The sequence below is a fragment of the Stenotrophomonas sp. YJH_SMC_105-26 genome (assembly GCF_059368915.1).
This window is the reverse complement of the sequence record NZ_JCAFSD010000002.1, coordinates 54,446-108,450: the sequence shown is the minus strand read 5'-3', so window position 1 is coordinate 108,450 and position 54,005 is coordinate 54,446. Positions and strand designations below refer to the sequence as shown.

Annotated in this window: 59 protein-coding genes and 1 pseudogene (2 of these 60 running past the window's edge); 37 read left to right on the top strand and 23 right to left on the bottom strand. The window is 67.5% G+C overall.

Features of this window, described 5'->3' with window-relative positions; translation table 11 throughout:
* From AC5P7F_RS07440 to AC5P7F_RS07420, 5 genes are all read left to right on the top strand, one after another.
* Positions 1-229 carry the 3' portion of a hypothetical protein gene (locus tag AC5P7F_RS07440; protein ID WP_014646242.1) on the top strand. 194 nt of this gene lie to the left of the window's left edge, so only the last 229 of its 423 coding nucleotides appear in the window; its start codon lies off the left edge, out of view; its stop codon occupies positions 227-229.
* 41 nt (positions 230-270) lie between these two features.
* Positions 271-933: a DUF2238 domain-containing protein gene (locus AC5P7F_RS07435; RefSeq protein WP_164077931.1), complete on the top strand. Its 663-nt coding sequence runs from the start codon at positions 271-273 to the stop codon at positions 931-933.
* Positions 930-1,589, top strand: coding sequence for a phosphoribosylglycinamide formyltransferase (gene purN / locus AC5P7F_RS07430; RefSeq protein ID WP_049441056.1), 660 nt, complete (start codon positions 930-932; stop codon positions 1,587-1,589). The genes AC5P7F_RS07435 and purN overlap by 4 nt, the downstream gene beginning before the upstream one ends.
* 68 nt (positions 1,590-1,657) lie before the next feature.
* A complete protein-coding gene (locus AC5P7F_RS07425) occupies positions 1,658-2,482 on the top strand; it encodes a DUF3108 domain-containing protein (RefSeq protein ID WP_046429311.1) in 825 nt (274 codons plus the stop codon).
* A gap of 2 nt (positions 2,483-2,484) precedes the next feature.
* A complete protein-coding gene (locus AC5P7F_RS07420; RefSeq protein ID WP_014036249.1) occupies positions 2,485-3,168 on the top strand; it encodes a DUF3108 domain-containing protein in 684 nt (227 codons plus the stop codon).
* A gap of 139 nt (positions 3,169-3,307) precedes the next feature.
* On the opposite strand, the gene AC5P7F_RS07415 is transcribed toward AC5P7F_RS07420, so the two are convergent.
* Genes AC5P7F_RS07415 through AC5P7F_RS07405 form a run of 3 tightly spaced genes read right to left on the bottom strand, consistent with a single transcriptional unit; the run spans position 3,308 to position 5,145 of the window.
* Positions 3,308-3,625 carry a hypothetical protein gene (locus tag AC5P7F_RS07415; RefSeq protein ID WP_032957609.1) on the bottom strand — a complete coding sequence of 106 codons (318 nt, stop codon included), beginning with the start codon at positions 3,623-3,625 and terminating at the stop codon, positions 3,308-3,310.
* Positions 3,622-4,893 (bottom strand): UDP-N-acetylglucosamine 1-carboxyvinyltransferase, encoded by a 1,272-nt coding sequence (murA, locus tag AC5P7F_RS07410; protein WP_014646237.1) that lies wholly within the window; start codon positions 4,891-4,893, stop codon positions 3,622-3,624. Before murA ends, AC5P7F_RS07415 begins: the two co-directional genes overlap by 4 nt.
* A 21-nt stretch (positions 4,894-4,914) precedes the next feature.
* Positions 4,915-5,145 carry a BolA family protein gene (locus AC5P7F_RS07405; protein WP_005408396.1) on the bottom strand — a complete coding sequence of 77 codons (231 nt, stop codon included), beginning with the start codon at positions 5,143-5,145 and terminating at the stop codon, positions 4,915-4,917.
* A 54-nt stretch (positions 5,146-5,199) separates the two neighbouring features.
* Between AC5P7F_RS07405 and AC5P7F_RS07400 the strand changes: the two genes are divergently transcribed.
* From AC5P7F_RS07400 to AC5P7F_RS07320, 17 genes are all read left to right on the top strand, one after another.
* Positions 5,200-6,201, top strand: coding sequence for a KpsF/GutQ family sugar-phosphate isomerase (locus AC5P7F_RS07400; protein ID WP_014646236.1), 1,002 nt, complete (start codon positions 5,200-5,202; stop codon positions 6,199-6,201).
* A 67-nt stretch (positions 6,202-6,268) separates the two neighbouring features.
* Complete coding sequence (locus AC5P7F_RS07395; protein ID WP_014036245.1) at positions 6,269-6,817, top strand: KdsC family phosphatase; 549 nt, start codon at positions 6,269-6,271, stop codon at positions 6,815-6,817.
* Positions 6,814-7,389: an LPS export ABC transporter periplasmic protein LptC gene (lptC, locus tag AC5P7F_RS07390; RefSeq protein WP_014646235.1), complete on the top strand. Its 576-nt coding sequence runs from the start codon at positions 6,814-6,816 to the stop codon at positions 7,387-7,389. Before AC5P7F_RS07395 ends, lptC begins: the two co-directional genes overlap by 4 nt.
* A gap of 101 nt (positions 7,390-7,490) precedes the next feature.
* Complete coding sequence (gene lptA, locus AC5P7F_RS07385) at positions 7,491-8,057, top strand: lipopolysaccharide transport periplasmic protein LptA (protein ID WP_032959333.1); 567 nt, start codon at positions 7,491-7,493, stop codon at positions 8,055-8,057.
* Positions 8,057-8,776 carry an LPS export ABC transporter ATP-binding protein gene (gene lptB, locus AC5P7F_RS07380; protein ID WP_005415558.1) on the top strand — a complete coding sequence of 240 codons (720 nt, stop codon included), beginning with the start codon at positions 8,057-8,059 and terminating at the stop codon, positions 8,774-8,776. Before lptA ends, lptB begins: the two co-directional genes overlap by 1 nt.
* A 40-nt stretch (positions 8,777-8,816) precedes the next feature.
* Positions 8,817-10,238 carry an RNA polymerase factor sigma-54 gene (locus AC5P7F_RS07375; protein ID WP_014646233.1) on the top strand — a complete coding sequence of 474 codons (1,422 nt, stop codon included), beginning with the start codon at positions 8,817-8,819 and terminating at the stop codon, positions 10,236-10,238.
* Between the two features lie 58 nt (positions 10,239-10,296).
* Positions 10,297-10,614 (top strand): ribosome hibernation-promoting factor, HPF/YfiA family, encoded by a 318-nt coding sequence (gene hpf, locus AC5P7F_RS07370; protein WP_005415556.1) that lies wholly within the window; start codon positions 10,297-10,299, stop codon positions 10,612-10,614.
* Positions 10,615-10,635: 21 nt separating this feature from the next.
* Positions 10,636-11,088, top strand: coding sequence for a PTS sugar transporter subunit IIA (locus AC5P7F_RS07365; RefSeq protein WP_032130191.1), 453 nt, complete (start codon positions 10,636-10,638; stop codon positions 11,086-11,088).
* Positions 11,085-12,035, top strand: coding sequence for an HPr(Ser) kinase/phosphatase (hprK, locus tag AC5P7F_RS07360; RefSeq protein WP_005408388.1), 951 nt, complete (start codon positions 11,085-11,087; stop codon positions 12,033-12,035). The genes AC5P7F_RS07365 and hprK overlap by 4 nt, the downstream gene beginning before the upstream one ends.
* Before the next feature lie 27 nt (positions 12,036-12,062).
* Positions 12,063-12,947: an RNase adapter RapZ gene (gene rapZ, locus AC5P7F_RS07355; RefSeq protein ID WP_014646231.1), complete on the top strand. Its 885-nt coding sequence runs from the start codon at positions 12,063-12,065 to the stop codon at positions 12,945-12,947.
* Between the two features lie 498 nt (positions 12,948-13,445).
* On the top strand, positions 13,446-13,838 hold the full coding sequence (locus AC5P7F_RS07350; protein WP_032958481.1) for a PTS sugar transporter subunit IIA: 393 nt from the start codon (positions 13,446-13,448) through the stop codon (positions 13,836-13,838).
* Positions 13,831-14,100, top strand: a complete 270-nt coding sequence (locus tag AC5P7F_RS07345) for an HPr family phosphocarrier protein (protein WP_005408385.1) — start codon at positions 13,831-13,833, stop codon at positions 14,098-14,100. The genes AC5P7F_RS07350 and AC5P7F_RS07345 overlap by 8 nt, the downstream gene beginning before the upstream one ends.
* A gap of 2 nt (positions 14,101-14,102) precedes the next feature.
* A complete protein-coding gene (ptsP, locus tag AC5P7F_RS07340; protein ID WP_032958484.1) occupies positions 14,103-15,872 on the top strand; it encodes a phosphoenolpyruvate--protein phosphotransferase in 1,770 nt (589 codons plus the stop codon).
* Between the two features lie 228 nt (positions 15,873-16,100).
* The gene (mgtE, locus tag AC5P7F_RS07335; protein WP_008266103.1) at positions 16,101-17,462 is read left to right on the top strand and encodes a magnesium transporter; all 1,362 of its coding nucleotides are present in this window, start codon (positions 16,101-16,103) and stop codon (positions 17,460-17,462) included.
* A gap of 106 nt (positions 17,463-17,568) precedes the next feature.
* Positions 17,569-17,835, top strand: a complete 267-nt coding sequence (locus AC5P7F_RS07330; RefSeq protein WP_032958486.1) for a hypothetical protein — start codon at positions 17,569-17,571, stop codon at positions 17,833-17,835.
* 71 nt (positions 17,836-17,906) lie between these two features.
* Entirely contained in the window at positions 17,907-18,707 is an 801-nt protein-coding gene (locus tag AC5P7F_RS07325; protein ID WP_080469254.1) for a carboxylesterase family protein, read from the top strand.
* Between the two features lie 171 nt (positions 18,708-18,878).
* Positions 18,879-19,370, top strand: coding sequence for an REP-associated tyrosine transposase (locus AC5P7F_RS07320; RefSeq protein WP_164077236.1), 492 nt, complete (start codon positions 18,879-18,881; stop codon positions 19,368-19,370).
* A 92-nt stretch (positions 19,371-19,462) separates the two neighbouring features.
* On the opposite strand, the gene AC5P7F_RS07315 is transcribed toward AC5P7F_RS07320, so the two are convergent.
* From AC5P7F_RS07315 to AC5P7F_RS07305, 3 genes are read right to left on the bottom strand one after another with little or no spacing between them, the layout of a single operon-like run.
* The gene (locus AC5P7F_RS07315) at positions 19,463-20,413 is read right to left on the bottom strand and encodes an aspartate carbamoyltransferase catalytic subunit (protein WP_014646226.1); all 951 of its coding nucleotides are present in this window, start codon (positions 20,411-20,413) and stop codon (positions 19,463-19,465) included.
* Positions 20,414-20,428: 15 nt separating this feature from the next.
* Positions 20,429-20,923, bottom strand: a complete 495-nt coding sequence (gene ruvX, locus AC5P7F_RS07310; protein WP_046429259.1) for a Holliday junction resolvase RuvX — start codon at positions 20,921-20,923, stop codon at positions 20,429-20,431.
* A complete protein-coding gene (locus AC5P7F_RS07305; protein WP_014646224.1) occupies positions 20,916-21,482 on the bottom strand; it encodes a YqgE/AlgH family protein in 567 nt (188 codons plus the stop codon). The genes ruvX and AC5P7F_RS07305 overlap by 8 nt, the downstream gene beginning before the upstream one ends.
* A 91-nt stretch (positions 21,483-21,573) precedes the next feature.
* Between AC5P7F_RS07305 and AC5P7F_RS07300 the strand changes: the two genes are divergently transcribed.
* On the top strand, positions 21,574-23,361 hold the full coding sequence (locus tag AC5P7F_RS07300) for a DUF4153 domain-containing protein (RefSeq protein ID WP_164077237.1): 1,788 nt from the start codon (positions 21,574-21,576) through the stop codon (positions 23,359-23,361).
* Positions 23,358-23,903, top strand: a complete 546-nt coding sequence (locus AC5P7F_RS07295; RefSeq protein WP_014646222.1) for a DNA-3-methyladenine glycosylase I — start codon at positions 23,358-23,360, stop codon at positions 23,901-23,903. Before AC5P7F_RS07300 ends, AC5P7F_RS07295 begins: the two co-directional genes overlap by 4 nt.
* Positions 23,904-23,963: 60 nt before the next feature.
* Here the strand turns inward: AC5P7F_RS07295 and AC5P7F_RS07290 are convergent, their stop codons facing one another.
* The 3 genes from AC5P7F_RS07290 to AC5P7F_RS07280 all read right to left on the bottom strand — a co-directional run bounded on the left by AC5P7F_RS07290 (position 23,964) and on the right by AC5P7F_RS07280 (position 25,521).
* Positions 23,964-24,671 carry a YitT family protein gene (locus tag AC5P7F_RS07290; protein WP_014036228.1) on the bottom strand — a complete coding sequence of 236 codons (708 nt, stop codon included), beginning with the start codon at positions 24,669-24,671 and terminating at the stop codon, positions 23,964-23,966.
* Positions 24,672-24,763: 92 nt separating this feature from the next.
* Complete coding sequence (locus tag AC5P7F_RS07285) at positions 24,764-25,213, bottom strand: GNAT family N-acetyltransferase (protein ID WP_032958497.1); 450 nt, start codon at positions 25,211-25,213, stop codon at positions 24,764-24,766.
* A gap of 95 nt (positions 25,214-25,308) precedes the next feature.
* Positions 25,309-25,521: a DUF4287 domain-containing protein gene (locus AC5P7F_RS07280; protein ID WP_014646220.1), complete on the bottom strand. Its 213-nt coding sequence runs from the start codon at positions 25,519-25,521 to the stop codon at positions 25,309-25,311.
* 298 nt (positions 25,522-25,819) lie between these two features.
* Here AC5P7F_RS07280 and AC5P7F_RS07275 point away from each other — a divergent pair, with 298 nt between their 5' ends.
* Positions 25,820-26,716 (top strand): LysR family transcriptional regulator, encoded by an 897-nt coding sequence (locus tag AC5P7F_RS07275; RefSeq protein WP_014646219.1) that lies wholly within the window; start codon positions 25,820-25,822, stop codon positions 26,714-26,716.
* Positions 26,717-26,778: 62 nt separating this feature from the next.
* Here the strand turns inward: AC5P7F_RS07275 and AC5P7F_RS07270 are convergent, their stop codons facing one another.
* The 3 genes from AC5P7F_RS07270 to AC5P7F_RS07260 all read right to left on the bottom strand — a co-directional run bounded on the left by AC5P7F_RS07270 (position 26,779) and on the right by AC5P7F_RS07260 (position 30,163).
* Positions 26,779-27,762, bottom strand: a complete 984-nt coding sequence (locus AC5P7F_RS07270) for an aldo/keto reductase (protein ID WP_164077238.1) — start codon at positions 27,760-27,762, stop codon at positions 26,779-26,781.
* A 121-nt stretch (positions 27,763-27,883) separates the two neighbouring features.
* Positions 27,884-29,047 (bottom strand): PilT/PilU family type 4a pilus ATPase, encoded by a 1,164-nt coding sequence (locus tag AC5P7F_RS07265; protein WP_042358565.1) that lies wholly within the window; start codon positions 29,045-29,047, stop codon positions 27,884-27,886.
* Positions 29,048-29,125: 78 nt separating this feature from the next.
* On the bottom strand, positions 29,126-30,163 hold the full coding sequence (locus AC5P7F_RS07260; protein ID WP_004147099.1) for a type IV pilus twitching motility protein PilT: 1,038 nt from the start codon (positions 30,161-30,163) through the stop codon (positions 29,126-29,128).
* 87 nt (positions 30,164-30,250) lie between these two features.
* On the opposite strand from AC5P7F_RS07260, the gene AC5P7F_RS07255 reads away from it, so the two are divergent.
* Both AC5P7F_RS07255 and proC read left to right on the top strand, forming a co-directional pair.
* A complete protein-coding gene (locus AC5P7F_RS07255; RefSeq protein ID WP_032958502.1) occupies positions 30,251-30,928 on the top strand; it encodes a YggS family pyridoxal phosphate-dependent enzyme in 678 nt (225 codons plus the stop codon).
* Positions 30,929-30,946: 18 nt separating this feature from the next.
* On the top strand, positions 30,947-31,768 hold the full coding sequence (proC, locus tag AC5P7F_RS07250; RefSeq protein ID WP_164077239.1) for a pyrroline-5-carboxylate reductase: 822 nt from the start codon (positions 30,947-30,949) through the stop codon (positions 31,766-31,768).
* A gap of 59 nt (positions 31,769-31,827) precedes the next feature.
* On the opposite strand, the gene AC5P7F_RS07245 is transcribed toward proC, so the two are convergent.
* A complete protein-coding gene (locus AC5P7F_RS07245; RefSeq protein WP_164077240.1) occupies positions 31,828-32,703 on the bottom strand; it encodes a LysR substrate-binding domain-containing protein in 876 nt (291 codons plus the stop codon).
* Between the two features lie 71 nt (positions 32,704-32,774).
* Here AC5P7F_RS07245 and AC5P7F_RS07240 point away from each other — a divergent pair.
* Positions 32,775-33,404: pseudogene (locus tag AC5P7F_RS07240) on the top strand (short chain dehydrogenase); the annotation flags it as partial.
* 72 nt (positions 33,405-33,476) lie between these two features.
* Here the strand turns inward: AC5P7F_RS07240 and soxR are convergent.
* Positions 33,477-33,911, bottom strand: a complete 435-nt coding sequence (gene soxR / locus AC5P7F_RS07235) for a redox-sensitive transcriptional activator SoxR (RefSeq protein ID WP_069117543.1) — start codon at positions 33,909-33,911, stop codon at positions 33,477-33,479.
* Positions 33,912-33,940: 29 nt separating this feature from the next.
* Between soxR and AC5P7F_RS07230 the strand changes: the two genes are divergently transcribed.
* Complete coding sequence (locus AC5P7F_RS07230; protein WP_164077241.1) at positions 33,941-35,362, top strand: MFS transporter; 1,422 nt, start codon at positions 33,941-33,943, stop codon at positions 35,360-35,362.
* Between the two features lie 87 nt (positions 35,363-35,449).
* Here the strand turns inward: AC5P7F_RS07230 and AC5P7F_RS07225 are convergent, their stop codons facing one another.
* Entirely contained in the window at positions 35,450-37,471 is a 2,022-nt protein-coding gene (locus AC5P7F_RS07225) for a lipase family protein (protein ID WP_164077242.1), read from the bottom strand.
* Entirely contained in the window at positions 37,471-38,445 is a 975-nt protein-coding gene (locus AC5P7F_RS07220; protein WP_014646210.1) for an Lnb N-terminal periplasmic domain-containing protein, read from the bottom strand. The genes AC5P7F_RS07225 and AC5P7F_RS07220 overlap by 1 nt, the downstream gene beginning before the upstream one ends.
* A 171-nt stretch (positions 38,446-38,616) precedes the next feature.
* Here AC5P7F_RS07220 and AC5P7F_RS07215 point away from each other — a divergent pair, with 171 nt between their 5' ends.
* Positions 38,617-39,021, top strand: coding sequence for a GFA family protein (locus AC5P7F_RS07215; RefSeq protein WP_014646209.1), 405 nt, complete (start codon positions 38,617-38,619; stop codon positions 39,019-39,021).
* Positions 39,022-39,299: 278 nt separating this feature from the next.
* Here AC5P7F_RS07215 and AC5P7F_RS07210 read toward each other — a convergent pair whose 3' ends face one another.
* Positions 39,300-40,817 carry an MFS transporter gene (locus AC5P7F_RS07210; RefSeq protein WP_014646208.1) on the bottom strand — a complete coding sequence of 506 codons (1,518 nt, stop codon included), beginning with the start codon at positions 40,815-40,817 and terminating at the stop codon, positions 39,300-39,302.
* A 106-nt stretch (positions 40,818-40,923) separates the two neighbouring features.
* On the opposite strand from AC5P7F_RS07210, the gene AC5P7F_RS07205 reads away from it, so the two are divergent.
* Positions 40,924-41,847, top strand: a complete 924-nt coding sequence (locus AC5P7F_RS07205; RefSeq protein ID WP_164077243.1) for a LysR substrate-binding domain-containing protein — start codon at positions 40,924-40,926, stop codon at positions 41,845-41,847.
* Positions 41,848-41,896: 49 nt separating this feature from the next.
* On the opposite strand, the gene AC5P7F_RS07200 is transcribed toward AC5P7F_RS07205, so the two are convergent.
* Positions 41,897-42,760: a DMT family transporter gene (locus tag AC5P7F_RS07200; protein WP_032958514.1), complete on the bottom strand. Its 864-nt coding sequence runs from the start codon at positions 42,758-42,760 to the stop codon at positions 41,897-41,899.
* A 133-nt stretch (positions 42,761-42,893) separates the two neighbouring features.
* Between AC5P7F_RS07200 and AC5P7F_RS07195 the strand changes: the two genes are divergently transcribed.
* Positions 42,894-44,273 carry an aminotransferase-like domain-containing protein gene (locus tag AC5P7F_RS07195; protein ID WP_069117551.1) on the top strand — a complete coding sequence of 460 codons (1,380 nt, stop codon included), beginning with the start codon at positions 42,894-42,896 and terminating at the stop codon, positions 44,271-44,273.
* Positions 44,274-44,371: 98 nt separating this feature from the next.
* On the top strand, positions 44,372-45,046 hold the full coding sequence (locus AC5P7F_RS07190) for a methyltransferase (RefSeq protein WP_164077244.1): 675 nt from the start codon (positions 44,372-44,374) through the stop codon (positions 45,044-45,046).
* A 3-nt stretch (positions 45,047-45,049) separates the two neighbouring features.
* Here the strand turns inward: AC5P7F_RS07190 and smqnr are convergent, their stop codons facing one another.
* Positions 45,050-45,697: a SmQnr family pentapeptide repeat protein gene (gene smqnr / locus AC5P7F_RS07185; protein WP_164077245.1), complete on the bottom strand. Its 648-nt coding sequence runs from the start codon at positions 45,695-45,697 to the stop codon at positions 45,050-45,052.
* A gap of 162 nt (positions 45,698-45,859) precedes the next feature.
* Between smqnr and AC5P7F_RS07180 the strand changes: the two genes are divergently transcribed.
* Together AC5P7F_RS07180 and AC5P7F_RS07175 are read left to right on the top strand one after the other, a co-directional pair.
* Entirely contained in the window at positions 45,860-46,636 is a 777-nt protein-coding gene (locus AC5P7F_RS07180) for a DeoR/GlpR family DNA-binding transcription regulator (RefSeq protein ID WP_014646202.1), read from the top strand.
* An 11-nt stretch (positions 46,637-46,647) separates the two neighbouring features.
* Positions 46,648-47,781, top strand: coding sequence for an MFS transporter (locus AC5P7F_RS07175; protein WP_164077246.1), 1,134 nt, complete (start codon positions 46,648-46,650; stop codon positions 47,779-47,781).
* Positions 47,782-47,790: 9 nt separating this feature from the next.
* Here AC5P7F_RS07175 and AC5P7F_RS07170 read toward each other — a convergent pair whose 3' ends face one another.
* The 3 genes from AC5P7F_RS07170 to AC5P7F_RS07160 all read right to left on the bottom strand — a co-directional run bounded on the left by AC5P7F_RS07170 (position 47,791) and on the right by AC5P7F_RS07160 (position 51,971).
* On the bottom strand, positions 47,791-49,296 hold the full coding sequence (locus AC5P7F_RS07170; RefSeq protein WP_164077247.1) for a PepSY domain-containing protein: 1,506 nt from the start codon (positions 49,294-49,296) through the stop codon (positions 47,791-47,793).
* A gap of 11 nt (positions 49,297-49,307) precedes the next feature.
* Positions 49,308-51,446: a TonB-dependent siderophore receptor gene (locus tag AC5P7F_RS07165; RefSeq protein ID WP_164077248.1), complete on the bottom strand. Its 2,139-nt coding sequence runs from the start codon at positions 51,444-51,446 to the stop codon at positions 49,308-49,310.
* Positions 51,447-51,575: 129 nt separating this feature from the next.
* Complete coding sequence (locus AC5P7F_RS07160) at positions 51,576-51,971, bottom strand: DUF2946 family protein (protein WP_164077255.1); 396 nt, start codon at positions 51,969-51,971, stop codon at positions 51,576-51,578.
* A 241-nt stretch (positions 51,972-52,212) separates the two neighbouring features.
* Here AC5P7F_RS07160 and AC5P7F_RS07155 point away from each other — a divergent pair, with 241 nt between their 5' ends.
* Together AC5P7F_RS07155 and AC5P7F_RS07150 are read left to right on the top strand one after the other, a co-directional pair.
* Positions 52,213-52,791 carry a hypothetical protein gene (locus AC5P7F_RS07155; protein WP_032958533.1) on the top strand — a complete coding sequence of 193 codons (579 nt, stop codon included), beginning with the start codon at positions 52,213-52,215 and terminating at the stop codon, positions 52,789-52,791.
* A 32-nt stretch (positions 52,792-52,823) separates the two neighbouring features.
* Complete coding sequence (locus AC5P7F_RS07150) at positions 52,824-53,921, top strand: XVIPCD domain-containing protein (RefSeq protein ID WP_014646196.1); 1,098 nt, start codon at positions 52,824-52,826, stop codon at positions 53,919-53,921.
* A 34-nt stretch (positions 53,922-53,955) separates the two neighbouring features.
* Here AC5P7F_RS07150 and AC5P7F_RS07145 read toward each other — a convergent pair whose 3' ends face one another.
* A protein-coding gene (locus tag AC5P7F_RS07145; protein WP_014646195.1) for a tautomerase family protein crosses the window boundary here: on the bottom strand, positions 53,956-54,005 show its end. The gene runs 331 nt beyond the window's last position; 50 of the gene's 381 nt are visible here — the last part of the coding sequence; its start codon lies beyond the right edge, outside the window; it ends in the stop codon at positions 53,956-53,958.

Genomic DNA, 54,005 nt, shown 5'->3' with positions numbered 1-54,005 from the left:
CACCGTGTACGGCGTCGTTTCAGCGCTGGCTGCCGCGCTGGGCTTCGTGCAGCTGCACACCGCGCGCCTGCTGTCGCGCCGCACCGGGCTGGCCTGGTGCCAGCGCGCGGCCTGGCTGGCGGTGCTGGCCGGTCCGCTGGGCATGGCCCTGACCGCCTATGCCTGGGTGTTCCTGTCCAAGCCTGACATGGCCGCCCTGTTCGACCGCGGCGACCATCTCCGCGTCTGAACTTGCCGGCAGACGCCCCGCCCTTTCCTGATCGACTTCCCATGTCCGCGCCTGCCCTCCCCACGACCGCTTCGCCCAGCGCCTTCCGTTTCTCGCGCCCCAAGAAGCTGGCCTTCGCTGCCGTGCTGGCGGTATTCGCGGTCAGCTGGATCCAGCCGCTGTGGCCCACCGAGCAGGCGCTGCACAGCACGCTGACCGTGATCGGCCTGGGCGCCCTGCTGTGGGTCGACCGCCGGGGTGGCTGGCTGGGCAACGGTGCCTTCATCGCGATCTGCGGCTTCATCGCGCTGCACTGTGTGGCCGCCCGCTGGCTGTACTCGAACGTTCCCTACGACGGGTGGACGCAGGCGCTGATCGGCTGGTCGCCGAATACGGCGTTCGGCTGGCAGCGCAATCATTTCGACCGCCTCATCCACTTCCTGTTCGGCGTCTGTTTCACGCCGGCACTGCTGCAGCTGGCACGTCACGCCTGGCCGGCGCTGCGCCGCGGCCAGGCCTTCACCCTGGCGGTGATGACGGTGATGTGCGCCAGCCTGGTCTACGAGTGGTTCGAATGGGCCATCGCGCTCGCCCTGTCGCCGGACGCCGCCGAGGCTTACAACGGGCAGCAGGGCGACATGTGGGACGCCCATGCCGACATGCTGATGGCCACCGTGGGCAGCCTGCTGACCTGGCCGCTGATCCGCCGGAGTACCCCGCAATGACCGCGCCCACCCGCATTGCCGTGCTTGCCTCCGGCCGCGGCAGCAACCTGCAGGCCATCCTCGATGCCATCGCTGCGGGACGCCTGCGCGCCGAGGTCGTCGGCGTATTTTCCGACCGCCCGGCCGCCGCCGCGCTGCAGCGGGTCAGCGCCAACCTGCGCTGGGCGCATGCGCCGAAGGAATTCGACGACCGCGCCGCCTACGAGCAGGCACTGGGCGACGCACTGGCCGCGGTCGCACCGGACTGGATCGTCTGCGCCGGCTACATGCGCATACTCGGCGCCGCCTTCGTGCAGCGCTTCAATGGCCGCCTGGTCAACATCCACCCGTCGCTGCTGCCGCTGCACAAGGGGCTGGACACGCATGCGCGGGCACTGGATGCAGGCGATGCCGAGCACGGTGCCAGCGTGCACCTGGTCGTACCCGAGCTGGACGCCGGCGCCGTGCTGGCCCAGGTGCGGGTACCGGTGCTGCCCGGCGATGACGCCGACACCCTGGCCGCGCGTGTGCTGGCGGTGGAGCATCCCCTGCTGATCGCCACGCTGCAGCTGCTGTGCGCCGGCCGCCTGACTGAACGGGAGGGCCAGCCGCAACTGGACGGTCACCCCCTGTTTAGCCCGCTGGCCCTAGATTCCGCCGGGAACCTGAACCGGTAACGCCCACGCACACGCCCCGCTGACTGCGGGGCTGGCATCCTGCCCACCTCCTGCGGCTCCTCTCTTCCATGAAGACCACGACCCTGCTGTCCACTTCGCTGCTGCTGTCGCTTGTCGTGCTCCCCGGCGTGGGTTGGGGCCAGGCGCAGGCGCCTGCCTCGCCGGCTCCGGCGCCGGTGCCAGCGGTGCAACCGCCGGCCGAAGCGGCGGCCCCGGCCCTGCCGGCCTTGGCGTGGGAACCGCCGCCGCTGCAGCCGTTCAGCGCCACCTACCAGGCCTTCTACAAAGGCAAGGAGGCCGGCGACGCCAGCATGCAGGTCACCCATACCGGCGGCAACCAGTGGCGGGTCGACATGCAGGTGGTCGGCCGCCGCGGCTTTGCCAGCGTGCTGGGCCTGAACATCGAGCAGAGCACGGTGTTCGAGGAGCGCGCCGGCGCCTATGCACCGCTGAGCCAGAGCACGGTGCGCAAGGGCCTGTTCCTGGGCAAGAAGGCGGTTGGCACGTACAACTGGCAGGCCGGTACCGCGCAGTGGACCGGCGACGTCGAGAAGAAGCGTGCGCAGCCGATTCCGCTGCAGCCGGGCGACCAGAGCGCCCTGCTGATCAACCTGGCGATCATGCGGGATGCCCGTCCGGGTGCCACCATGCACTACCGCTACGTGGACATGGGCAAGGTCCGCCAGCACGACTACCAGGCCGCGCCGCAGACCGAGAACGTCGAGGTCGGCGACCTGTCCTACAACGCGCTGCGGGTCTACCGGACCAACGGCGGCAACAACGAAACCATCCTCTGGATCGCCAACGGTGTCCCCACCCCGGTGCGCATCCTGCAACGCGAAGACGGCGAAGACCGCGTCGATCTGCGCCTGATCGAATACCAAGGAGTCTGAGCATGAGCACCCTGACCCGCCCCCTCACCTGGATCGCTGCAGCCGCGCTGTCGGTGGCCAGCCTGCCGGCCATGGCCCTGCAGCCGTTCAAGGCCGATTACCTGGCCAGCTACATGGGCATGCAGGCCAATGGCAGCATGACGCTGAGCAGCGAGGGTGCCAACAAGTGGCGCTACACGCTGCAGGTGAAGAACCAGCTGGCCGACCTGAGCCAGAGCACCGTGTTCGAAGAAGTGCGCGGCCAGCTGCGCCCGCTCAGCAGCCAGGACCGTTCGGCGCTGCTGGTGAAGAAGCGCAACGTGCAGGCCAACTACAACTGGACCAGCAACCAGGCCACCTGGACCGGCGACATCAAGCCGGACCGCGCTGGACCTATCGCACTGAAATCCGGTGACATGGACGCGCTGCTGATCAACCTGGCGATCGCCCGTGACCTCGCCGCCGGCAAGCCGCTGACCTATCGCATGGTCGACGAAGGCCGCATCAAGAACATGACCTACCGCGTGATCGGCAAGGAGTCGATCACCGTGGGCGGCAAGAGCTACGAAGCGACCAAGGTCTCGCGTGCCGACGGCAACAAGGAGCTGATCGCCTGGATCGTGCCGGAGTTCCCGGTGCCGGCACGCATGCTGCAGCGGGAGAACGACCGCGATGCCCTGGACCTGACCATCAAGGCGATGAACTGAGTGCCGGGGTCGGATCCCGTCCCCTCGGGGACGGGCTCTGACCCCGGTTGTGTGGCTGGGGCCGGAGCCCTTTCCGATGGAAAGGGCTCCGACCCCAGGCCCCGCGAAAAGAAAACGCCCGCTTTCGCGGGCGTTTTTCTTACTTCTTTTCTTCGGCCGCCGCCGGCTTGAACTCGGTACGGCAGTCCACGCGGATCTGCTCGCCGGTGCTGCGCCAGACGAAGGTGCGGCAATGGCGGTTGCCGTCCTGGCTGTCATTCACCGCAACCGCATAGAACGACTCGATGATCTCGTCGCGCGAGACCGTGCCATCGCCATTCCAGTCCATGTCCTTCTGCTCGATGCCCTGGGTGATGGCGATGTTGGCGTACCAGGCGTAGCCCAGCCACGCCAGCACGATCAGCACCAGCGCCAGCAGCGCCTTGCGACGCGGGCTGAACTTGCCGCGCAGGATCATGGCACGCGCCGGATGGTGGCACCGAGCGAAGACAGCTTCTCTTCGATGTTCTCGTAGCCACGGTCAAGGTGGTAGATGCGGTCGATGGTGGTCTCGCCGCTGGCCATCAGGCCGGCCAGGATCAGCGAGGCCGAGGCACGCAGGTCGGTGGCCATCACCGGTGCGCCACTCAGGTGCTCGCTGCCCCGCACGATGGCGGTGTGGCCTTCGACCTGGATGTCCGCGCCCAGGCGCAGCAACTCGTTGACGTGCATGAAACGGTTTTCGAAGATCGTTTCGTTGATCACGCCGACGCCGTCGGCCACGCAGTTGAGCGCCATGAACTGCGCCTGCATGTCGGTCGGGAACGCCGGGTACGGTGCGGTGGTCAGGTTGACCGCCTTCGGCCGCTTGCCCTGCATGTCCAGGGTGATGGTGTCGTCGGTGGTCTCGATCTTCGCACCGGCTTCGACCAGCTTGGACAGCACCGCGTCCATGGTGTTCGGGCGCGCACGGTTGACCGTGACCTTGCCGCCGGTCATCGCCGCAGCCACCAGGAAGGTGCCGGTCTCGATGCGGTCGGGCAGCACTTCATGGCGGCCGCCGGACAGGCGCTCGACGCCTTCGATGACCAGGCGGGCAGTGCCCAGGCCTTCGATCTTCGCGCCCAGCGCGATCAGGCAATGCGCCAGATCGGTCACTTCCGGTTCCATCGCACAGTTGTCGAGGATGGTGGTGCCTTCGGCCAGCACCGCGCCCATCAGCACGTTCTCGGTGCCGGTAACGCTGACCATGTCGAAGGTGAAATGGCCGCCCTTCAGGCGCTTGGCCGTGGCCTTGATGAAGCCGTTCTCGACCACGATCTCGGCGCCCAGCGCCTGCAGGCCCTTGATGTGCTGGTCGACCGGACGCGAGCCGATCGCGCAGCCGCCGGGCAGCGACACTTCCGCCGCGCCGAAGCGGGCCAGCAGCGGGCCCAGCACCAGGATCGAGGCGCGCATGGTCTTGACCAGCTCGTACGGGGCAACATGCTGGTTGACCGGACGCGGGTCGACCACGATCGCACTGCCGCGCGACAGCGTGCCCTGGTCGATGGTGACCTTGGCACCCAGTTCACCCAGCAGCTTCACCGTGGTGACCACATCGTGCAGGTGCGGCACGTTGGTGATCTCCACCGGCGCATCGGCCAGCAGGGTCGCGCAGAGAATGGGGAGGACGGCGTTCTTGGCGCCGGAGATGCTCACTTCACCGTGCAGCGCAGCGCCGCCGGTCACAACGATCTTGGCCATGTATTCGGGATCTTCTGCGGTTCAGCCGGCTTCGGCCGGGGTCACGGTTTTCAGCGCCAGCGCGTGGATCGCGCCGCCCATCAGGTCGCCCAGGGTGGCATAGACCATCCGGTGGCGGGCCAGCGGCATCTTGCCGGCAAAGGCCTCGCAGACCACGGTCGCTTCGAAATGCACGCCATCGTCGCCCTGCACGTCGGCGCGGGCGCCGGGCAGGCCGGTTTCGATCAGGTTGCGGATGGTGTCGGCGTCCAACGGGCTTTCCTAATAAAATGTGCCTCCATTCTACTTCCGCTGCGTGGCGTCCGCATGGCCGAATCCCTGTTGCCCCCCCGTTCCGTCGACCCTGCCGGCCTGGTCGCCAGCGGCCGCCGCGTCTTCGAGATCGAGCGGCAGGCGCTGGATGCCGTGGCCGACCGCCTCGGCGAGGCCTTCCAGCAGGCTTGCCAGGCGATCCTGGCCAGCCGCGGCCGGGTGGTCGCCACCGGCATGGGCAAGTCCGGGCACATCGCCCGCAAGATCGCCGCTACGCTGGCCTCCACCGGCACTCCCGCGTTCTACGTGCATCCGGGCGAAGCCGGCCATGGTGACCTGGGCATGATCACCGAGGCCGACGTGGTGCTGGCCCTGTCCTATTCGGGCGAATCGGACGAAGTGCTGATGCTGCTGCCGGTGCTCAAGCGCCAGGGCAACGTGCTGATTTCCATGACCGGCCGCCCGCAGTCCAGCCTGGCCACCGCCGCCGATATCCACCTGGACGTCAGCGTGCCGGCCGAGGCCTGCCCGCTGGCGCTGGCGCCGACCTCCAGCACCACCGCCTCGCTGGCGATGGGCGATGCGCTGGCCGTGGCCCTGCTCGACGCACGCGGCTTCACCGCCGACGATTTCGCCCGCTCGCACCCGGCCGGCAGCCTCGGCCGCCGCCTGCTGCTGCATATCACCGACGTCATGCACACCGGGGAGGACCTGCCCAGCGTGGGGGCCGACGCCAGCCTCAGCGAGGCGCTGGTCGAAATGAGCCGCAAGCGGCTGGGCATGACCGCCGTGGTCGATGCCGACGGTGTGCTGATCGGCCTGTTCACCGACGGTGACCTGCGCCGGGCGCTGGACAGCGCGCTGGACGTGCGCACCGCGAAGATCGCCGATGTGATGACCCGCAACCCACGTACCATCGGCGCCGACCAGCTGGCGGTGGAGGCTGCCCGGCTGATGGAGACCCACAAGATCACGGGCCTGATCGTGGTTGACGACCAGGGCCGGGCGGTCGGTGCCCTGAACATTCATGACCTGTTGCGGGCCCGGGTGGTTTAACCGACAGTCCGTAGACCCCATTCAGTCTGTACCGTCCCAACCCGAATCCACCGAGCCTGCCACCCTGATGCCCTGGTCCCCCCTGCCCGCCTTCCCCGCCCACCTGCATGCCGCCGCGGCCCGCGTCCGCCTGGCCTGCTTCGACGTGGACGGCACCCTCACCGACGGTCGGCTGTACTACGACAAGGACGGCAACGAGAGCAAGGCGTACTTCGTGCAGGATGGCCTGGGCCTGAAACTGCTGCAGCAGCACGGCATCCACCCCGTGCTGATCACCGCGCGCAACAGCCAGTCCGCGCTCAGGCGCGGCGCCGACCTCGGCATCGATACCCAGATCGCCGTGGGCGACAAGCTGGCCAGCGTGCAGGCGCTGTGTGCGCAGCACGGCATCGGTCTGGAGCAGGTGGCCTTCATGGGCGACGACCTGCCGGACCTGGCACCGCTGGGCGCGGTCGGCCTGGCGGTGGCGCCGGCCAACGCCCACCCGTGGATCGCCGAGCGCGTGCATTGGCAGACCCGCGCCGACGGCGGACGTGGTGCAGCCCGTGAGCTGTGTGACATCCTGCTGGCCGCGCAGGGTCATGTGGACGCGGTCTTGGCGAGGTTCGGCGCATGAACCTGCCGAGCCTGAACTGGCGCACCCTGCTCGGCATCGGCCTGCTGCTGGCGGCCCTGCTCAGCAGCTGGGCGGCCCTGCGCAACCGCGACAAGGGTCCGGCCACTGCCGGCCAGGATGTCGGCGTGGACTACGTCCTGCACGACTTCCAGGTCGTCGCCCTGGATGAGCACGGCAAGGAATCGACCACCCTGCGCGCACCGTTGCTGGAGCGCCAGCGTGGCGACCAGACCATCAACATCGCCACGCCGCTGTTCGAGATGCCGGACAAGGATGGCAAGCACTGGACCCTGCGTGCCGAGACGGGCTGGCTCAGCGCCAAGGGCGACCAGATGAAGCTGCGCGGCAATGTCGCCGGCGACAGCCCGGCCGATCCGGGCGTGGTGCCGACCACCTTCCGCACCGACCACCTGGACGTGTTCCCGAAGGAGAACCGTGCCCGCACCGATGCGCTGGTCACCATGACCCGCCCCGGCATGGAACAGTCCGGCGTTGGCTTCGAGGTGGATTCGAAGAACAACACGTATCATTTCCTCAGCCAGTCCAAGGGCCGTTACACGCCCCGACGCTGATTCCGCCGCCCTCCTGCGACGTCCCCGGACAGGCGCAAGGCAGGCAGCCCACCCATCCGCCCCCGGTTTCCCGGGCGGCCCCACCGGTAGAACGGACCCCGATGAAGATTCCCTTTGCAGCCGTACTCGCGCTCGGTCTCCTTGTTCCCAGCGCTGCCTTTGCCAAGTCCACCGACCGCAACGAGAACATGAACATCGACTCCGGCGCGCAGTCGGGCGTGCTCACCGGCGATGGCAAGACCGTGCTCTCGCAGGGCGTGACCGTCACCCAGGGCTCGCTGGACATCCGCTCGTCCGAAGCCGAGATCTACCTGAAGGACGGCGAGGCCGTGCGTGCGGTGTTCACCGGCAAGCAGGCCACGATGAAGCAGCAGCTCGACGATGGCACCTGGATGGACGCGGTGGCTGATCGCATCGACTACGACATCAAGACCGAGATCATCACCCTGACCGGCAACTACAAGGTCACCAGCGCGCGCGGCACCAATGCCGGCCAGCGCATGGTCTACAACACCCGTAGCGGCGAAATGAATTCCGGTGGCGATGGCAGCCGCGTGCGCACCGTCATTCCGCCGAAGAACAAGAACGCGGCGGCACAGCCGGCGGCCACGCCCAAGGCGGCGGCGCCGGCCAGCACGTCGGCCAAGCCGGCCGGGAGCAAGAAGTAATGCTCGTCGCCAAGGGCCTGCGCAAGCGCTACAAGCAGCGCGAAGTCGTCAAGGACTTCGGGCTGACCCTCGACGCCGGTGAAGTGGTGGGCCTGCTCGGCCCCAACGGTGCCGGCAAGACCACCTGCTTCTACATGATCGTCGGCCTGGTCGCCGCCGATGCCGGCAGCATCGTGCTCGACGGCAAGGACATCACCAGCGATCCGATGTACACCCGTGCCAAGCAGGGCGTGGGCTACCTGCCGCAGGAGCCGTCGGTGTTCCGCAAGCTGACGGTGGCCGACAACCTCCGCCTGGTACTGGAGCTTCGCGAAGACCTGGATTCGGCCGGCCGCGAACGCGAATTGAACAGCCTGCTCGACGAGCTGCAGCTGGGCCATGTGGCCGACCAGCTCGGCGCCAGCCTGTCCGGTGGCGAACGTCGTCGCTGCGAGATCGCCCGCGCACTTGCCGCGCAGCCGCGCCTGATCCTGCTCGACGAACCGTTTGCCGGTGTCGACCCGATCTCGGTGGGTGAAATCCAGCGCATCGTCACCCATCTCAAGCAGCGTGGCATCGGCGTGCTGATCACCGACCACAACGTGCGCGAGACCTTGGGAATCTGCGACCGCGCGTATATCCTCGCCGAGGGCACCGTGCTGGCCCAGGGCTCGCCGGAGGCGATCCTGGACAACGCCGACGTACGTCGCGTCTACCTTGGGGATTCCTTCAAGCTGTGACCGCAGGCGCCGGGTCCCTTTCCTTCCGTTCGGCACAGGCATGAAGACTCGGCTGCAGACATCGTTGGGACAACAGCTGGTGCTCACGCCCCAGCTGCAGCAGGCGATCAAGCTGCTGCAGATGTCCACGACCGAGCTGGAGCTTGAAATCGCCCAGGCCGTGGAGAGCAATCCGCTGCTGGACTGGGCCGACAGCAACGACAGCAGTGCCGCCAATGAGGCCAGCGACAGCACCGATGCCGACGCGCCCGCCGAACGCACCGACAACGGCGACGACTGGGCGCCGGCCGAACTCGACTGGAGTGCCGCCGGCAGTGGTGGCAGCTTCGACGATGACGATGACACCGGCAGTGCCGCCGAGCGCGTGGCGGAAACCGAAACGCTGGCCGACCACCTGCTGTGGCAGCTGCACCTGTCGCATCTTTCCACGCATGACCGCAGCATCGGCGCTGCACTGATCGATGCCCTGGACGACGATGGTTACCTGCGCGAACCGCTGGCCACCATCGCCGAAACCCTGCTGCCGGCGGTCCATGCCGGTGAGGATGAAATCCTCGCGGTGCTGCATCGCATCCAGCGTTTCGACCCGGTCGGCGTTGCCGCGCGCACGCTCGGCGAGTGCCTGCAGCTGCAGCTGGACGTGTTGCCTGCCGACACGCCGGGGCTGGCGCTGGCGCGACAGATTGCCGCAGGCCCGCTGGAACGGCTGCCGCGCAGTGGCGTCTCCGGGCTGGCGCATGAACTGAAACAGCCGCTGGACGAGGTCGAGACGGCGGTCGCGCTGCTGCGCTCGCTGGACCCGCGTCCGGGCACGCAGATCGCGCCGCTGTCGCAGGACACCTATGTGGTGCCCGACGTGGTGGTGTGGCGGCAGAACGGCATCTGGCGCGCAGCGCTGGCGGCCCATGCCGGGCCGAAGGTGGTGATCCACCGTGGCTACGAACAGCTGATCCGCCGCTGTGGCGAGGCCGACGCCGGCTACCTGCGCGGCCAGCTGCAGGAGGCGCGCTGGCTGCTGAAGGGCCTGCAGCAGCGCGGTGAAACCCTGCTGCGGGTGGTGCGCAGCCTGATCCTGCAACAGGCCGGCTTCCTCGAATTCGGCGAGCAGGCGCTGCGCCCGCTGACCCTGCGCGAGATCGCCGCCGAGCTGGGCCTGCACGAATCCACGGTGTCGCGCGCGATCGCCCGCAAGCACGTGCGCACGCCGCGCGGCACCCTGCCGCTGCGCGCCTTCTTCGCCTCGGGCATCGATACCGAAGGCGGTGGCGAGGCGTCCAGCACGGCCATCCAGGCAATGATCCGCCGCCTGATCGACGACGAGAACCCGCGCAAGCCGCTTTCTGACGCCAAGCTGGCTGACCTGCTCAAATCGTCGGGAATTCCAGTAGCGCGACGCACCGTGGCGAAGTATCGTGAAGCCATGAACATTTCCGCCTCGCACGAAAGGGTCAGAATCGCTTGACGCGCCGCCGCGCCCGGCGGAGAGGTTCATTGGCACATCCGAACACAGGAGAAACCCGATGCGCATCGAAACGTTTGGCAAAGACGTCGAAGTCACCCCGGCCCTGCAGTCCTATGTAGAGGAGAAGCTGGCCCGGATCGGAAAACACTTCGACCAGCACTGCGAAGCGCGGGTGACCCTCAAGCTGCAGAAGACCGAACACCACGTCGACGCCAGCCTCAACATTCCGGGGCAGACCCTGCACGCCGAGGCCGGCGGCCAGACCATGTATGCCGCGATCGACCTGCTCGCGGACAAGCTTGACCGCCTGGTCATCAAGCACAAGGAAAAAAAACAGCAGCACGCACCGCTGCCGGTGGGCGACAATGGTGGCTGATCGCCACCGTTCCCCGCAGACATGCCCCTGACTGACCTCCTGGCGGCCGTGCAGACCCAGCTCTGCACGGCCACCGACCGTGACAGCGTCCTGCAGGCCGCCGCCGGGTTGCTGGCCTGCCGCCAGGCCAACGCCGAACAGATCTATCTGAACCTGTGCCAGCGCGAAGCCCTGGGCAGCACCGCGATCGGCCACGGCATCGCCATTCCCCACGGCCGCGCGCCGACCCTGGACCGTCCCCGTGGCGCCCTGCTGCGACTGGCGACCCCGGTCGATTTCGGCGGCGACGAACCGGTGGACCTGGTGTTCGCGATGGCCGTCCCCGCCCACTACACCCACCAGCACCTGATGCTGCTGTCCGAGCTGGCCGAGCTGTTTTCCGCACCGGACATCCGCCAGGCCCTGCGCGAAGCCGGCGATGCCCGGGCGCTGCGCGAGGCGCTGGACATGACCCCACCTGCGAGTGCCGCATGAATACCAGCATCACCGCCCGTGAACTGTTCGAACAGCAGCGCGAGCGGCTGGGGCTGCGCTGGGCCGCTGGCAAATCCGGTGAGAAACGCGAGCTGGAGGCCGGCAACACGGTCTCGCGGCGTCCGTCGCTGGCCGGCTACCTCAATGCGATCTATCCCAACAAGGTGCAGATCCTGGGCACCGAGGAACTGTCCTGGCTGGACGCGCTGGAACCCCGCCAGCGTTGGGAGACCATCGAGAAGATCATGCAGTCGCATCCGCTGGCGCTGGTGCTGACCCGCAACCAGGCGTGCCCGGAAGACCTGCGCGCGGCCGCCGATGAATCCGGTACACCACTGTGGCTGTCGCCCAAGCGCGGCCACGAACTGCTCAACCACCTGTCCTACCACCTGGCGCGCACGCTGGCGCCGCGGGTGATCCTGCATGGCGTGTTCATGGAGATCTATTCCATCGGCGTGCTGATCACCGGTGAGGCCGGGTCGGGCAAGAGCGAGCTGGCGCTGGAGCTGCTAAGCCGCGGCCATCGCCTGGTGGCCGACGATGCGCCCGAATTCACCCAGATCGCCCCGGACGTGCTCGACGGTACCTGCCCCGAACTGCTGCAGGACCTGCTGGAAGTGCGCGGCCTGGGCGTGCTGAATGTGCGCGAGATGTTCGGCGACACGGCTGTAAAGAAGAACAAGTACCTTCGGCTGATCGTCCACCTGACCAAGCCGATGACCGAACCCACCCCGCATGGCTACGAGCGCCTGACCGGCGACTCGGGCACCCGCCATGTGCTGGACCTCGACGTTCCGCTGATCACCCTGCCGGTGATGCCCGGCCGCAACCTGGCCGTGCTGACCGAAGCCGCCACCCGCCTGCACATCCTGCGCACCAAGGGCATTGATCCGGCAGCGATGTTCATCGCCCGCCACAGCAATCTGCTGGAACGGCGAACACCCTGATTCCCCTGCCCCTCGAAGAGCCTGTCCATGAGCACCGCCACCCCCTCCGCCCCGACCCTGATCATCGTCAGCGGCCTGTCCGGCTCGGGTAAATCCGTCGCCCTGAAGACCTTCGAGGATCAGGACTACTACTGCTCGGACAACCTGCCGATCCACCTGCTGCCGGACTTCGTGCGCAGCCTGCTGGCCAACCACGATGGCAGCGCGCCGCGCCGGCTGGCGGTGGGCATCGACGTGCGCGGCCAGGCCGACCTGAGCCAGCTGGGCGACTGGCGGCAGCTGGCCACCGACGCCGGCGTGGAAGTGAAGGTACTGTTCTTCGAGGCCAGCGACGAAACGGTGCTCAAGCGCTATGCCGACACCCGCCGCCGCCATCCGCTGAGCCAGCTGGGCCTGTCATTGCCCGAGGCGATCGCCCGCGAGCGCGAGCTGACCGCGCCATTGCGCCGCGAGGCCGATGCGGTGATCGATACCAGCAACCTCAACGTGCACCAACTGCGGCGGCGGATCATCACCGAGTTCGCGATGGACCATGCCACCGGCCTGTCGCTGCTGTTCGAATCATTCGCCTACAAGCGCGGTGTACCCGCCGAAGCGGACTTCGTGTTCGATGCGCGGGTGCTGCCCAATCCACACTGGGATCCGGACCTGCGTGCGCTCAGCGGCCGCGAACCGGGTGTACGCGACTATCTGGAAGCGCAACCGGACGTGCAGCGCTACCTGGCCCAGCTGATGGATTTCCTCGATACCTGGCTGCCGAAACTGGGTGATGGCACCCGCAGCTACGTGACCGTGGCGTTCGGCTGCACCGGCGGCAAGCACCGCTCGGTGTTCCTGGCCGAGCGCATGGCCCGGCATGCCCGCGAGATGGGCTGGCAGGACGTGGCGACGTACCACCGCGAACAGGATTGAGGGGGGCCGGCCGGGCTGCGCCCGGCACCCGCCGGTAGTGCCGGCCGCTGGCCGGCAACAGCAACAGCAACAGCAAAAGCGGCATTCCGTGGGATGGCGGGGCGGTGTGGGTAGGCAGGACACGCCGTGAACCCCCCTCCGGGGTCCGGCCCAGCCGCTGGCGGCTGGGCGTTCGGGCGCTTGCGAAGCAGTGCTTCGCAAGCAAAGCGCCCTCACCCATGGGGGCTCGATGGCGCCATCCATGGCGCCAACGGTCCTGCCTACCCACACCGCCCCGCCTCTGACAGATTCCGTGCGCTGTTGGTAGGTGTCGACCTTGGTCGACACGATGGATCCACACCATGCGTGGATGAATCGCTGCCAGGCATCGAAAAACGCATGGGGTCGGATCCCTTTTCCAGGGGAAAAGGGCTCTGACCCCGATAACGCTGAATACGGGACACAGTGCCCCTCATCTGCTGCTATCGCCGATTCACCTTGACCTGTTAACGTGCAGTAATGACCTGTGGCATTCTCCTCGTAACACATCCCGGGGTCGGGACCGCCCTGCTTGACGTGGCGACCCGGCTCCTGCGGCAATTGCCGCTGAAAACCGAAGCTTTCGAAGTACCGTTCGACGCAGACATGGACGCCCTGCTCCCGCTCGCCTCGGCCGCCCTGCGGCGGGTCGACAGTGGTGAGGGCGTGCTGATCCTGACCGACCTGTACGGCGCCAGCCCCGCCAACCTTGCAGGGCAGCTGGCCCGGCTGGGGACCCCGGTTCGCCGGGTGTCGGCACTGAGCCTGCCGATGTTGCTGCGGGTGATGAATTATCCGGAACAGGGACTGGATCAACTGCCCGCCACAGCCGCGGCGGGTACCCGTAATGGAGCGATAGTCGACGATGCTTGAACGAGAACTCACCGTCAGCAACCGCCTGGGCCTGCATGCCCGGGCCACCGCCAAGCTGGTGCAGACCCTGGCGCCGTTCCGCTGCAACGTGACCATGGCCGCCAAGGGCCGTGAGATCAACGCCAAGAGCATCATGGGCGTGATGCTGCTGGCCGCCGGCCAGGGCACTCCGGTCACCGTGCGCATCAACGGCGAAGATGAAGCCGCCGCGATGGAGGCGGTGGTCGGCCTGTTCGAACGCCGCTTCGACGAGGACAGCTGAGCGTGCCACGCGCACGCGCCGGCCAGCTCCCTTCCGGCCAACGGCCGGTACAGCTGTTGGCCGGCCATGGCGCGGCGCGCGGAACGGCGATGGGCCGGGCGCGCGTGCGGCTGCCGCATGCACTGGAAGTGGCCGAGCAACGCGTGGCCGCACACCAGGTCGAGGCCGAACTGGCCCGCCTGCACCGTGCGCTGGATGCCGCGCGTACGGAAATGCACGAACTGCGTCAGCGCCTGCATGGCGCACTGAACCAGGAAGTGGGCGAGTTCCTCGACCTGCACGCGTTGCTGCTGGACGACCCCGAGCTGCTGTATGGCCTGGACGAACTGATCCGCAGCGGCCCGTACAGTGCCGGCTACGCGCTGCGCCTGCAGCGTGACCGCCTGGCCAAGGTCTTCGATGGCATGGACGATGCCTACCTGAAGAGCCGCATGGACGATCTCGACCATGTGATCGGCCGCATCCACGCCTTCCTGCAACCCGAACGCCCGCCGGTGATGAAGGGCCTGGCCGGCGAGATCCTGGTCTGCGACAACATCGCCCCATCCGAACTGGCGCAGCTGCAGGCGCAGGGGGTGGTCGGCATCGTCACCGCCGCCGGCAGCGCGCTGTCGCACAGCGCGATCCTGGCGCGCAGCCTGCACCTGCCCCTGATCGTCAATGTGCCGCAACTGCTCAGCCGCGTCGCCGACGGCGACGTGCTGATCATCGACGGTGCCGACGGCAGCATCACCGTCAACCCGCTGGCCGACAACCTGCGTGACTACCGCGCACGCCTGAAGGAACACGCGCGCGAGCAGCGCGAGCTTGGCCGCCTGCGCAGCAAGCCCAGCCGTACCCGCGACCAGGTCGACATTGCCTTGCTGGCCAATGCCGAATCGCTGGAGGACGTCACCCAGGCGCATGCGCTGGGCGCGCAGGGGCTGGGCCTATATCGCACCGAATTCCTGTTCCTGCAGCGCAACGAGCTGCCGGACGAAGAAGAACAGTTCCAGACCTACCGTGATGCCGCACTGGGCATGAGCGGCCGGCCGGTGACCATCCGCACGCTCGACCTGGGTGCGGACAAGGCTGATCGTACCGGCCTGACCCTGAGCAACGAAGAGAACCCGGCACTGGGCCTGCGCGGCGTGCGCCTGTCGCTGGCACGGCCCAAGGTGGCCGACACCCAGCTGCGCGCGATCCTGCGCGCCTCGGCCTACGGCAAGCTGCGCGTGCTGGTGCCGATGGTCAGCACCCGCGAGGAACTGCTGGCGGTGCGCCGGCGCATGCTCAAGCTGAGCGAACAGCTGCGCAGCGAAGGCCATATGGTGTCCGAGCACGTGCCGCTGGGCGCGATGATCGAAGTCCCGGCGGCGGCATTGGCGCTGGAGAGTTTCATCGATCTGGTCGATTTCCTGTCGATCGGCACCAACGACCTGGTGCAGTACCTGCTGGCCGCCGACCGCAACAACGAGGCGCTGGGTGAGTTGTATTCACCGTTGCACCCGGCGGTGCTGCGGCTGTTGCAGATGGTGATCGAGACCGGCGCACGCCACCGCATTCCGGTGGCGGTCTGCGGCGAGATGGCCGGTGATGCGCGGATGACCCCGTTGCTGCTGGCGCTGGGCCTGAGCGAGTTCAGCCTGCATCCCGGTACGTTGCTGGAGGTGCGCCGTGCCATCCGCGAAGCCGATCTGGGTGCGCTGCGCGCCCGTGCCCCGAAGCTGCTGGCCGCGCGCGACCGCCGCGCCATCGAACGCTGGCTGGCGCTGGTGGCCGATACGCCCTGACACCACCCGCTCGCCGGGCATGCACGCCTGGGGTCAGATCCCTTTTCCGCGGGAAAAAGGATCTGGCCCCGTCTCGTTGAAGGCCAAGAGGTTGCCGGCCAGCGGCCGGCACTACCGCCACCCGGCGGCTATGCGTTGAAACATCCCCTTGCGATAATGACGCGCTGAACACCCCTGTTGCCGCATCCTTGCCGGGATCGCGGCTTTTCTTATCCCGCGGGAGCTGCGATGGCTGAAGCTGTACGCCACGACAAGACTGCGCGCCAACTGCGGATGTTGTCCGATGCACTGGACAGCGGCCGGCTGGGCCCGGTACGTCGGCTGGTCAACACCCTGGCCCCGGCCGAGATCGGCAACCTGCTTGAATCGCTGCCGCCGGGCAAGCGCGAGGTGGTGTGGGGCCTGGTTGATCCGGAAGATGACGGCGAGGTGCTGGTCCACGTCGGCGAAGACGTGCGCGAGAGCCTGCTCGCGGACATGGACCCGGACGAGATCATCGCCGCGGTCGAAGACCTGGACATCGACGACCTGGCCGACCTGGTCGAAGACCTGCCCGATACGGTCATCGACGAGGTCCTCAAGTCGATGGACCGCGAGAACCGCGAGCGCCTGGAGCAGGTGCTGTCCTATCCCGAGGACAGCGCCGGCCGCCTGATGAACCCGGACGTGGTGACCGTGCGCGCCGACGTCAATGTCGACGTGGTGCTGCGCTACCTGCGCCTGCGCGGCGAACTGCCGGACCATACCGATCACCTGTTCGTGGTCAGCCGGCGCCATCAGTACCTCGGCCGGGTGTCGCTGGCGGCACTGGTGACCCACGAGGACACCACCCCGATCAACCGCCTGATCGACGACGAGCAGCCGGCCATTGACGTCGGCGAGAGCGACCAGGAGGTCGCCCGCCAGTTCTCCGACCATGACTGGATCTCCGCGCCGGTGGTGGACGACAACAACATCCTGATCGGCCGCATCACCATCGATGACGTGGTCGACATCATCCGTGGCCAGGCCGAGCACCAGGCACTGGGCGCCGCCGGCCTGGACGAGGACGAAGACCTGTTCAGCCCGGTCTGGCGCGCCATGCGCCGGCGCTTGATGTGGCTGTCGGTGAACCTGTGCACCGCCTTCCTGGCCTCCAGCGTGGTCGGCCACTTCGAAGGCACCATCGACAAGCTGGTGGCGCTGGCCGTGCTGATGCCGATCGTGGCGGGCCTGGGCGGCAATGCCGGTACCCAGGTGCTGGCGCTGATGGTGCGCGGCCTGGCACTGGGCCAGGTAGGCGCGTCCAACGCGCGCACGCTGCTGTGGAAGGAGGTGCGGGTCGCCTTGTTGAACGGCGTGATGCTGGGTTCCGTGCTGGGGCTGATCGTGCTGGCCTGGTTCCACTCGCCCGGGCTGTCGGCGGTGATCGCCATCGCGCTGACCTGCAACCTGCTGTTCGCCGCCCTGGCCGGCGTGCTGGTGCCACTGACCCTGAAACGCTTCGGCTTCGACCCGGCGCTGGCCAGCGGCATCTTCCTGACCGCCGTGACCGACTCGATGGGCTTCTTCACCTTCCTCGGCCTGGCCACGCTGGTGCTGCTGCACTGAACCCTGCAGGGTCCGATCCCCGCCGCGCGGAGTTCCGACCCACGCCAAAACCCAGGGTCGGATCTCCCGCTGCGCGGGGCTCTGACCCGTTTCCAACTGGACACCCATGGCCACCACGATCGAAAACTATTTCCAGCCCGGCTGGCGCGACCAGCAGCACACCTGCCCGGCCTGCGAATGGAAGGGCAGCTCGCGTGCCATGGAGATGGAGCTGGACGAGGACGCCACCGAGTACGCCTGCCCGGTCTGCGAGAACCCGCTGCTGGTGGTGCTGCATCCGGACATCGCGCAGGTGCAGGCGGCCGCCGCCGAGGGCAATGCCGAAGCGCAGGAGCAGCTGGACATCATTGCCAGTTTCCCGCGACCGGAGTGACGCGCCGCACGATGCCGCGTTGACCTGCGGCGGGCTAGGATGCAGCTGACCCTGCCGCCCCGGGAAATCCCATGGTCCGATCGATGTCGCGCTGGCTGCCACTGCTGGCCTTTCTGATGATGAGCGGTTGCACTTCGCTGCCGGACAGCGCGCGCGGCCGCTTCGAGGGCCGCGCAGTGAAGGTGGACGGCGAGACCGCCTACTACCAGGTGTTCATTCCGGCCGGCGTTCAGGCCACCGCTCCCACCAGACTCCCGGTCATCCTGTTCCTGCACGGCTCCGGCGAGCGTGGCGGCGACGGTGTCAAGCAGACCCATGCGGGGCTGGGGCCGCACCTGCGCAGGCACGCGGCCGACTTCCCCGCATTGGCCGTATTCCCCCAGGTGCCGGGCCACCAGGAATGGAGCGGGCGCAACAACCGCGTTGCGCTGGCCGCCCTGGACGCCACCATCGCCGAGTTCGGTGCCGATCGCTCACGGCAGTACCTGACCGGGATGTCGATGGGCGGCTATGGGAGCTGGAACATCGCGCTGGATGACCCCGGGCGCTTCGCCGCGATCGTGCCCGTGTGCGGCGCGGTGCTGGCGCCGCGCGCGGTGCGCCCGACCCTGTTCGTCGAGCAGGTCGCCCAGGAAACCGATCCGTATGCGGCCATCGCCCAGCGCCTGAGAGGCACGCCGATCTGGATCTTCCACGGTGCGCTGGATGATGTAGTGCCACCGGACGACGATCGCAGACTGCACGCCGCATTCCGGAGCGCCGCTGCACGCGACGTGCGCTACACCGAGTACCCGGAAGGCAACCACAACGCCTGGGACGCCACCTATGCCGACCCGGCGATGTGGGCATGGCTGTTCGCGCAGAAGCGCTGAACCGCAGCTTCAGTAGTTGCCAACCTTGGTTGGCATTGACTGCCCTGGTAGTTGCCAACCTTGGTTGGCACTGACTGCTCTGGTAGTTGCCAACCTTGGTTGGCACTCGCCTACCTGAAACCAGCCCATTCCCCGATGTTCACTGGAAGCAGGCCCGTCCATGCTTGCTCCATGCAGAACACACGTCTCCTGCTCGGTCGTCGCTCCAGCATCGGCCTCAGCTATATCCTCACCGCCGTCGTCCATGACCGCGCGCCGCTCTTCACCAACGCCGCAGCGGCCGCCTTGGCAGTCCGCGAATTCCAGCGACTGGATCAGGAAGGCTTCACCCGCTCGATTGCGTACGTGGTCATGCCCGACCACATCCACTGGCTGGTCGAACTACGTGCGGGAACGCTGGAAACCGTCATGAAGCGTTTCAAGTCGCGCACAGCCCAGCAGGCAAACCGGTGGCTGGGGCGAGTCGGGCGCTTCTGGCAGGCCTGCTATCACGATCATGCGATCCGCTCTGACGAATCGTTGCACCGGCATGCGATGTACCTGATGGGAAATCCGATCAGGGCCGGGCTGGCGACGCGGCTTGGGCAATATCCCCATGCATGGTGCGAATGGGAGCTTGGGGCTTCGTGTGATCCGCTCGACAACTTGGGCGCGGATGGATAGTGCCAACCAAGGTTGGCATCTACCAGAGCGGTGCGCGGACAAGCCGCGCGGCAAGTGTGTCAACCAAGATTGACACCTACCAGAGCGCGTGGTCAGCCCAGCAGGGTTTCCAGCACGGCCATGCGCACGGCGACGCCGTTGGCGACCTGGCGCAGCACCCACGACTGCGGGCCGTCGGCCACGTCGTCGGTCACTTCCACGCCGCGGTTGATCGGGCCCGGGTGCAGCACCGCGGCATCCTTGCCGGCGCGCGCCAGGCGCTCGCGGGTCAGGCCGTACTGGGCGTGGTACTGCTCCAGCGACGGCACCAGGCCTTCTTCCATGCGCTCGCGCTGCAGGCGCAGCATCATCAGCGCGTCGACGCCTTCCAGCATCGCGTCGAAATCATCGCCGACCACGCAGCCCTTCAGGGTCTCATCGTCCGGCAGCAGCGACTGCGGGCCGCACACGCGGATCTCACCCACGCCCAGCGTGCGCAGCGCATGCAGGTCGGTGCGGGCCACGCGCGAGTGCTTCACGTCGCCGACGATCACCACTTTCATCTTCGAGAAATCCGGGCCCTTGGCCTGGCGCAGGGTCAGCATGTCCAGCAGGCCCTGGGTCGGGTGCGCGCTGCGACCGTCACCGGCGTTGATCAGTGCGGTGCCCTCGCCCGCCGCTTCTGCCAGTGCGGCTACCGCGCCATCCTCCGGGTGGCGCACCACGAAGCCGCGCACGCCCATCGCTTCCAGGTTGCGCAGCGTATCGCAGGCGGTTTCGCCCTTGCGGGTGGACGAGGTCGAGGCATCGAAGTTGAGCACATCGGCGCCCAGGCGCTGCGCGGCCAGCTGGAATGAGCTGCGGGTGCGCGTGGACGGCTCGAAGAACAGCGTGCACACCGCCGAACCGGCCAGCACGTGGCGCTTGTTGCCGACGCGGCCGACTGCGGCATCGCGGATCTGACCTGCCCGGTCAAGCAGCTGCAGCAGGGTCCCGCGCGGCAGGCCCTCCAGGGTCAGCAGGTGGCGCAGGCGTCCGGAGGCATCGATTTGCTGGGCGGTCATGGCGGTGTCGGGCAGTCAGGGAATGGGGGTGGCGTCGTCGGGGGACGACAGCCAGCGGTCGATGATCACCGCCGCGGCCACGGCATCGAGCGCGGCCGCATCACGGCGGCGCTTGCGCCCTTCGGCGCGCTCGACGGCGAAGCGGCGGGCGGCCTCGACCGAGCTGGAACGCTCGTCGATCATCACCACCGGCAGCTTGAAACGTTCCCGCAGCTGGCGGGCGAAGCCCTGCGCGCGCTTGCGGTTGGGTTGGTCCTGGCCGTCCAGGGTCAGCGGGTCGCCGACCACCAGGCCGTCGGGCTTCCATTCCTTGAGCAGGCGTTCGATCGCGGTCCAGTCCGGGCCATTGCCGTGCACATCGACCACCGCCACCGCGCGCGCATGCGCAGCGAAGGCACTGCCGATGGCCACGCCGATCCGCCGCGAGCCGACGTCGAAACCCAGAACGGTGCCGTCACGGCGGATCGCCGGGACAGCAGGAGCCGGTACGGGCGTGGCCGGCTCAGACATGGCCGCTGTAGTCGGTCAGCCGGAACAGGTCCACGCCGATGCGCGAGGCCGCACCCTGCCAGCGCTGCTCCAGCGGCAGCTGGAACACCAGCTCGGCATCGGCCGGCACGGTCAGCCAGCTGTTCTCGGACAGCTCGCTTTCCAGCTGCCCTGCGCCCCAACCGGCACAGCCGAGGGTGACCACGGCATTGGCCGGGCCTTCGCCACGCGCCATCGCTTCAAGGATGTCACGCGAAGTGGTCAGGTACAGGCCGTCACCCACGATCAGGCTGGAATCCCACGCCCGCGCGTCGTCATGGATGACGAAGCCGCGCTCGGGATGCACCGGGCCGCCGTTGAGCACCATGCGCGCCTGCAGGTCGCCGTCACCGGTGGTGATGTCCATCTGGGCAAGCACTTCACCCAGCGTGTACTCGGAAGGCTGGTTGACCAGCACGCCCATCGCCCCGTTCTCGTCGTGCTGGCAGATCAGCGCGACGCTGCGGGCAAAGGTCGCGTCGAGCAGCGACGGCAGCGCGACGAGGAGGTGATCGGCGAGGGAGGTCGGCGTTACAGGCATGGTCCCATTCTACCTGCTGGGGGCGGGATGGTCGCGCAATGGCGGCGAACCGCGATGGGCTAGGATGGTGCTTTGCCATGGAAGGTCATCGATGCAGTCTTCATCGCCCCTGACCCTGCCGGCACGCAGCGCCATCGTCCTGATTGCCCTGCTGCAGGGTCTGATGCTGTATGCCGCGCAGGAACTGTCCGATGCGTGGCCGTTCCGCGATATCGGCTGGCGCTACTGCTGGTACGCCTGGGTGCTGGCCATTCCCAGCGCGGTGGCGCTGAGCCTGGTCGAGCTGGGCCAGCGCCGCCTGTGGCTGCAGGCCGTGCTCGGCTCGGCGGTGGTGCTGGCGCTGGCCGCCTGGATCGGCTGGAACCTCACTGGCGAGACCGCGCTGGAGTCGAGCGCGCTGCAGTTTCCACTGACCCTGGGCATGGCCGTGGCGGTGTTCGTGGTGCTGCCCTGGTGGCAGTTCCAGCTGCAGCACGGGCACTGGCGCGCCAGCTACCCCGAGCTGTTCGAGCGCGCCTGGCAGAACGGTTTGACCCTCGCCCTGGCGGCACTGTTCACCGGGCTCACCTGGCTGCTGCTGTGGCTGTGGGCGGCGCTGTTCCAGCTGCTGGAGGTCACCGTCTTCCGCGACCTGTTCCGCCAGGATGCCTTCATTGCGCTGGCTACCGGCAGCCTGGCCGGGTTCGGCGTGCTGATCGGGCGCACCCAGCACCGCGCGATCCAGATCACCCGCCAGGTGCTGTTCGCGATCTGCCGCGGACTGCTGCCGCTGCTCTCGTTCATCGCCGTATTGTTCGTGCTGAGCCTGCCGCTTACCGGGCTGGAACCGCTGTGGAAGACCCGCTCGGCCGCCAGCCTGCTGCTGGTGCTGTCGCTGTTGCTGGTGACGTTCACCAATGCGGTCTACCAGCAGGGGGACGACACCGCGCCCTACCCCGTCGTGCTGCGCCGTCTGGTTGAAGCCAGCCTGCTGGCGCTGCCGGTCTACGCCGCACTGGCGCTGTACGCACTGGGGCTGCGCGTGGTGCAGTACGGCTGGACCGTGGACCGGTTCTGGGCGGTACTCGTCGCAGTGGCCGTGGCCGGCTATGCCGTGGGCTACGCGCTGGCGGTGCTGCGCCGGCAGCGCCGCTGGTTGCAGATGCTGGAGCCGGTCAACCGCTGGATGTGCTGGGCGGTGCTGGCACTGGCATTGCTGGGCAACTCGCCGCTGCTGGACCCGGTGCGGCTGACCCTGTCCAGCCAGCTGGCGCGCCTGCGTGCCGACCCGCCCGCGATCACCAGCAGTGACGTCAACGTGCTGCGCTTCGATCTTGGCCACCGCGGCGTGCGGGCGCTGCGCGAGCTGCAGCGTGATCCAGCCATCACCGCCGATGCCAACGCGCCACAGGTGATCGCTGCCGCGCTGGCACGTACCTCGCGCTGGGATGACGGCCAGCGCCTCGACAAGGGGCCGCAGGACGTCGTCGCCCTGCAGCGCGCGTTGAAGCTGGCCAAGGGATCCAGCTCGCCACCGGACGACTGGTGGCAGGCACTGGCCACGCGCGCGATCGATGGCGAATCCTGCGCCCAGAGCGAGCGCGACTGCCTGATCGTGCATCGCGACCTCGACGGCGATGGTACCGGCGAAGTGCTGCTGTGCGAGCTGTACACCATCCGTGGGCCGGACTGCGTGCTGTACGCACGTGGCAGGGACACCCACTGGCGCCGGGCCGGTTCGCTGTTCGGCACCGCCAGCGGCCAGGCCGAGGCGATCAACCAGGCGCTGCGTGATGGCAAACTCACTCTTGAACCGCCGCGCTGGCCGATGCTGTCCATTGGTGGGCGCCCCGCAGTGGCCATCGATCCCGAACCCGAATCCAGCGAGTCTTCCCCATGAGCGGCTACTGCCTCATCGCCCCGGGCCATCCGGTGCACGACTACTACCACGCCAACGAGTACGGCTTCCCGCAGCGTGACGAGGGCGAACTGTTCGAGCGGCTGGTGCTGGAAATCAACCAGGCCGGGCTGAGCTGGGAGACGATCCTGAAAAAGCGCGAGGGCTTCCGCGCGGCCTATGACGGCTTCGATGTCGACCGCGTGGCGGCCTATGCCGAGCAGGACATCGAGCGCCTGCTATCGGACGCGGGCATCATCCGCAACCGGCTGAAGGTACTGGCCGCCATCCACAACGCGCAGGTGATCCAGCAGCTGCGGGCCAGTCATGGCAGCTTCGCGGCGTGGCTGGATGCGCATCACCCGCGCAGCAAGGCCGACTGGGTGAAGCTGTTCAAGAAGACCTTCCGCTTCACCGGTGGCGAGATCACCGGCGAGTTCCTGATGAGCCTGGGCTACCTGCCCGGCGCGCACGCCGAGGATTGCCCGGTGCATGCGCGGCTGCTGACGCTGTCGCCGCCGTGGTTGCAGGCCGCCGCCCGCTGAGGGATCTCCGCGCGTGGATGCCGGTAGTGCCGGCCGCTGGCCGGCAACCCCGTTGAACGGTCACACGCCCATGTAACGGCCGGGGCGGTGGTTGAACATCAGCACCAGGCTGAGCACCACCGCGCCGATGGCCGAGTACAGCACCTTCGATGGCGACAGCACGAAGAACGCGGCCACCATCAGGCAGGCGTCGTAGGACATCTGCACCTTGCCGGCGCTCCAGCCTCGGGTGCGCTGCAGGTACACCGCCAGGATGCCGATGCCGCCAAGGCTGGCGCGGTGTCGGATGAAGAACAGGATGCCGAGGCCGGACAAGGCACCACCGACGATCGCCGAATACAGCGGGTTGATGTGCGAGAAGTCGATCCAGCGCGGCAGCAGGTCGGTCAGCACGCCACAGGCGGTGACCGCAGCGAAGGTCTTCAGGGTGAATTCCCAGCCCATGCGCCGCAGCGCCACCCAGTAGAACGGCAGGTTGACCAGCACGAACACCAGGCCGAAGTTCCAGCCCATCGCGTAGTGCAGCAGGAAGGCCATGCCCGCCATGCCGCCGATCATCAGCCCGCCCTTGGCGAAGATGGCCAGGCCCAGCGAGGCCACCATCGTGGCCAGCACCATGCCCTGCACGTCCTCGGCGATCGAGTGACGCAACGCTTTCTCGTCGGCGGTGGTGCCGGCGCTGTCGGGCGGCGGGGTCAGCGGACCGGCGGTGACCAGGTGGCCGTCAGCGTCGTCGCACGGCGCGGGGCCATGGGAAGGAAGGGACATGCGGGTGGGGAACAGCGGGTGGGGAGCGGTATTAGACACGATCTGCATGACAGTTGCAGATGAAATCGTTCAGTCAGATTCGCCCATTCAGGTTATCCCGGGACCGCTACAGGCAGCACGGCCAGCATGTCCTCTCCGTCGTCGTCCATCCCGGTCTCGACGAACCCGAAGCTGCCGTAGAAGGCGCCGGCCACCGGATTGCGCGGGTTGTAGCAGATCTCGATCTCGGCCAGACCGGGCGTGGCCCGGATCTGCGCCAGCGCGAGTTCCAGCGCGCGTCGACCGATGCCACGGCCCTGCCAGTGTTGATCGACCATGAAGCGCCAGATCGACATCCGCTGCGGCGTCTCCGGCACCCACATGAAGAACCCGACCAGCTCGCCATCGGCCTGGATGGCGCGGGTCTGGTAGCCGGGATGAAACGCCGCCTGCACCAGCGACCAGGTATTGCTGGCCACGAAGCCCTGCTGCGCATCGCTGACGTCGAGGTCGCACACCGCTTCGTAGTTGTCGGGGGTGATCGCTTCCAGCGTGACCTGCATGCGGGCGTCCTGCCTGGGGATGGACGCCCAGTCTGCCCGCCCCTGCATCCGGTGGAGCAAGGCCGCCGACAACCGTTCAGCGCGGGGGTGCCTGCTCAGCCCTTGCCGGCCAGATGGTGAGCCACCAGTGCGTTGGCATGGCCATGGCCCAAGCCATGTTCACTCTTCAGGAAGCTGACCAGTTCCATGTGTTTCAGGCCCTTCTTCCCGGCCAGCAACCCGAACCAGTGCGCCACCGGCTGCCCGTAGGTCTTCTCGATGGAGGGGAAATACGAGGCCGGGCCTTTCGGCTTGGTGTCAGTGCTCATGTGCAGCTCCCGTTGAAGTCATTCATTCGACGAACCACAGACGCAGAAATCGACACACCCAAACGTCCGACCCCGCCTCGCCCGACAGGCCGCAGCCAACTGTCGAAGGCGGGGTGGGTCCGGTTGAGGGGGTGTAGGCGGCATGGATGCCGCGACCAAGCCCCCATGGATGGGTTTACGGCGTCCCCCTCAACCGGGCCCACCCCGCCATCTCACGGATAGCCAGTTTTTGAAGTTGACGTGGCCGTTGACGTTGCTTCGGCAGGTGCCGGGCGCAGCCCGGCCGTATCATTCCAGCATGCCCCGCGAAAACCTCAACGACCTCCAGGCCTTCGTCCACGTCGCCCGCGAGGGCAGCTTCACCCGGGCCGCCGCCCAGCTGGGCGTGTCCCAGTCCGCGCTCAGCCATGCCATGCGCGGCCTGGAACAGCGCCTGGGCGTGCGCCTGCTGACCCGTACCACCCGCAGCGTATCGACCACCGAAGCCGGTGCCCGCCTGCTCGACACCCTGGGCCCACGCCTGGCCGAGATCGAGGACGGGCTGGCCGCACTGGCCGAGTACCGCGAACGCCCGGCCGGCACCATCCGCATCAACGCCACCGGCCATGCCGCCGAGTACATCGCTTGGCCGCGGCTGGCGCCGTTGTTGCAGCGTTATCCGGACCTGAAGGTGGAACTGACCACCGACTATGGCCTGGCCGACATCGTCGCCGAGCGCTACGACATCGGCATCCGCCTCGGCGAGCGCCTGGCGCGCGACATGGTCGCGGTGCCGATCAGCCCGCCGCTGCGCATGCGCGTGGTCGGTGCACCCAGCTACTTCCGCCAGCACGTGGTGCCGCAGCATCCGGACGACCTGGCCAAGCACAACTGCGTGACCCTGCGCCTGCCTACGCATGGGGGACTGATGCCGTGGGATTTCGGCCAGGATGGCAACGAACTGAGTGTGCGCGTTGGCGGGCAATGGACGTTCAACACCATGGGCATGACCCGCGCCGCTGCGCTGGCCGGCAGCGGACTGGCCTGGCTGCCGGAAGACCAGGTGCAGCCGATGCTGGACGATGGCCGCCTGCAGTCGGTGCTGGACGACTGGTGCCCGCACTTCGATGGCTACTACGCGTACTACCCGTCGCGCCGCCACGTCACCGTGGCGATGCGCACGGTGCTTGATGCGCTGCGCGGGCCGCTGGGGTGAGGGGCAAGGCGTGCGGACCAACGGTCCGCACCCACCACCAACGGTCCGCACCCAGCTGGTGATCAGCCCTTGGCCTGGGCGGCGCGCTGCGCGTTGTAGCGCTCGCCGACGATCGACACTTCGTCCAGCGCCTGTGCGATGCGTTGCAGCTCCTCCGGTGCCAGCTGCAGGTCGGCCGCGCCCAGGTTTTCTTCCAGGCGATGGATCTTGGTGGTGCCTGGGATCGGCACGATCCACGGCGCCTGTGCCAGCAGCCAGGCCAGCGCCACCTGCGCCGGCGTCGCGCCCCGTGCTGCGGCAATCGTACTGATGCGATCCACCAGCGCCTGGTTGGCGCGGCGCGCCTCCACTTCGAAACGCGGAACGCTGTTGCGGAAATCGTTGGCATCGAAGGTGGTGTCGGCGTTGATCGTGCCGGTGAGGAAGCCGCGGCCAAGCGGGCTGAATGGCACGAAGCCGATGCCCAGCTCCTGCAGCGTCGGCAACAACTCGCGCTCCGGTTCGCGCCACCACAGCGAGTACTCACTCTGCACGGCGGCAACCGGCTGCACCGCATGCGCGCGGCGCACGGTGGCAGCGCTCGCCTCTGACAGCCCGAAGTTGCCGACCTTGCCTTCGGCGATCAAGTCGCGCACGGTGCCAGCCACATCCTCGATCGGCACGTTCGGGTCGACGCGGTGCTGGTAGAACAGGTCGATATGGTCGGTGCGCAGGCGCTTGAGGCTGGCTTCGGCAACGGCACGGATATTCTCGGGGCGGCTGTCCAGGCCGTCATCGGTGCGCGCGCCCTTGAATCCGAACTTGGTGGCAATCACCAGCCTGTCGCGGTAGGGCGCCAGCGCCCGGCCGAGCAGGTCTTCGTTGGTGTACGGACCATACACCTCGGCGGTGTCGAAGAAGGTCACGCCGCGCTCGACGGCGGCCTGCAGCAGGGCGATGCCCTGGCCCTGCTCCACCGGCTGCCCGTAGGCATGGGTCAGGCCCATGCAGCCCAGGCCGAGGGCGGAAACCTTCAGGCCACTGCGGCCCAGTTCGCGTGTCTGCATCGTCGTGCTCCAGAGGGGGAGTGATGACGATACGCCTGTGGTGGCGCTGGATTGAGCCAGCCCGGCCGCAGTCGGTCATGACCGGAATTCATCAATCCAGCCACGACCGATGCCGGCCAGGTCAACGGATCTCGGAGATCTCCACGCCGTCCAGCCCCTGCGACAGGGTACGTGCGTCGCCGCCCTGGCTGAGCTTGATGCGCAGGCGCACCTCGTTCTGCGAATCGGCGTAGCGCAGCGCGTCCTCGTAGCTGATCTCGCCGGCCTGGTACAGCTCGAACAGGCTCTGGTCGAAGGTCTTCATGCCCAGCTGGACCGAGTCCTTCATCACTTCCTTCAGCTTGTGGATCTCGCCGTCGCGGATGTAGTCCTGCACCAGCGGCGTGCCCAGCAGGATCTCCATCGCCACCTTGCGCGAGCGGCCATCGGGCGATGGCACCAGCTGTTGCGCGACCACGCCCTTGAGATTCAGCGACAGGTCCATCAGCAGCTGGTTGCGGCGGTCTTCCGGGAAGAAGTTGACGATGCGGTCCATCGCCTGGTTGGCGTTGTTCGCATGCAGGGTGCACAGCACCAGGTGGCCGGTTTCGGCGAACGCGATGGCGTGATCCATGCCTTCGCGGGTACGCACCTCGCCGATCATGATCACGTCCGGCGCCTGGCGCAGGGTGTTCTTCAGCGCGGCTTCCCAGCTGTCGGTATCGATGCCGACTTCGCGCTGGGTGATGATGCAGCCCTCGTGCTTGTGCACGAACTCGATCGGGTCTTCGATGGTGATGATGTGGCCGGTCGAGTTCTGGTTGCGGTAACCGATCATCGCTGCCAGCGAGGTCGATTTACCGGTACCGGTGGCGCCGACGAACAGGATGATGCCGCGCTTGGTCATCGCCAGCGTCTTGATGATCGGCGGCAGGCTCAGTTCTTCCACGGTCGGAATGCGCGTCTCGATGCGACGCAGCACCATGCCGACCTGGTTGCGCTGGTAGAAGCAGCTGACGCGGAAGCGGCCGACGCCGGACAGGCCGATGGCGAAGTTGCATTCGTGCGTCTTCTCGAATTCCTCGCGCTGCGCCGGGGTCATCACGTTGAGGACCAGGTCGCGGCTCTGCTGCGGCGTGAGCGGGGTCTGGGTGATCGGCGAGATCTTGCCGTTGACCTTCATCGCCGGCGGCATGCCGGCCGTGATGAACAGGTCCGAGGCGCGCTGGTGCGCCATCAGCTTGAGGAACGAAGTGAAATCGATGGTGGTCGCGGTGCTGTTCACGGCGGGCTCCCAAGAGGGCATGTACCAGGAAACGGTCGGTGGAGGAAACGGCACGGAGACGGCGCCGCACTGGTGCACGCCGCCCGTGGTTGTCCCGCCTTACTCGAACAGGCGCTTGTCCTTGGCGTACTCGCGGGCCTGGTTGCGGGTGATCAGGCTGCGCTTGACCAGGTCCTGCAGGTGCTGGTCCAGGGTCATCATGCCGTACTGCTGGCCGGTCTGGATGGCCGAGTACATCTGCGCCACCTTGTCTTCGCGGATCAGGTTGCGGATGGCCGGGGTGCCGACCATGATTTCCCACGCTGCGGTACGACCGCCGCCAACCTTCTTCAGCAGCGCCTGCGAGATCACCGCACGCAGCGACTCGGACAGCATCGAACGCACCATCGGCTTTTCGCCGGCCGGGAACACGTCGATGATGCGGTCGATGGTCTTGGCCGCCGAGCTGGTGTGCAGGGTTCCGAACACCAGGTGGCCGGTTTCCGCGGCGGTCAGTGCCAGGCGGATGGTTTCCAGGTCGCGAAGTTCGCCCACCAGGATGATGTCCGGGTCCTCACGCAGTGCCGAGCGCAGCGCTTCGTTGAAGCCATGCGTATCGCGGTGCACTTCGCGCTGGTTGATCAGGCACTTCTGCGAGGTGTGCACGAATTCGATCGGATCCTCGACGGTGAGGATGTGGCCGTATTCGTTCTTGTTGATGTAGTCGATCATCGCCGCCAGCGTGGTCGACTTGCCCGAACCGGTGGGGCCGGTCACCAGGATCAGGCCCTGCGGCTGCTGGATCACCTCGCGGAACAGCGGCGGGCAGGCCAGGTCCTCGAGGGTGAGCACCTCGGACGGAATGGTACGGAACACCGCACCGGCGCCACGGTTCTGGTTGAACGCGTTCACACGGAAGCGCGCCAGCGACGGGATCTCGAAGGAGAAGTCCACTTCGAGGAATTCCTCGTAATCGCGGCGCTGCTTGTCGGACATGATGTCGTACACCAGCGCATGGACCTGCTTGTGGTCCAGGGCCGGGATGTTGATCCGGCGAACGTCGCCGTCCACGCGGATCATCGGCGGCAGGCCTGCGGACAGGTGCAGGTCGGACGCTTTGTTCTTTACGGAAAACGCCAGCAGTTCGGCGATATCCATGAGCGGCTACTCCCCAATAACGGCTTCGACTGGAAGGATCTTTCCCCGGGCGGCAGTATAGCCTCCTGATTCAACGGAACGCGTTACGTGGCCACTCCCCTGCCCCAGATCCTGAGCAACCTGCATGCCGCCGCCGAGGCGGCCGGCCGGCCCGATCCGCGCCTGCTGGCCGTTTCCAAGACCCAACCGGCCGAGGCCGTGGCTGCGCTGGCCGCGCAGGGCCAGCAGGCCTTCGGCGAGAACTATGTGCAGGAAGCGCTGGCCAAGATGCAGGCGCTGCAGCACCTGGCGCTGGAGTGGCACCTGATCGGCCACCTGCAGTCGAACAAGGCCGAGGCCGTGGCCACCCACTTCGATTGGGTGCAGAGCGTGGACCGGCCCAAGCTGGTGACGGCGCTGGCGCGCCATCGCCCGGCCGCGCGTGGTCCGCTGAATGTGCTGATCCAGGTCAACATCGACGATGAATCCAGCAAGCACGGCTGTGCGCCGGAGGATGTCGAGGTGCTGGCCGCTGCGATTGCCGCCGAGCCCACCCTGCGCCTGCGTGGCCTGATGGCGATTCCCGCGCCATGGCCCGAGGCGGAACGCCGTCGGGATGCGTTCGTGCGCATGCGCACACTTTTCCAGTCGCTGGCCGCCCAGCACGCGCAGGTCGACACGCTGTCGATGGGCATGAGCAGCGACTACGCCGACGCCATCGCCGAGGGCGCCACTTTGGTGCGCATCGGCACCGCCCTGTTCGGCGCGCGTCCTCGCCCGGCCTGATCTTGCAAGGAGAGTTTCATGACAGCTGATTCCATCACCTTCATCGGCGGCGGCAACATGGCGCGCAGCCTGATCGCCGGCCTGATCCGCCGGGGCGTGCCCGCCGCAGACATCCACGTGGCCGAACCGGTTGCAGCACTGCGCGAGTCGCTGGCCACCGATTTCGGCGTGCAGGTGCACGACAATGCCGCCGATGCCGCCGCACAGGGCCGCACCTGGCTGCTGGCGGTGAAGCCACAGGTGCTGCGCGAGGTCTGCCAGTCGCTGCAGGCACTGGCCCAGGCAAGCCGGCCACTGGTGGTGTCGATTGCCGCCGGCATCACCAGCGCGCAGCTGGAACGCTGGCTGGGCGGCAACCTGCCGGTGGTGCGTGCAATGCCCAACACGCCGGCCCTGCTCGGCGCCGGCGTGACCGGCCTGTATGCCACGCCGTCGGTGGATGCACAGCAGCGCTCGCAGGCCGAACAGGTATTGGCCAGTGCCGGCCGTACCGTGTGGATCGAGCGCGAGGCGCTGATGGATTCGGTCACTGCCGTGTCCGGCAGCGGGCCGGCCTACGTGTTCCTGCTGGCCGAAGCGATGGAAGCGGCGGGCATTGCCCAGGGCCTGCCGGCCGACGCCGCGCGCACGCTGGTGGTGCAGACCCTGCTGGGCGCTTCGCGCATGCTCGATGAAGCCGGCGAAAGCCCGGCCGAGCTTCGCCGCCGTGTGACCTCGCCGAACGGCACCACCCAGGCCGCGATCGAGAGCTTCCAGGCCGGTGGTTTCGAAGTGCTGGTGGACAACGCGCTGCGTGCTGCGCAGGTGCGCGGGCAGGAATTGTCTGCGGCGAATGATTGATCCCGATGTGTGCCGACCAACGGTCGGCACCTGCCATCAACCACGCATGGCGTGGATGCTCATTGCCCAAATGTGGCCATGACGAAATCCACGAAGCACTGCAGCCGCGGGCGCGGCCGTCGATCCGGCAGGTAGATCAGATGCATCGGTCGCGGTTCGGGCAGGCAGTCGCGCAGCAGCGGCTTCAGGCGCCCTGCTGCGATCTCCCCCGCCAACAGCGCGGTGGGCTGCAACACCAACCCGGCCCCGGCCACGGCGGCTTCGCGCAGCGCGAACCCGTCGTTGCAGGTCAGCCGCGCCTCCCAATCCACCTGTTCACCGTTGGCCAACTGCCAGCCATGGCCACCACGCCAGGCAAGATGGCTCAGGCAATCATGCCCCTGCAGGTCCGCCGGCGTGCGTGGCGTGCCGCGCCTGCGCAGGTAAGACGGCGCCGCGCACAGGCTCATCGCATACGGCGGCAGCGGCCGCGCCACCACCTCCTGCGATGGCAACGGCCCGACCCGGATCGCCACGTCGAAGCCGTCCTCGATCAGGTCCACACGGCGGTTGCTCAGATCCAGTTCGATGTTCAACTGCGGCTGCGCGCGCAGCAGGCCGGCCAGCTGCGGCGCCAGCACGCAGCTGCCCCAGGTGGTCGGCGCACTGACCCGCAGCAGGCCACGCGGCTGTACCTGCAGACCGGCCACATCGGCCTCGGCCTGCTGCACCTGCTCCAGCACTTGCCGGCAGCCGGCCAGATAGGCGCTGCCGGCTTCGGTCAGGCGCTGGCGGCGGGTGTTCCGTTGCAGCAGCGCGGTGCCCAGATGCGCCTCCAGCTGCTGGATGTACTTGCCCACCATCACCGCCGAGACCTGCAGCTGTTCGGCGGCGCCGGCGAAGCTGCCACGCTCGGCCACGGCAACGAAGGCCTGCATGCATCGAAGGGTATCCATTACTAATCCTTAGTTAGGAATCTGCGAATCATACGCCGCTTACCTAACCCCATTGTGAGGGCGCAGACTGCGCTCACTCCCTTACGCAAGGAACGGCCATGAAGATCCTCCTCGTTGGTGCCAGCGGCACCCTCGGCCAGGCAGTCGCCCGCCAGCTCGGCCAACAGCATCAGATTCTCGCCGCCGGCCGCAGCAGCGGCGAACTGCGCGTGGACCTGACCGATGACGCCAGCGTCGCCGAACTGTTCGCACGTACCGGCCCGGTCGATGCGGTGATTTCCACCGCCGGCAAGCTGCACTTCGGCCCGCTGCAGCAGATGACGCCGGCGCAGTTCAACCTTGGCCTGCAGGACAAACTGCTGGGCCAGGTGAGGCTGGCACTGGCCGCGCAGCATCATCTCAACAGCGGCGGCTCGATCACCCTGACCAGCGGCATCGTCAGCGCACAACCGATCCGCGACGGCGTCAACGCCACCTCGGTGAATGCCGCACTGGAAGGCTTCGTGCGCGCAGCCGCACTGGAGCTGCTGCCGCGCGGCCTGCGCATCAACGTGGTCAGCCCGAACGTACTGATCGAATCGATGGCCGCCTACGGCCCCTACTTCCCGGGCTTCGAGGCGGTAAGCGCACAGCGCGCGGCACTGGCCTTCCAGCGCGCGGTGGAAGGCATCCAGAGCGGCGAAACCATCACGGTCTGGTAAGAAAAAGGGGACGGAGGGGATTAAGTCGCAAGTGCACAAACGACATAATCCCCTCCGTCCCCTTTTTGTCGCTCACTCCCAGCGCATCGGGCCGTCGCCGCGTTCGCCGAGGACGTCGTCGGGATTGGCCAGGCGGCAATGCTGCAGCGACAGGCAGCCACAACCGATGCAGCCGGTCAGTTCGTCGCGCAGCAGCTGCAGCATGTGGATGCGCTCTTCCAGCTCGGTGCGCCAGCGCGCAGACAGCCTGGCCCAATCCGCTTTGGTCGGTGCGCGTCCGTCAGGCAGGCTTTCGAAGGCACGGCCGACTGCTTCCAGCGGCATGCCCACCCGCTGCGCCACGCGGATCACCGCCAACCGGCGCAGCACGTCCCGGCTGTAACGACGTTGGTTGCCCGAGGTGCGCAGGCTGCTGATCAGCCCCTTGCGCTCGTAGAAATGCAGTGCGGAAACGGCCACGCCACTGCGCTGGGAGACCTCGCCAACGCTGAGTTCCTGGGATGCCATTGCTTGACCTCAACTACAGTTGAGGTGGCATGCTGCTATCTTCGCCGCCCGTTGACAAGCGCGGCCTGCACCTGACCCGTATGACCCCGACCCTCTCTCCCGCCGACACCCACCTGCCGGCTGACAGCTCGATCCTGTCCGCGCGCTACCGCGCCACGACCATCGGCATGGTCGCACTGGTCGCGCTGCACGCCTTCGAAGCACTGGCCGTCGCGGCCGCGATGCCCACCGTGGCCGAAGCACTCGATGGACTGCGCCTGTACGCGCTGGCCTTTGGCGGCACCCTGGCCACCAGTGTGATCGGCATGACCCTGGCCGGGCGCTGGGCCGATCGCCACGGCCCCGCGCGGCCACTCTGGTACGGCCTGGGCTGCTTCGTGCTGGGCCTGCTGCTGGCCGGCTTTGCGACGCGCATGGGCGTGCTGGTGGCCGGGCGCCTGATGCAGGGCCTGGGCGCGGGCGCGATTTCGGTCTCGCTCTACGTGATGGTCGGCCGCAGCTACCCCGAGCACCTGCGACCGAAGGTGTTCGCGGCGTTCTCCGCAGGCTGGGTGGTGCCCTCGATGGTCGGCCCGGCGTTGAGTGGCCTGATGGTGCAGCACCTGGGCTGGCGCTGGGTATTCCTGGCAGTGCCACTGCTGGCGATACCGGCCGCACTGCTGCTGCGCCCGGCACTGGCGCGCATGCAACCTCCCGTTGCGGTCTGCAACGATGGCGAACGCAGCAACGTGGTGCGCTGGGCCTCTGGCGCCTCACTGGCCGCACTACTGCTCTACGTCGGCGGCCAGCAACAGGGCATGGCCGCCCTGCTCTGCATCGGCGTGGCGATGCTGGCGCTGCTGTTCTGCGTGCATCGGCTGCTGCCGGCCGGAACCCTGATCCTGCGCCGCGGCCTGCCCAGCGTGATCGCGTTGCGCGGCATTGCTGCAGCGGCGTTCTTCGCCTGCGAGGCCTATCTGCCCCTGCTGCTGCAGCGCGAACGCGGGCTCTCGCCCAGCTGGGCAGGCGCCGTGCTCAGCCTCGGTGCGCTGGGCTGGTTCGCCGGTTCATGGCTGCAGGGCCACCAGCAGCGTGGCTGGTCACGCCAGCAGCTGCTGCGCGTTGGCACGGTGATGATGACGTTCGGCATCGCCGCAACGCTGTCGGTGCTGTTCAACCCGATGCCGCTGCCGGTCGCGCTGGTCGGCTGGGCCGTGACCGGCTTCGGCATGGGCATGATCTACGCCAGCCTGTCGGTGCTGACCCTGTCGCTGTCAGCACCGCATGAGCAGGGTGCCAATACCTCGGCGCTGCAGCTGAGCGAGGCGTTGTCGGTGACCACCGCGCTGGCGGTGTCCGGCGCGTTGTTCGCCATGTTCGTGGAAAGCGCGCCGCATACCGGCTACCTGCTGTGCCTGGCCATCACCTTCGGTCTGGCGGTGCTGGCCGCAGTGATCGCGCGGCGGGTGTAGCGCCGCCGGATTCCGGTAGTGCCGGCCGCTGGCCGGCAACCTCCGCGCACGCGGGAATCCGATGATGGCGACGGCCAGAGGCCGGCATTACTGTGTACCGGTCCCGACATCATCGATATCCCGATGCAGGATGCGGCGCACTTCCAGCACGGCCTGCGGGGTCTCCTGCACGCTGTGGCCGGAAATGATCACCTTCTCCGACAGCGCGCCCGGCAGATGCGCGCTCCAGTACGGCACCAGCCCGTCATCGGACTTCTCCACCGGCAGCTCCGGCTTGCGCTGGGCGATGATCGAGTGGTACTTCAGGCCCGCTTCGATCGGCAGCTGTGCGGCGGCCTTCACGAACGGATCGCTGGCCTTGAGGTTGTCGATGCTGTTGGGAATCTTCGGCTTGGCGGTGCCGTCGACCTGCTGCTCGGCCTGTGCCAGCGCCATGAACACGTCCTCGAACTTGCCAAGAATGGTCAGCGGCAGGCGTACCAGGCGCCCGATCAGCCGCCCGACCTTGTTGCCTGCGATATCCGTGCCCTGGTGCGGCGCGGCGATGAAGATCGCGCGTTCCACGTTCGGCTGCGCCTTGAAATGCAGCAGTGGCCCCAGCTTGGCCTGCACCCGCTTCAGCCGCTCGCCCTTCAGGTCATAGTTGGCCAGCAGGTCATCCCACAGCACATCACCCGAGTCGCTCACCAGCAGCCGCGCGAGCACGCCGCCCATGCTGTGACCGATATAGACCATGTCCTTCGATGCGCGTGTGCTGCCGTTGGGGTCGAAGTGCTTGAGCGTGTCATTGAACGCGTTGGCGATCTCGTAGCGGTTCAGCGCGATCGGTGCATTGGTCGGGTAGTAGACCTGCCACACCTGGAACTGCTGGCGCAGCTCGGGGTCGCCCATGATCTCGTTGGCCAGGTTCACCCAGGCTTCCGGGCTGCTGGCCAGGCCGTGCAGCATGAAGATGATGCGGCGGTTCGGGTCCCACGGCTGCATCAGGTAGATGTGCGGTTCGCCGATGCCCTCACTCATGCCGAACAGGGTGCGCAGTGACTGCCGGGCGAAGCCACTCTGCGCCAGCCACAGGCCGTAGGCAGCGGTGAAATTGCCGGCCAGCGGCACCTGTTCGCCGTGCAGGGTGATGCGTTCGGTGGCCTCCGGCGAATAGGCGTCCAGTTCAACCCGGCGCGTACGCATCACGTCTTCCAGGCTGCTGCCTTCGAAACGCAGCAGCGCGGTGACGTTGATCGAGGACATCTCGCTGAATTCCGGCACCGAATCGTCATGCCGATGGCGGCGGCCACGGCGCTCGTCGTCAGCATCATCCGCCGCTGTTTCCGCCTTCGGCCCATCGCCCGCGATCACCGGCGCGACCAGCTTGGGCGGGTCCATCACCATCACCAGCTCGGCACCGAAGCCATCGCGGCGATAGGTGCTGCGCAGGCCGACGAAGCTGACCGTGCCGGCCGGCACCAGCTGCGCCGGAATGCTCTTCAGGTTCAACTGCTGGTAGTTGGAGGCCAGCGACCAGCTGCCGACCGAGATCGGCTTCGTATAGTCCTCGCCGGCCAGTGCCGCTGCACGCGCGCGCACGAACAGCACCACCGCCGCCTTCTCGGCGGCGTAGTTGTAGTAGTCGCGCACCTGCGTCTGCCGGTCTTCGAAGGCGCGGTCGGACGGCGAGCGGCCGCTGTAGAACAGGTAGGCATAGGCATAGCGCGCGGCTTCCAGCCAGGCATCCAGCGCCGCATCGCTCATCGGCGGATCGCCGGCGGCGGTCTTCTTCGGCGTCAGCGCCAGCGCGGCCTTCACCCACAGTTCGGACAACGCCGACAGCCGCTGCTCGACGTTGAGGTCATCGGTCATCAACAACGTGCTGCGGCAGACCAGGAAGTCCTTCTCGCACTGCGACTCATCCAGGCCCGCCGCGCTGAGCGTCTCGCGCGCGGCCGGGCTGAGCTTGCCGGTGTTGAGCACATCGGCGCGCTTGTTCACCAGCGAATCGCTGGACTTTACCTGCTTGACAGTCACCATCGCGCAGCCGCTGCTGCCCAGCAGCAGGAAGGCGGCGAACAACACCGGCAGCGCGCGCCGCCAGCGGATCAGGAAGAGTCGGGTCATTACTGCGGGTCCTGCTCGGTGCCGGGCACGCCCTGGCGGATCACGGTGGAGAAGTGGTCGCCGCTGCCCAGGTCCAGCGCACGCTGGGTGATGCGGCCCTTGTCATGCAGTTCGGCATAAGGCACGCCCGGCGTGAGCGCGCCGACCTCCTGTGCGTATTCGGCCAGGTAGCCGGACAGCAGCAGGCGGTAGTCCAGCGGCAGGCGCGGCGCGATGTGGCGGGCCAGATCGAAGACGATGGTGGTGCAGTTGCTGGTGAGCGTGTTGTAGAAGCCCGGCTTCGCATCCAGTTCGCGCGCCTGCGCGATGTACGCGGCGAACAGTTGCTTCAGTTGCGCCTGGTCCATGCCGTGCAGGCGGTACAGGTAGACATCCTCGCCACGCGCGTTGGTGCGGGTGCGGATGATGTCGGTCTCCTCCGCGGCCACCAGGGTCATCTCGAATTTGCGGAAGAAGCCGCCCAGCGCCGAGAACGATTCGCCGCGTTCCTTGCGGATCTCCAGCGAGAACACCACGTGGCGCCCATCCTCGAAACCGAACGAGATCAGGGTGTGGGCGATCGCCGGGCCCATCCAGTACGACAGCACCAGATCGGCCGAGCGGAGTTGGTCCAGGTCGTACGCGCGGCGCACCCAGTGCGCGTCGTAGTCGGTCTCGCTGCGCCAAGTGAAATCACGCACGTTGTCGAGCACCACGTGGCGCCCGTCGAAGGACACCACGTGCAGGCGCTGGGCCACGTCATCGGCCCAGACGCGGTCCTGGCGCGGGGTGAGCAGCAGCCACCACAGGCCGGCCAGCGCCAGCGACGCGCCGAACGCCATGCCCAGGCGACGATGGCCACGGCCACGCGCGACCTGCCACGACGCCCACAGCGCAACCAGCAGCCACAGCACCGCAATGCCATTGGCCAGCCAGCCCGGCCCCGGCATCTGATAGGCCAGCAGCCCGGTCACCCACAACGCTGCCAGCGCCATGGCACTTCCTGTCATCCAACGTCCTGCGGCTCTCACTGGCATCCTGTCGCGGTCCCGAAGCCGCATAGTTAGCCACAAGCGGGTTCACCGTGGCATCTACGGCCCGTTCAGGGACCGCGGCGCACCGTCTGCGGCGGTCCATGCGGCCAGGTTCACCTCACAGGAGCAACGATGGGCATCACTTCCGTGGCCGGCGTTCCGGTCCAACCCCAGCACCGCGCCACCTGCCACTGCGGCACGGTCGAGCTGTTGCTGGACCTCCCGGACGGCATCGTCGACCCGCGCCGCTGCGACTGCTCGATGTGCCGGCGCCGGGGTGCCATCGCCGCCAGCGTCCCCCGCCAGGGCCTGCAGGTGGTGCGCGGGCAGCATCACCTGCAGAAGTACCAGTTCAACACCCATGTGGCCGAGCACTACTTCTGCGGGGTGTGCGGCATCTACACCCATCACCGGCGCCGCTCCAACCCCGACCAGTACGGCTACAACGTGGCCTGCCTGGAGGGCATCGACCCGTTCGCGCTTGGGGTGATCCCGGTCAGCGACGGGGTCAACCACCCATCAGACCGCACCGGCTAGTGGCGCGTGCGCCGCGGTGGCGTGGCCACCTTCTGCCAGGGCGCCATGCCGCTGCGCCCGGCCCGCGCCGGGCGTTTCAGCCAGGGCCGGCGTGACGGTGACTGTGGCGCGTCCTCGACCGGGGGAGGAAGGGTTCGACGGCTGGGCCAGAGATGGTCGAGCAGCCACATGGCGGGTCTCCGTGGGGGACGGGGACGATCAACACTAGGCCCGGGTGGGCATAGGCGGCGTGAGCGGGACACGACAGCGGGATGACGGCGGAGGCGGCGATGAGCCTGCTACACCATGTCCCCGACCAAGGCACCTGTGCGTTTCCGCAGCAACAGGCGCAACACGGCGGCACAGGCGGCGGTCAGCAGCGCCAGTACACGCAGCAGTGTCGCCAGCGCCTCACTACTGGCGTGCTGCAGCTGCATGCGGCTCATCGTCGGTAGCAGTGCCTGCGCCTGTTCCCGCGCCCCCGTGGCCAGATAGGCACCGGCACGCACCAGCGGTGCCGGCGACGCGCCCTGCAGCTGATGGCCGATCAGCAGCGCAAGCAAGGCAGTGACTGCGGCCAACGCGATGCCTTCGCCGGCCACCCGCACGGTTCCGAATATGCCTGCGGCCATGCCGGCACGTTGCACCGGTACCACGCTCACCGACAGTCCATCCATCAGCCCCCACGGCAAAGCCGTGCCTGCGCCGACCAGCATCAGCAGCGGCACCCACTGCAAGGGCGACGGGTGCGACGCCTGCCGCGACAACAGGTACAGGCCGGCGGCACACACCAGCAGACCCAGCGTGCACAACCGCGCACTTCCCACGCGCTCCGCCCAACGCGCGGCCAGCATCGGCAGGACCAGCATCGGCGCGGACAGCGCCAGCATCTGCAGTCCCACCAGCGTCGCGCTCTGGCCATGCACGCCCAGCAGTTGCAGAGGTAACGCGACCAGCAGCACCACGTAGCCGAAGCAGGTCGCCACCGGCAGCAGCTGGACACCGAGGAACGCCGGTTGTGAGAACAGTGAGAGGTCCAGCAACGGTGAGGGGTGCCGCCGTTCGATGAAGACGAACACCCCGCCCAACAGCAGCGTCACCAGCAGCGCCAGCCGCACGCGCGCGGCATGCAGGCCGAACTCGCCCAGCCACAGCAGCGCCAGGGTCAACGTCGCCAGCGTCAGGCTGAAACTCAGCATGCCGCCGATATCCAGTGGTCGGCGCTCGCCATGACTTTCAGGCAACGCGCGTGCCCCCAGGCCGAAGGCCACCAACGTGAGCACACCGCCCGCGGCGAACACGCTGCGCCATCCCAATGTCTGCAGCAGCAGGCCCGCGAGCAAGGGCCCCAACGCCAGCCCCATGCCGAACGTGGTGCCCAGCAGGGCGAAGACACGGGCACGCGCCGGCCCCTGCCAGGCCTGTGCCAGCAGCGCCGTGCCGGATGCCAGCGCCGCCGCCGCGGCAACGCCCTGCAACCCGCGCGCCAGATCCAGCCATAGCAGCGTGCGAGCAAGGCAGACGGCGGCGGTGGCGGTGGTGAAGCCCGCCGTGCCCAGCAGGAACAGCCGCCGACGGCCATATCGATCGGCCAAGCCGCCCGCAGCGAGCAACAGACTGCCGAAGGTGAGCATGAAGGCGTTGGTCACCCAGGCCAGCGCGGTGGGCGATGCCGCCGCGGAACGGGCCAGCGCCGGCACCGCGACTGCACCGGCAGAGAAGGACAACGGCAACGCCAGCGCGGCCAGGCAGACCGCAAGCAGCGCCCAGCGCTGCTGCGCGCGGACAGGTACAGGGAGCATCGAATCCGGGGCCATGCGGGCCTCCATCCATCAGGGGCATTGATGATGGACAGGCCGCTATTCCAGAAAAACAGGCTCGGTGGATGTTGATTGCGGCCAGATGTTCCGCAATCATCCAAGCATGGACTCCATCTCCGCCCTGCTCGCCTTCGTCCGCACCGCGGAGTCAGGCAGCATTGTCGGTGCCGCCCGCGTACTCGGCCTGTCAGCCTCGGCCGTCGGCAAGCGCATCGCCCGGCTTGAACAGGAACTCGGCACGCGCCTGTTCCAGCGCACCACCCGCCGCGTGCATCTCACCGACGAAGGCGAACTGCTGCTGCAACGCTGCCGGCGTGCGCTGGATGAGCTTTCCGAAGCACAGGCGGACCTGGCGCAGCGACAGCACGCCCCCAGCGGGCTGCTGCGCATCGGCCTGCCCACCATCGGCTACCGCTTCCTGCTGCCGGTGCTGCCCGGCTTCCAGCAACGCTATCCGCAGGTGCAGCTGGAACTGGACTTCAACGACCGCATCGTCGATGTGGTCAGCGAAGGCCTGGATGCGGTGATACGCAGTGGCGAACTGGCTGATTCCAGCCTGACCGCACGGCGACTGGGGGGTTTTCGTTTCATCCTCTGTGCGGCGCCGGGCTATCTGCAGATGCATGGAACGCCCGGCGATGTGGGCGACCTGCGCATGCATACCGCGCTGCGCTTCCGTTACCCCACCACCGGAAAGCTGCATCCGTGGCAGCTGCCCGGCATCGAAGGCGACGCCGGGGCGCGCCTTTCCACGGCGATGACCTGCAACAACATGGAAGCCGTGCTGGCCGCTGCGATCGGATGCATGGGCCTGGCCTGGATGCCTGACTTCCTCGCCGCTGACGCGCTGGCCGATGGCCGCCTGCAACAGGTGCTGCCCACACTGCCCACGCACCGGGGGCAGTTCTCGCTGCTGTGGCCCGGCGGGCGCCATCCCAGTGCACGCCTGCGGGTGTTCATCGACTACGCCGTTGCGCACCTTTTCCGCAGCACCCCGGAAAAGGGGACGGAGGGGATTAAGTCGTAATTGGTCCTGCTGTGCCTGAAACGACTTAATCCCCTCCGTCCCCTTTTTCCTAGCGGCTGAAGCGGCGCGCGCCGGCGACGCAGATCACCGCGACCAGAGTCACCAGCACCATGCTGAGGCTGACCGATTCGTGCAGCAGCAGCGCGGCCAGGGCCAGGCCGAAGAACGGCTGCAGCAGCTGCAGCTGGCCGACGGCAGCAATGCCGCCCTGGGCCAGCCCGCGGTACCAGAACAGGAAGCCGATCAGCATGCTGAACACTGCCACGTAGCCCAGTGCCCACCACGCCGAGGCACCGACCGCAGTGAACGAGGCCGGGCGCATCAGCACCGTCAGCGGCAGCATCACCGGCAACGCCAGCAGCAGTGCCCAGCTGATCACCTGCCAGCCGCCCAGATGACGGGCGAGCCGACCACCTTCCGCGTAGCCCAGCCCGCACACCACGATCGCCGCCAGCATCAGCAGGTCGGCCTGCAACGAGGCTTCGATTCCGTTGCGCGCGGCATAGCCGACCACGCAGGCACTGCCCAGCAACGAGAACAGCCAGAACGCCGGGCGCGGCCGATCGCCACCGCGCAGCACGCCGAACACCGCTGTACTCAACGGCAGCAGGCCAAGGAACACGATGGTGTGCGCCGACGACGCGTGACGCAGCGCGAGCGCGGTCAGCAGCGGGAAGCCGACCACAACGCCGAGGCTGACCACCACCAGCCCCGGCAGGTCGCCGCGCCGCGGCCATGGCTGGCGCAGCAGAAGCAGCAGCCCCAGACCGAGCACCGCGGCGATGGTGGCGCGTGCGGCGGTGACGAACCCGGCATCCAGCTGCAGCACCGCCAGGCGGGTGGCCGGCAATGAGCCGGCGAAGATCACCACACCGATGAAGCCATTGATCCAACCACTCGCCGACCGTTCCACGCCTGTACTCCTGAAGGTGCCGGACGATGCCCGGCTGCACCTGTATGGAAGCATCCGGCGCGGAACGACCCCAGCTACAATCCAGTACAGCCGCAAGTAACTGTACTGCCCACACTTCCACTACGGTTCCACCATGCCGCGCCCGCTCACCCGCATCGAATCGGTCATCCAGACCGTCCGCACCCGCATCAGTGCACGGGTGGATGGCCCCGGCTCCCGCCTGCCTTCGGTACGTGCGCAGGCGGCGACCATGGGGGTTTCAGTCTCCACCGTGGTCGAGGCCTACGAGCGCCTGGCGGCCGAAGGCCTGATCAGTGCGCGCGCAGGCTCGGGCTTCTACGTCAGTGGCCCGGCCGCACCGCTGGCGCTGGCTGAAATGGAGCCGCGGCTGGATCGCGCGGTGGATCCGCTGTGGGTATCACGGCAATCGCTGGAAACGCCCGCGGGCGATCTCAAGCCAGGGTGCGGCTGGATGCCCAGTGACTGGCTGTATCACGATGGCGTGCGCCGCGGCCTGCGCCGGCTGGCGCGTGCCGATGCCATGCAACTGGTGGACTACGCCGGTCCGCTCGGGCTGCCCGCGTTGCGCCAGCTGCTGCAAAGGCGCAGCGCCACGCTTGGCATCGATGCACCGATGGAGCAGATCCTGCTGACCGAATCCGGTACGCACGCGGTCGATCTGCTCTGCCGTTTCCTGCTCAAGCCCGGCGACTGCGTGCTGGTCGATGACCCGAGCTACTTCAATTACCACGCGCTGCTCAAGGCGCACCAGGTGCAGGCCATCGGCGTGCCGTACACGCACAGCGGCCCGGACCTGGAGGCGTTCGCGCAAGCCCTGCAGGCGCATTCGCCGCGGCTGTACATCACCAATTCCGGCCTGCACAACCCGACCGGCGCGGTGCTTTCGGCCAACACCGCGCACCGCCTGCTGGGCCTGGCCGAACGCAGCGAGTTGATCATCGTCGAGGACGACATCTTCGCCGACTTCGAACTGCAGCCGGCACCGCGGCTGGCCGCGCTCGATGGACTGTCACGGGTGATCCACGTCGGCAGTTTCTCCAAGACGCTGTCGGCAGCGTCGCGCTGCGGCTACATCGCTGCGCGCCACGACTGGATAGAAGCACTGACCGACCTGAAGCTGGCGACCAGCTTTGGCGGCGGCCATCTGGCCGCGCAGTTGATGCACATCGCGCTGACCGATAGCGGTTACCGCCGCCACATGCAGTCGATACGTTCGCGCCTGGCCGATGCACGCCGGCACACACTGCGGAAACTGCAGGCGCTGGGCATCACGCCGTGGCTGCAGCCGGAAGCCGGCCTGTTCCTGTGGTGCCAGCTGCCCGACGGCCGCGACGCCGCCGCACTGGCGCGGCAATGCCTGCGCGAGGGCATCGTGCTGGCGCCGGGCAACGCGTTCAGCCAGTCGCAGCGCGCGGCCGACTATCTGCGCTTCAACGTCTCGCAGTGCCAGGACCCGAGGATCTGGCAGGTGCTGGCGCGGGCGTTGCGTTGAGCTGGATGCAAGCCGGTCCGCGCAGGCAGGAGCGACCCGCGGCAAAGGCACTTGCATGCCACGGTACAGTGGTATGTCCCTGTTGCAGGAATGCACGCATGTCTTCGTTCTCCGATCCGCAGGCCGTTGCCCGCTATGCCGAGGGCCCGCTGCGCCAGGTGCCCGGCTTCCTCGCGTTGCAGCAGATGAGTCGCCTGCTGCTGGCCGAACACGTTCCTGCGCAGGGCCGCGTGCTGGTGCTGGGCGCCGGTGGCGGGCTGGAGCTGAAGGCTTTTGCCGAGGCGCAGCCGGGCTGGCAGCTGCTGGGCGTGGACCCGGCTGCACCGATGCTGGCCCTGGCCGAGCAGACACTGGGCCCGCTGATGTCGCGCGTGCAGTTGCTGGAAGGCTACATCGACGATGCCCCCGGCGTGCGCTTCGATGGTGCCAGCTGCGTGCTGACCCTGCACTTCCTCGACGCCGCGCAGCGCCTGCACACGCTGCGGGAGCTGCACAGGCGCCTGCAGCCCGGCGCACCGCTGGTGGTGGCCCACCACAGCGTGCCGCAGGATCCGGCCGGCAAGCTGCGCTGGTTGCAACGCTACGCCGCGTTCGCCGAAGCCTCCGGCGTTGCCCACGCCGATGCACAGCGCGCGATCGACGCCATTGCCGAGCGGCTGCCGCTGCTGGCCCCCGAACAGGAGGTCGCCCTGCTGCAGGAGGCCGGCTTCGACGGCGTGGAGCTGTTCTATGCGGGCTTCAGCTTCAAGGGCTGGGTGGCGTACGCCGGGTAATGCCTACGGCACCACCGTGATGCCGATCCGCTGCATCAACAGCGCCACCTGCTGGACATCCAGCGTGGCGCCACGCAGGTTGGTGCTGCGCAGGTCCAGCTCGCCCAGATCGGAATTGGTCAGGTCGCAGTCGGTGAAGTTGGCGCTGTTCCAGTCGATTCCCTCGAACTGGCCACCGGACAGGTCCGAGCCGGCAAAGCTGGCGCCGCTGACGTTTGCACCGTCCCAGCGGTTCTCCCACAGTTCGCATTTCTCCAGCGTGACCCGCGAGAAATTGGCATAGCGCAGGTTCGACTTCTTGATGAAGGCGCTGCAGAACCAGCTGCGCGTGGTGATCTGGTTCATGAAGCTGGCGTTGCTGGAATCCGCACCCTGCGCGCGGCACTCGCTGATCTCCAGGCCCAGCGCCTTGATGAAGTTGAAGTGGCACATGCTGATGTCGCAGCTGCGGAAGCTGGCCTCCTTCAATGTGGCGCCATTGAAGCGGCAGCCGCTGCGGCTGTCGGCATCGTAGAAGCTGCAGTTGATGAACTCGGTGGCGGTCAGGTCGGCACCGGAAAAATCGCACTCATGGAACTGCTGGTCGACCACTTTCTGGCCGGTGTACTGGTCCGCGCCGATGCGCAGCTTGCGGTGAACGGTGGGGGACATCAGGGATTCCATGCCAGGTGCCCCGCCATCATGCCGGGCCGCGAGGGCGATCCATAGACGTGGGCGCGGGCGGATTCACCGGCAGTCCAGCCGCCCTGTGCCCCGCCCAAACGCAGCATGCACGTTGTTGCACGTTAATGCACGAACGTGCAGACTTGCAGCATGAGCTCCGATCCCAGCCCCCTCCCCGCCCAGCGCACCCGGCAGATTCTGGAGGAACTGCGCCAGCAGGGCCGCGTGGTTGCCGCCGAGCTGGCGCGCCGCTATGCCGTGTCCGAAGATTCGATCCGCCGCGACCTGCGCGAGCTGGCCGCGCAGGGCCTGTGCCAGCGCGTCTACGGTGGCGCCGTGCTGCCACCGCCCAAGGAACGCCCGCTGCGCGAGCGGCTGACCCGCGACCGCGGCGACAAGGCCGAGCTGGCCGCCCGCGTCTGCGCGTTGCTGCAACCCGGCCAGGTCGTACTGCTCGACGCCGGTTCAACCAACCTGGCGATCGCCCAGCAGTTGCCGGCCGCCCTCGGCTTGACGGTGATCACCAACGCGCCACAGATCGCCACGGCCGCCAGCCTGCTTGAAGGCACCTCGGTGCAGCTGATCGGCGGGCGCCTGGCCAGCGGTGGCGGCGCGGTCGGCGCCGAAGCACTGGCCCAGGTGCAGCGCCTGCGCGCCGATGTGTACCTGCCCGGCCCCTGCGCGGTGGACGGCGACACCGGCGTGTGGGCAATGGATGCGGAAGAAGCCACGCTGAAGCGCGCGATGGTGGCCTGCAGCAGCCGTGTCATCGTCGCCGCCACGACTGAAAAGCTGGGTGCACGCGGCAACTGGCAGATTGCCAGCCTCGACGAGATCGACGACCTGGTGCTGACCACCACCGCACCGCCCGCATTGGCGGCACGCTTCCGCGCCGCAGGCATCGCGGTACACCCCACTCCCCCCTGACCGTACCGCTCATGTCCGTTGCCAACCGCGCGCGTGCCGAACAGCACGCGACCCGCGCTGCGTTCTTCATTCCCGGCTTCGCCACCGCGCTGTGGGCCACCCTGGTGCCGTTCGCAAAGGCACGCACCGGGATCAACGACGCCACGCTGGGGCTGGTGCTGCTCTGCCTCGGTGCCGGTTCGCTGCTGGCGATGCCGTTGTCCGGCGTGCTGGCCGCGCGCCTCGGTTGCCGGCGGGTGATGGTGGCCAGCAGCCTGCTGATCTGCCTGACCGTGCCCGGCCTGGCGCTGGCCGGTTCGGCCTGGACACTCGGGCTGGTCCTGTTCGTGTTCGGCGCCGCCGTGGGGGCAATGGACTGCACGATGAACGTACAGGCCGTCATCGTCGAGCGCGAAGCACGGCGCGTGATGATGTCCGGCTTCCATGCGTTCTTCAGCATCGGCGGCTTCCTCGGCGCGGCCACCATGACCGTGCTGCTGTCTGCTCACCTGCCTCCCTCGGCGTCCGTGCTGACCGGCGTTGGCGCCATGCTGCTGGTGATGCTGCTGTCGGCGTCGTACTGGCACAGCGAACGCATGCCGCACGACACACCGATGCTGGCCCTGCCACACGGCATCGTGCTGTTCATCGGCGTGCTGGCATTCGTCGCCTTCCTCGGCGAAGGTGCGATGCTCGACTGGAGCGCGGTGTTTCTCAGCGACGTGCGCCGCGTCGATGCCGGCCTCGCCGGCATCGGCTATGTGACCTTCACCCTGACCATGACCGTCGCACGCCTGTTCGGTGATGCACTGGTGGCACGCGTGGGCCGCCAGCGCGCGATCGTGTTCGGCGCGTTGCTTGCCGCCGCGGGCGTGCTGGTGCTGACCCTGGTCACGCCGTGGCAGGCGTCGCTGATCGGCTATGTGCTGGTCGGCCTCGGCTGCGCCAACATCGCACCGGCGCTGTTCTCGCTGGCTGGCCACCAGACCCGCATGCCCGGCGCGCTGGCCATCACCGCCGTTTCCACGCTGGGCTTTGCCGGCATCCTTGCTGGCCCGGCACTGATCGGTTTTGCCGCCAACCACTTCGGCCTGATCGCTGCATTCATCGGCGTGGCCACGGCCTTGTTGCTGGTGGCGATGTCCACGCGTTGGCTGCGGGTGTAGCCCAGGGCATCAGCGCCGCCTGCGCCGCAGCTTCATCCGCAATCGCCGATAGCCGATCACTGTCGCCGTGGCACACAACGCGGTGCCGGCAGCGCTCAGCAGCAGCAACACCACCAACCGGGCACCTTCCTGGCGCAGCATCGCCGGCAGGTCCCAGCTATGCAGGAAGTAGAACAGCCAGCGCCCCACCCGCTCACGATGCCCCATCGTCAGCAACGGATCGCCGGTCGCCAGATCGAGATAGACGCGTGTCGCCTCGGCATCACCGAAATCCACCACTGCCACCGGGAAGCGACGTACCGCTGCACCATTCATGGCCTCGGGCGCACGCGGGTAGAAGTACGCATCCGCTGCATGCTGCACCACGAAACCCTGCATGGGTGTAGCGGACAGCGCACGTGCCCTCTGCTGCAACCACGCGGTCGGCAGCCACCGTGCGACATGCAGGTGCCCATTGCCGCCGGACACGATGCGCGTATCACCCTGCCCGTCCAGCAACACCGCGAACAGCTCACCACCGATCCGTCGCCACTGGATCTCCACCGGCTGGAAGCGCGCAGCTTCGGCCATCGCCAGAAGCTTCGCAGGATCACCCAGCGCACCATCCACCGCCACCGCGCCGCCACGGTAGTGCTCAACATCGATCGCTTCACCCGTACTGCTGAAGACACCCAATGGGTTCATCGACATCAGCCCGCTGAAAATCCAGGTGAACACGAAGGCCGCAGCACACAATCCGATCAGATGGTGCCAGCGCATCCACGACTCCACGTACGGCGTCTTCGCACCGGAACGATAGTGCCCACGGAAACGCCAGCGCCATACGCCCACCACGATGCCGCTGATCGCCGCCACCGTGCACAGTGCGGACAGCACGATCACCACCCACGTCCACACCGGGTCGACCGACTGCATGCGCAGGAAGTACAGCCAGTGCAGCCAGGCGCCCACATAGTTCCAGCGCTGCTGCACATGCGGGGCGTCCAGCACCACTTCACCGGTACGCGAGGACACATACAGGTCGCCCGGCTGCGCGCCGCCCACCTCCACCCGATACAGCGGCCGATGCGCGTCCAGTGCACGCGAATGCGTCCAACGATCCTCATTCACGCGCATCGCACCCACGAAGGCCTGGCCGCCCGCGAACTGCGCAGCGGATGCTTCGGCGCGCTGTGCCGACACCGGCAGCAGCGCCTGGCCGGTCACGGCAGACCAGGCGCCCACATTGCTGCCACTGCGCACCACATAGGCAGGCGCTCCACGCAGTGTGGTCAACGCCACAGCCTCCGGCTCGGCCTGCACAGCCGCAGGCAGTGTCGACAGCCCCTGCAGGTCGCGGGCATCACCCAGCAACGGCAACGCCGCCAGCCGCTCGCCGGGTGTCAGCTTCGGGTAACCAATGAACAGCATCACCATGCCGCTGACGAACCACAGCAGCATCAGCAGGCATCCGCCGATGCCCAGCCAGCGATGCACCAGGTAGGTCCAGCGCTTGGCGGTGGAACGCATCGTCATCGCCAGCGCCCTCAGAAGCGATGGTCGACGGTGAATTCGACGCGCCGGTCCGCACCCAGCAACCACTGCGTACTGGTGTAGTACGCGGTGGCGTAGTACCCCTTGTCGAACACGTTGAACAATCGCGCGGACAGCCGCGTGTGCGGTGCCGCCTGCCAGGTCAGGGCGAGGTCGGTGGTGCTGTAACCGGGCAACTCCAGCGTGTTGGCATTATCGGCGTAGCGCTTGCCGACATAGCGAACGCCACCCGCCGCGCTCCAGTCCGGCGCGAACTGCCAGCTCAACCACATACTGGCCAGGCGCTCGGCCACGTTCGGCGGCACGTTGCCGTCGCGCGACACCAACACCGCCGGCGAACCCGTGGTTTCCAGGAAGTCCTCGAATTCGGCCTTCAGCACCGTCGCGTTGGCATCGAGCGACCAGCGCGGCGCGAAGTTCCAGTTCAACGACGCTTCAATACCGCGCGAGGTCTGCGCGCCCACCTGCACCCGGCGATCCGGCACCAGCGGATCGCGGCTGAGCAGCCCGGTCTTGCGGATGCGATACGCCGCCAGCGTCCACTCGCCACCGTCGAAGGCCTGCTTCAGGCCAACCTCGATCTGCCGGCCCTTGGCCAGGTCAAAGGCGCCGTTGGCCGGGCTGATCATCAGCAGGCCACTGACCGGGTCCGCCGCCTGCGAATACTGCGCATACAGGCTCAGCGTCGGCTGCAGCGCGAGTACCGTACCCGCACGCCAGCCTGTGCTGCTGTAGGTCTTCGAGAACGCATTCTGGCCACTGATCAGATCGGTGCGATCGATGCGCGCGCGGTCGTGGCGCAGGCCACCCAGCACCGACCAGCGCTCGCTCAGCGCCAGCCGGTCTTCCACGAACAGCGCGTACTGCTCGGCAAGGTTGCGGTAGCGCGGCAGGTTCGGCGCGTCGCTGGCGAACTGGCCCGGGACAGGATCGAACGGATCGACCGGGCCCGAGCTGCCGGCATAGGTGTTGTTGGTGTGCTTGAAGTGCGCGCGGTTGGCATCCAGGCCCACCGCGAAGCTGTTCGCCCAACCGCCCACATTGCCCAGCACGCGCAGCGTCGAGGTCAGTCCGGTCTGGTCCTGGTTGTGGGTGATCTCGGTATTGCCCGAGCGATCAATCAGGCCGGTAGCGCGGTTGTAGACATAGGCCTCGGCATTGCGCCAATCGCGCTGGCTGTCGATCTGATAAACCCGCGTGCGCCATTCAACGTTCGCGTTCGGCGTCCACAGTGCATCGAGCTGGGTCCAGCGGTCGCGGAAGCGGATCTCGCTGTCGTCCACGTTGTAGTTGCGGTGGCGCAGCGCCTCCAGCTGGCGGCCCTCGACCAGCGGCGTGCCGAAGTAGCGCATCGGTTGCTGGTAGCCCTGCGCATGGGTGAGCGTCAGCTGCAGATCCGCACGTGGCTGCCACAGCAACGCACCGGAGAAAGTCGCGTCGCTGTTGCGTCCACGATCAACCCAGCCACCGCTGTAGTTGCCGCTCACATCCAGCCGGTAGGCCAGCTCGGGCGTCAGCGCGCCACCACTGCCGAAGCCCAGCCGCGCGGTGTCCTCGCTGCCCACGGTCACGCTGATCTCGTTCTCGATCGCCCCACGCGTGGGCTTCTTCGGCACGATGTTGATCACGCCGCCGATCGCCCCGTCGCCATGGATCACCGAGGCCGGGCCGCGCAGCACTTCGATGCGCTCGATCGACCAGGTATCGAACGGGAACGTGATGCCCACGCCGCCGTACTGGCGCAGCCCATCGTACAGCCGCATCACCGAGGCACCGTCGGTGAAGCCGCGGCTGGACAGCGCACTCAGGCCATTGCCCGGATGCGGCATGGCACTGATCGCACCCGCCCGGCTGATCGCATCGTTGAGGTTGCTGTCGCCGCGCTGCTCCAGCTGCTCGCGCGAAATTACCGTCAGGCTGGCCGGTGTCTGCAACACGCTCAGGCCCAACGCAGAGCCCGCGCTGGCGGTGGACGACAGTTCACCGCTGCGGGTATCGACCACCCGCACCGTATCCAGCGTGGTCGGTGGGGCCGCGTCAGCGGCAAGTACGTGGGCGGTGTGCAGGAGCAACGCGCACAGTACAGGCAGCGTCGCCCGGCGCAGACGCGCGGGGTTGGGGTTCGTTTTCATTTTTTCACGGCATGCAAGGCCACCCCGCAATGGCAGGGCAGCAATCAAAAAGGGACAGACACGCGCGTGCGGGCACCGGCCGTGGCCGGCAACCTCATGGAAGAACGTTCAATACAGCGCGCGTGCGGCTCAGGCGGCCATCAAGGCCGGCGGCCCACGCGCGCCCAACGTGCCGCTGATCTGTCGCGGCAACGCCCGCACCGCGCCGCGCAGTGCGCGGCACACCGGTGCCATCGGCGCCAACAGCAGCACGGCCGCCACCAGCAGGGTGATCAGCCGTGCAGCGATCAGGCAGTAATCGCAGTCCACACCCATCTCATGATCGGCATGTGGATCGGCGGGCGGCTTCTTCGTGGCCCCGCCGTGCGGCATGGCCATTGCGTGATGGTCGTGGTGCCCTTCCATCGCGTGCAGCGCGTGCTCTGCGTGCATTGCGTGGTCCATGGCCGCCACCGGCGCAGCGGCAGCCACGTGACCATGCGCCAGCCAGCGGCTCACCAGCGGGGCGAGCAGCACCAGCAGCATGGCAAGCCATGCCAGGGCCTGGAACCGGCGGTGGAGAACAGAATGGCGCACGCCGCCATTCTACGGGGCCATAGCCAACCTTGGACCCCGTTCAGGGTTTGGCCCCTGCGACACGGTGACGCAGGGGCTCGCCTCCAGCGGCGACATGTGAATGCACCGCACCGCGGTCCCTACGCTTGCAGGCCCCGCCTCGCCAACGTTAGGGTTCAGATGGCCACGGCAAGGAGCCAGAGGGATCCGCATGACCACTCGCATCACACACCGGCTGCGCATCAGCCTGCTCGGCCTGACCGCGTTGCTTGCCGCCTGTGCCGACAAGGGGCCGCCCCCACCGCCAGAGCCGCTGGAACTCTCACAGCCCATCGCCGTGGACACGCCGGGCCAGCAGGTGCAGTTCGAGTTCGAAACCACGGCGCGCAATTTTGCCAGCTACCGCACTTATGCGGTGGAACTGGAACTGCAGCGGCGAAGTCCAGCTACAACGGGCACGCCCGATATAGCAAGTATCAACATCCCATTCGAAGTATCCCTGCAGCGTCGGGAAGGTACTACCTGGCAGGAGATTGCAACACAGGACAGCTATCAGGCACGCGCGCGCAACGGTGTTGAGCCGCTCCCCTCGTGGCACCACTCTGAGAGCTGGCGCTATGCCTCGCTCGCATCAGGCAGCGACGGCAGCTACCTCCTGAACGTGACAGCGCTGCCGCTGGAGCTCGACAGCAGATACCGGCTGCAGATTCAAACGGTCCATGCCATATCAGGACTGCAAGACTATTCGGCAAGGCTAGTCGTGCACGCCTCGCGTCCTGCAGGGAAGTGACACCATTCATTCGAAGGAACGAAGGAGTTTCCATGAACAAGCCCCGCTACAGCCTGGACATTGTCATTGCCGCACCCGGCACCCCACTGCTCGATCCCGATTCGGGAAAGCAGCAGCTGACGCCCGATGGCACTCCTGATACTTCCGGGCCTGGCCACATGTTCTACGTTCTGCACGCTCCAGGTAAAGCGGCGCAGAGTTTCGGCTTCGCACCCGTCGAGCATGGCAGCATGAATGGTCCCGGGCGCATCGTCAGAGACGACGTGAAAGTCTATAAGGACCCCGCCCATGTCCGTACCATCGAAATCACCGAAGCCCAGTACAACAAGCTCAAGGCGTTCGGCGACGATCCAGTGGCGCACGGCTTCAGCAAGCACTACGCCGACGTGCGTCACAACTGCGTGGACTTCACCTGGGACGCATTGAATCATGCCGGCATCCAGCGCAAGCACAGCCTGGACGTGAACAGCATCGGCGGCCCCGTCGGCCAATTGCTGCCAGACGTCCGCATTCCGCTGGGCGTCCAGTCACAGGGCAAGGACGGTTATCGCCCCCTGCGCAACATCCATGGCGTGGACAGCATTGAACCGCCCTTCCCCAACAGCGAACTCAACCGCACCACCACCCATCCCCTGCCCGAGCGCAGCTTGAAGCAGCGTCTGCTCAGCGAAACCGATGGTATTGATGGCCCCTTGGGCGAGCGTCTGGCTGCGGACGCGCGCGCACCGGGGCACAGCCTTCATGCCTTGGACCAGAAAGTGCGTACCGCACTCGCCCAGGCCAGCGAACAGCAGGGACTGCCCCCCGGACAGGAGCACGAACGACTGGCCGGCCATCTGACCCACGCGGCGGTGCAGGCCGGCTTCAGCGAAAAGGACACGCTGCAGGTGGCATTCAGTTCAAACAGCACCGCCGAGGCACCCGGCTACGTATTCCTGCATCGCAGCGGCGACACCGCCTCGCCGGACCCTGCCGCCAATCGCCAGCGCCTGTCCCTGCTCGATACGCAGCAGGGCGACGCGGACACGCTGTATCAGCAGGTCAACGTGCAGCAGCAATCCCGCGACGCAAGCCGGCTGGCGCAGGACGAGCAACAGGCACAACAGCAGGCGTCGCCGCGCATGGCCTGACCAAACCGCGTGAGGCGCAGGCACCGTTCCCGCATCAACTCACGTACTGCGCCTGCCCATTGCCAAACGACCAGTTCTCCTTCT

Coding starts and splice junctions, on each gene's coding strand:
- soxR (WP_069117543.1), bottom strand. CDS start 33,911: ATGGCATCCCAGGAACTCAGCGTTGGCGAGGTCTCCCAGCGCAGTGGC.
- AC5P7F_RS07420 (WP_014036249.1), top strand. CDS start 2,485: ATGAGCACCCTGACCCGCCCCCTCACCTGGATCGCTGCAGCCGCGCTG.
- AC5P7F_RS07230 (WP_164077241.1), top strand. CDS start 33,941: ATGCTGCTATCTTCGCCGCCCGTTGACAAGCGCGGCCTGCACCTGACC.
- AC5P7F_RS07285 (WP_032958497.1), bottom strand. CDS start 25,213: ATGCAGGTCACGCTGGAAGCGATCACCCCCGACAACTACGAAGCGGTG.
- AC5P7F_RS07260 (WP_004147099.1), bottom strand. CDS start 30,163: ATGGATATCGCCGAACTGCTGGCGTTTTCCGTAAAGAACAAAGCGTCC.
- ruvX (WP_046429259.1), bottom strand. CDS start 20,923: ATGTCTGAGCCGGCCACGCCCGTACCGGCTCCTGCTGTCCCGGCGATC.
- AC5P7F_RS07225 (WP_164077242.1), bottom strand. CDS start 37,471: ATGACCCGACTCTTCCTGATCCGCTGGCGGCGCGCGCTGCCGGTGTTG.
- AC5P7F_RS07345 (WP_005408385.1), top strand. CDS start 13,831: ATGCTTGAACGAGAACTCACCGTCAGCAACCGCCTGGGCCTGCATGCC.
- AC5P7F_RS07330 (WP_032958486.1), top strand. CDS start 17,569: ATGGCCACCACGATCGAAAACTATTTCCAGCCCGGCTGGCGCGACCAG.
- AC5P7F_RS07210 (WP_014646208.1), bottom strand. CDS start 40,817: ATGGCCCCGGATTCGATGCTCCCTGTACCTGTCCGCGCGCAGCAGCGC.
- AC5P7F_RS07280 (WP_014646220.1), bottom strand. CDS start 25,521: ATGAGCACTGACACCAAGCCGAAAGGCCCGGCCTCGTATTTCCCCTCC.
- AC5P7F_RS07175 (WP_164077246.1), top strand. CDS start 46,648: ATGTCCGTTGCCAACCGCGCGCGTGCCGAACAGCACGCGACCCGCGCT.
- AC5P7F_RS07295 (WP_014646222.1), top strand. CDS start 23,358: ATGAGCGGCTACTGCCTCATCGCCCCGGGCCATCCGGTGCACGACTAC.
- lptB (WP_005415558.1), top strand. CDS start 8,057: ATGCTCGTCGCCAAGGGCCTGCGCAAGCGCTACAAGCAGCGCGAAGTC.
- murA (WP_014646237.1), bottom strand. CDS start 4,893: ATGGCCAAGATCGTTGTGACCGGCGGCGCTGCGCTGCACGGTGAAGTG.
- AC5P7F_RS07325 (WP_080469254.1), top strand. CDS start 17,907: ATGGTCCGATCGATGTCGCGCTGGCTGCCACTGCTGGCCTTTCTGATG.
- AC5P7F_RS07415 (WP_032957609.1), bottom strand. CDS start 3,625: ATGATCCTGCGCGGCAAGTTCAGCCCGCGTCGCAAGGCGCTGCTGGCG.
- AC5P7F_RS07165 (WP_164077248.1), bottom strand. CDS start 51,446: ATGAAAACGAACCCCAACCCCGCGCGTCTGCGCCGGGCGACGCTGCCT.
- AC5P7F_RS07270 (WP_164077238.1), bottom strand. CDS start 27,762: ATGCAGACACGCGAACTGGGCCGCAGTGGCCTGAAGGTTTCCGCCCTC.
- AC5P7F_RS07365 (WP_032130191.1), top strand. CDS start 10,636: ATGCCCCTGACTGACCTCCTGGCGGCCGTGCAGACCCAGCTCTGCACG.
- hpf (WP_005415556.1), top strand. CDS start 10,297: ATGCGCATCGAAACGTTTGGCAAAGACGTCGAAGTCACCCCGGCCCTG.
- hprK (WP_005408388.1), top strand. CDS start 11,085: ATGAATACCAGCATCACCGCCCGTGAACTGTTCGAACAGCAGCGCGAG.
- rapZ (WP_014646231.1), top strand. CDS start 12,063: ATGAGCACCGCCACCCCCTCCGCCCCGACCCTGATCATCGTCAGCGGC.
- AC5P7F_RS07205 (WP_164077243.1), top strand. CDS start 40,924: ATGGACTCCATCTCCGCCCTGCTCGCCTTCGTCCGCACCGCGGAGTCA.
- proC (WP_164077239.1), top strand. CDS start 30,947: ATGACAGCTGATTCCATCACCTTCATCGGCGGCGGCAACATGGCGCGC.
- AC5P7F_RS07220 (WP_014646210.1), bottom strand. CDS start 38,445: ATGGCGCTGGCAGCGTTGTGGGTGACCGGGCTGCTGGCCTATCAGATG.
- AC5P7F_RS07400 (WP_014646236.1), top strand. CDS start 5,200: ATGGCCGAATCCCTGTTGCCCCCCCGTTCCGTCGACCCTGCCGGCCTG.
- AC5P7F_RS07320 (WP_164077236.1), top strand. CDS start 18,879: ATGCAGAACACACGTCTCCTGCTCGGTCGTCGCTCCAGCATCGGCCTC.
- AC5P7F_RS07170 (WP_164077247.1), bottom strand. CDS start 49,296: ATGACGATGCGTTCCACCGCCAAGCGCTGGACCTACCTGGTGCATCGC.
- smqnr (WP_164077245.1), bottom strand. CDS start 45,697: ATGTCCCCCACCGTTCACCGCAAGCTGCGCATCGGCGCGGACCAGTAC.
- AC5P7F_RS07195 (WP_069117551.1), top strand. CDS start 42,894: ATGCCGCGCCCGCTCACCCGCATCGAATCGGTCATCCAGACCGTCCGC.
- AC5P7F_RS07160 (WP_164077255.1), bottom strand. CDS start 51,971: ATGCTGCTGGTGCTGCTCGCCCCGCTGGTGAGCCGCTGGCTGGCGCAT.
- AC5P7F_RS07305 (WP_014646224.1), bottom strand. CDS start 21,482: ATGCCTGTAACGCCGACCTCCCTCGCCGATCACCTCCTCGTCGCGCTG.
- AC5P7F_RS07315 (WP_014646226.1), bottom strand. CDS start 20,413: ATGACCGCCCAGCAAATCGATGCCTCCGGACGCCTGCGCCACCTGCTG.
- lptC (WP_014646235.1), top strand. CDS start 6,814: ATGAACCTGCCGAGCCTGAACTGGCGCACCCTGCTCGGCATCGGCCTG.
- AC5P7F_RS07275 (WP_014646219.1), top strand. CDS start 25,820: ATGCCCCGCGAAAACCTCAACGACCTCCAGGCCTTCGTCCACGTCGCC.
- AC5P7F_RS07150 (WP_014646196.1), top strand. CDS start 52,824: ATGAACAAGCCCCGCTACAGCCTGGACATTGTCATTGCCGCACCCGGC.
- AC5P7F_RS07215 (WP_014646209.1), top strand. CDS start 38,617: ATGGGCATCACTTCCGTGGCCGGCGTTCCGGTCCAACCCCAGCACCGC.
- AC5P7F_RS07435 (WP_164077931.1), top strand. CDS start 271: ATGTCCGCGCCTGCCCTCCCCACGACCGCTTCGCCCAGCGCCTTCCGT.
- AC5P7F_RS07375 (WP_014646233.1), top strand. CDS start 8,817: ATGAAGACTCGGCTGCAGACATCGTTGGGACAACAGCTGGTGCTCACG.
- purN (WP_049441056.1), top strand. CDS start 930: ATGACCGCGCCCACCCGCATTGCCGTGCTTGCCTCCGGCCGCGGCAGC.
- AC5P7F_RS07425 (WP_046429311.1), top strand. CDS start 1,658: ATGAAGACCACGACCCTGCTGTCCACTTCGCTGCTGCTGTCGCTTGTC.
- AC5P7F_RS07350 (WP_032958481.1), top strand. CDS start 13,446: ATGACCTGTGGCATTCTCCTCGTAACACATCCCGGGGTCGGGACCGCC.
- AC5P7F_RS07180 (WP_014646202.1), top strand. CDS start 45,860: ATGAGCTCCGATCCCAGCCCCCTCCCCGCCCAGCGCACCCGGCAGATT.
- AC5P7F_RS07290 (WP_014036228.1), bottom strand. CDS start 24,671: ATGTCCCTTCCTTCCCATGGCCCCGCGCCGTGCGACGACGCTGACGGC.
- AC5P7F_RS07245 (WP_164077240.1), bottom strand. CDS start 32,703: ATGGATACCCTTCGATGCATGCAGGCCTTCGTTGCCGTGGCCGAGCGT.
- lptA (WP_032959333.1), top strand. CDS start 7,491: ATGAAGATTCCCTTTGCAGCCGTACTCGCGCTCGGTCTCCTTGTTCCC.
- AC5P7F_RS07265 (WP_042358565.1), bottom strand. CDS start 29,047: ATGCCCTCTTGGGAGCCCGCCGTGAACAGCACCGCGACCACCATCGAT.
- AC5P7F_RS07190 (WP_164077244.1), top strand. CDS start 44,372: ATGTCTTCGTTCTCCGATCCGCAGGCCGTTGCCCGCTATGCCGAGGGC.
- AC5P7F_RS07300 (WP_164077237.1), top strand. CDS start 21,574: ATGCAGTCTTCATCGCCCCTGACCCTGCCGGCACGCAGCGCCATCGTC.
- AC5P7F_RS07395 (WP_014036245.1), top strand. CDS start 6,269: ATGCCCTGGTCCCCCCTGCCCGCCTTCCCCGCCCACCTGCATGCCGCC.
- AC5P7F_RS07155 (WP_032958533.1), top strand. CDS start 52,213: ATGACCACTCGCATCACACACCGGCTGCGCATCAGCCTGCTCGGCCTG.
- mgtE (WP_008266103.1), top strand. CDS start 16,101: ATGGCTGAAGCTGTACGCCACGACAAGACTGCGCGCCAACTGCGGATG.